Origin of the sequence: Streptacidiphilus alkalitolerans, from assembly GCF_042511045.1 — a bacterium.
Classification (GTDB): domain Bacteria; phylum Actinomycetota; class Actinomycetes; order Streptomycetales; family Streptomycetaceae; genus Streptacidiphilus; species Streptacidiphilus alkalitolerans.
In genome coordinates, this window is the sequence record NZ_JBHEZX010000020.1 from 1 (window position 1) to 55793 (window position 55793).

At 73.0% G+C, this 55793-nt stretch carries 49 protein-coding genes and 1 pseudogene (1 of these 50 running past the window's edge); 21 read left to right on the forward strand and 29 right to left on the reverse strand.

The annotated features are described in order from the left end of the window. Positions 1–493 precede the first annotated feature (493 nt). Complete coding sequence (locus ACEZDG_RS32095) at positions 494–1063, forward strand: hypothetical protein (RefSeq protein WP_380516583.1); 570 nt, start codon at positions 494–496, stop codon at positions 1061–1063. Here ACEZDG_RS32095 and ACEZDG_RS32100 read toward each other — a convergent pair. After that, the gene (locus ACEZDG_RS32100; RefSeq protein WP_380516585.1) at positions 1053–1757 is read right to left on the reverse strand and encodes a peptidoglycan-binding domain-containing protein; all 705 of its coding nucleotides are present in this window, start codon (positions 1755–1757) and stop codon (positions 1053–1055) included. The genes ACEZDG_RS32095 and ACEZDG_RS32100 overlap by 11 nt on opposite strands. 170 nt (positions 1758–1927) lie before the next feature. Between ACEZDG_RS32100 and ACEZDG_RS32105 the strand changes: the two genes are divergently transcribed. The 5 genes from ACEZDG_RS32105 (at position 1928) to ACEZDG_RS32125 (ending at position 6000) form a co-directional block, all read left to right on the forward strand. Continuing rightward, positions 1928–2461, forward strand: coding sequence for a hypothetical protein (locus ACEZDG_RS32105; RefSeq protein WP_380516588.1), 534 nt, complete (start codon positions 1928–1930; stop codon positions 2459–2461). A gap of 66 nt (positions 2462–2527) precedes the next feature. After that, complete coding sequence (locus tag ACEZDG_RS32110) at positions 2528–3421, forward strand: DUF4097 family beta strand repeat-containing protein (protein WP_380516591.1); 894 nt, start codon at positions 2528–2530, stop codon at positions 3419–3421. Between the two features lie 5 nt (positions 3422–3426). Continuing rightward, complete coding sequence (locus ACEZDG_RS32115) at positions 3427–4368, forward strand: ABC transporter ATP-binding protein (RefSeq protein WP_380516594.1); 942 nt, start codon at positions 3427–3429, stop codon at positions 4366–4368. 2 nt (positions 4369–4370) lie between these two features. Then, positions 4371–5189 (forward strand): ABC transporter permease, encoded by an 819-nt coding sequence (locus tag ACEZDG_RS32120; protein WP_380516596.1) that lies wholly within the window; start codon positions 4371–4373, stop codon positions 5187–5189. Between the two features lie 103 nt (positions 5190–5292). After that, positions 5293–6000: an NAD(P)-dependent oxidoreductase gene (locus ACEZDG_RS32125; RefSeq protein WP_380516599.1), complete on the forward strand. Its 708-nt coding sequence runs from the start codon at positions 5293–5295 to the stop codon at positions 5998–6000. A 19-nt stretch (positions 6001–6019) separates the two neighbouring features. Here ACEZDG_RS32125 and ACEZDG_RS32130 read toward each other — a convergent pair whose 3' ends face one another. The 5 genes from ACEZDG_RS32130 to ACEZDG_RS32150 all read right to left on the reverse strand — a co-directional run bounded on the left by ACEZDG_RS32130 (position 6020) and on the right by ACEZDG_RS32150 (position 10598). Further along, complete coding sequence (locus tag ACEZDG_RS32130) at positions 6020–6670, reverse strand: response regulator (RefSeq protein WP_380516602.1); 651 nt, start codon at positions 6668–6670, stop codon at positions 6020–6022. Beyond that, positions 6667–7983, reverse strand: coding sequence for a sensor histidine kinase (locus ACEZDG_RS32135; protein WP_380516605.1), 1317 nt, complete (start codon positions 7981–7983; stop codon positions 6667–6669). Before ACEZDG_RS32135 ends, ACEZDG_RS32130 begins: the two co-directional genes overlap by 4 nt. Before the next feature lie 15 nt (positions 7984–7998). Beyond that, a complete protein-coding gene (locus ACEZDG_RS32140; protein WP_380516608.1) occupies positions 7999–8787 on the reverse strand; it encodes an ABC transporter permease in 789 nt (262 codons plus the stop codon). Beyond that, positions 8784–9740, reverse strand: coding sequence for an ABC transporter ATP-binding protein (locus ACEZDG_RS32145; protein ID WP_380516611.1), 957 nt, complete (start codon positions 9738–9740; stop codon positions 8784–8786). Before ACEZDG_RS32145 ends, ACEZDG_RS32140 begins: the two co-directional genes overlap by 4 nt. Before the next feature lie 87 nt (positions 9741–9827). After that, positions 9828–10598 (reverse strand): MBL fold metallo-hydrolase, encoded by a 771-nt coding sequence (locus tag ACEZDG_RS32150; protein WP_380516614.1) that lies wholly within the window; start codon positions 10596–10598, stop codon positions 9828–9830. An 88-nt stretch (positions 10599–10686) separates the two neighbouring features. Here ACEZDG_RS32150 and ACEZDG_RS32155 point away from each other — a divergent pair, with 88 nt between their 5' ends. Continuing rightward, a complete protein-coding gene (locus ACEZDG_RS32155) occupies positions 10687–11310 on the forward strand; it encodes an ABATE domain-containing protein (RefSeq protein ID WP_380516617.1) in 624 nt (207 codons plus the stop codon). Positions 11311–11343: 33 nt separating this feature from the next. Here the strand turns inward: ACEZDG_RS32155 and ACEZDG_RS32160 are convergent, their stop codons facing one another. After that, positions 11344–12174, reverse strand: a complete 831-nt coding sequence (locus tag ACEZDG_RS32160) for a CAP domain-containing protein (protein ID WP_380516620.1) — start codon at positions 12172–12174, stop codon at positions 11344–11346. Positions 12175–12330: 156 nt separating this feature from the next. Further along, a complete protein-coding gene (locus ACEZDG_RS32165; RefSeq protein WP_380516623.1) occupies positions 12331–12891 on the reverse strand; it encodes a hypothetical protein in 561 nt (186 codons plus the stop codon). A 35-nt stretch (positions 12892–12926) separates the two neighbouring features. On the opposite strand from ACEZDG_RS32165, the gene ACEZDG_RS32170 reads away from it, so the two are divergent. The 4 genes from ACEZDG_RS32170 (at position 12927) to ACEZDG_RS32185 (ending at position 18124) form a co-directional block, all read left to right on the forward strand. Beyond that, a complete protein-coding gene (locus ACEZDG_RS32170) occupies positions 12927–13649 on the forward strand; it encodes a response regulator transcription factor (protein ID WP_380516626.1) in 723 nt (240 codons plus the stop codon). Continuing rightward, a complete protein-coding gene (locus ACEZDG_RS32175) occupies positions 13646–15013 on the forward strand; it encodes a sensor histidine kinase (RefSeq protein WP_380516629.1) in 1368 nt (455 codons plus the stop codon). Before ACEZDG_RS32170 ends, ACEZDG_RS32175 begins: the two co-directional genes overlap by 4 nt. Positions 15014–15181: 168 nt before the next feature. After that, positions 15182–17086, forward strand: coding sequence for a Xaa-Pro dipeptidyl-peptidase (locus ACEZDG_RS32180; RefSeq protein WP_380516921.1), 1905 nt, complete (start codon positions 15182–15184; stop codon positions 17084–17086). A 144-nt stretch (positions 17087–17230) separates the two neighbouring features. After that, positions 17231–18124 (forward strand): PRC and DUF2382 domain-containing protein, encoded by an 894-nt coding sequence (locus ACEZDG_RS32185; protein ID WP_380516632.1) that lies wholly within the window; start codon positions 17231–17233, stop codon positions 18122–18124. 81 nt (positions 18125–18205) lie between these two features. On the opposite strand, the gene ACEZDG_RS32190 is transcribed toward ACEZDG_RS32185, so the two are convergent. From ACEZDG_RS32190 to ACEZDG_RS32235, 10 genes are all read right to left on the reverse strand, one after another. Continuing rightward, on the reverse strand, positions 18206–19792 hold the full coding sequence (locus tag ACEZDG_RS32190) for an ABC-F family ATP-binding cassette domain-containing protein (protein WP_380516924.1): 1587 nt from the start codon (positions 19790–19792) through the stop codon (positions 18206–18208). A gap of 305 nt (positions 19793–20097) precedes the next feature. Continuing rightward, entirely contained in the window at positions 20098–20901 is an 804-nt protein-coding gene (locus ACEZDG_RS32195) for a hypothetical protein (RefSeq protein ID WP_380516635.1), read from the reverse strand. Between the two features lie 116 nt (positions 20902–21017). After that, positions 21018–22184 (reverse strand): hypothetical protein, encoded by a 1167-nt coding sequence (locus tag ACEZDG_RS32200; protein ID WP_380516637.1) that lies wholly within the window; start codon positions 22182–22184, stop codon positions 21018–21020. 28 nt (positions 22185–22212) lie between these two features. After that, entirely contained in the window at positions 22213–24417 is a 2205-nt protein-coding gene (locus ACEZDG_RS32205) for an alpha-galactosidase (protein WP_380516640.1), read from the reverse strand. Between the two features lie 28 nt (positions 24418–24445). Continuing rightward, a complete protein-coding gene (locus ACEZDG_RS32210) occupies positions 24446–25786 on the reverse strand; it encodes an ABC transporter substrate-binding protein (protein ID WP_380516643.1) in 1341 nt (446 codons plus the stop codon). Positions 25787–25819: 33 nt separating this feature from the next. Next, entirely contained in the window at positions 25820–26788 is a 969-nt protein-coding gene (locus ACEZDG_RS32215) for an acetylxylan esterase (RefSeq protein ID WP_380516646.1), read from the reverse strand. Further along, complete coding sequence (locus tag ACEZDG_RS32220) at positions 26782–29229, reverse strand: glycosyl hydrolase family 95 catalytic domain-containing protein (RefSeq protein ID WP_380516649.1); 2448 nt, start codon at positions 29227–29229, stop codon at positions 26782–26784. The genes ACEZDG_RS32215 and ACEZDG_RS32220 overlap by 7 nt, the downstream gene beginning before the upstream one ends. 8 nt (positions 29230–29237) lie before the next feature. After that, positions 29238–30122: a carbohydrate ABC transporter permease gene (locus ACEZDG_RS32225; protein ID WP_380516926.1), complete on the reverse strand. Its 885-nt coding sequence runs from the start codon at positions 30120–30122 to the stop codon at positions 29238–29240. A 27-nt stretch (positions 30123–30149) separates the two neighbouring features. After that, on the reverse strand, positions 30150–31106 hold the full coding sequence (locus ACEZDG_RS32230) for a carbohydrate ABC transporter permease (RefSeq protein ID WP_380516929.1): 957 nt from the start codon (positions 31104–31106) through the stop codon (positions 30150–30152). Positions 31107–31192: 86 nt separating this feature from the next. Then, positions 31193–33262, reverse strand: a complete 2070-nt coding sequence (locus ACEZDG_RS32235; protein ID WP_380516651.1) for a fibronectin type III domain-containing protein — start codon at positions 33260–33262, stop codon at positions 31193–31195. A gap of 171 nt (positions 33263–33433) precedes the next feature. On the opposite strand from ACEZDG_RS32235, the gene ACEZDG_RS32240 reads away from it, so the two are divergent. Together ACEZDG_RS32240 and ACEZDG_RS32245 are read left to right on the forward strand one after the other, a co-directional pair. Next, entirely contained in the window at positions 33434–34588 is a 1155-nt protein-coding gene (locus ACEZDG_RS32240) for an ROK family protein (protein WP_380516654.1), read from the forward strand. Between the two features lie 103 nt (positions 34589–34691). Beyond that, a complete protein-coding gene (locus ACEZDG_RS32245; RefSeq protein ID WP_380516657.1) occupies positions 34692–35951 on the forward strand; it encodes a glycosyltransferase 87 family protein in 1260 nt (419 codons plus the stop codon). Positions 35952–35980: 29 nt separating this feature from the next. Here the strand turns inward: ACEZDG_RS32245 and ACEZDG_RS32250 are convergent, their stop codons facing one another. The 8 genes and pseudogenes from ACEZDG_RS32250 to ACEZDG_RS32285 all read right to left on the reverse strand — a co-directional run. Next, on the reverse strand, positions 35981–38197 hold the full coding sequence (locus ACEZDG_RS32250) for a transglycosylase domain-containing protein (protein WP_380516660.1): 2217 nt from the start codon (positions 38195–38197) through the stop codon (positions 35981–35983). 106 nt (positions 38198–38303) lie between these two features. After that, the gene (gene hrpB / locus ACEZDG_RS32255) at positions 38304–40907 is read right to left on the reverse strand and encodes an ATP-dependent helicase HrpB (protein WP_380516663.1); all 2604 of its coding nucleotides are present in this window, start codon (positions 40905–40907) and stop codon (positions 38304–38306) included. Then, entirely contained in the window at positions 40904–41521 is a 618-nt protein-coding gene (locus tag ACEZDG_RS32260) for a Pr6Pr family membrane protein (protein WP_380516665.1), read from the reverse strand. Before ACEZDG_RS32260 ends, hrpB begins: the two co-directional genes overlap by 4 nt. A 98-nt stretch (positions 41522–41619) precedes the next feature. After that, the gene (gene efeB, locus ACEZDG_RS32265) at positions 41620–42876 is read right to left on the reverse strand and encodes an iron uptake transporter deferrochelatase/peroxidase subunit (RefSeq protein ID WP_380516666.1); all 1257 of its coding nucleotides are present in this window, start codon (positions 42874–42876) and stop codon (positions 41620–41622) included. Further along, positions 42873–44057, reverse strand: coding sequence for an EfeM/EfeO family lipoprotein (locus ACEZDG_RS32270; RefSeq protein WP_380516669.1), 1185 nt, complete (start codon positions 44055–44057; stop codon positions 42873–42875). Before ACEZDG_RS32270 ends, efeB begins: the two co-directional genes overlap by 4 nt. 4 nt (positions 44058–44061) lie before the next feature. After that, positions 44062–44940 (reverse strand): alkaline phosphatase family protein, encoded by an 879-nt coding sequence (locus ACEZDG_RS32275; RefSeq protein ID WP_380516671.1) that lies wholly within the window; start codon positions 44938–44940, stop codon positions 44062–44064. A 220-nt stretch (positions 44941–45160) separates the two neighbouring features. Further along, positions 45161–45559, reverse strand: coding sequence for a discoidin domain-containing protein (locus ACEZDG_RS32280; protein ID WP_380516932.1), 399 nt, complete (start codon positions 45557–45559; stop codon positions 45161–45163). 27 nt (positions 45560–45586) lie between these two features. Then, positions 45587–47464, reverse strand: a pseudogene (locus ACEZDG_RS32285) (discoidin domain-containing protein); the annotation flags it as partial. A 223-nt stretch (positions 47465–47687) separates the two neighbouring features. On the opposite strand from ACEZDG_RS32285, the gene ACEZDG_RS32290 reads away from it, so the two are divergent. Continuing rightward, the gene (locus ACEZDG_RS32290) at positions 47688–48044 is read left to right on the forward strand and encodes a hypothetical protein (protein ID WP_380516674.1); all 357 of its coding nucleotides are present in this window, start codon (positions 47688–47690) and stop codon (positions 48042–48044) included. A 57-nt stretch (positions 48045–48101) separates the two neighbouring features. On the opposite strand, the gene ACEZDG_RS32295 is transcribed toward ACEZDG_RS32290, so the two are convergent. Next, the gene (locus tag ACEZDG_RS32295; protein WP_380516676.1) at positions 48102–48665 is read right to left on the reverse strand and encodes an NAD(P)H-dependent oxidoreductase; all 564 of its coding nucleotides are present in this window, start codon (positions 48663–48665) and stop codon (positions 48102–48104) included. A 122-nt stretch (positions 48666–48787) separates the two neighbouring features. On the opposite strand from ACEZDG_RS32295, the gene ACEZDG_RS32300 reads away from it, so the two are divergent. After that, entirely contained in the window at positions 48788–49429 is a 642-nt protein-coding gene (locus ACEZDG_RS32300; protein WP_380516679.1) for a TetR/AcrR family transcriptional regulator, read from the forward strand. 127 nt (positions 49430–49556) lie between these two features. After that, positions 49557–51785, forward strand: coding sequence for an ATP-binding SpoIIE family protein phosphatase (locus tag ACEZDG_RS32305; RefSeq protein WP_380516681.1), 2229 nt, complete (start codon positions 49557–49559; stop codon positions 51783–51785). Here ACEZDG_RS32305 and ACEZDG_RS32310 read toward each other — a convergent pair. After that, a complete protein-coding gene (locus ACEZDG_RS32310; RefSeq protein ID WP_380516683.1) occupies positions 51774–52256 on the reverse strand; it encodes an Lrp/AsnC family transcriptional regulator in 483 nt (160 codons plus the stop codon). The two genes, ACEZDG_RS32305 and ACEZDG_RS32310, sit on opposite strands and share 12 nt — an antisense overlap. Positions 52257–52361: 105 nt before the next feature. Between ACEZDG_RS32310 and ACEZDG_RS32315 the strand changes: the two genes are divergently transcribed. Both ACEZDG_RS32315 and ACEZDG_RS32320 read left to right on the forward strand, forming a co-directional pair. Beyond that, positions 52362–52802, forward strand: coding sequence for a DUF2000 domain-containing protein (locus ACEZDG_RS32315; protein ID WP_380516685.1), 441 nt, complete (start codon positions 52362–52364; stop codon positions 52800–52802). A 19-nt stretch (positions 52803–52821) separates the two neighbouring features. Further along, positions 52822–53328 carry a GNAT family N-acetyltransferase gene (locus tag ACEZDG_RS32320; protein WP_380516688.1) on the forward strand — a complete coding sequence of 169 codons (507 nt, stop codon included), beginning with the start codon at positions 52822–52824 and terminating at the stop codon, positions 53326–53328. A 4-nt stretch (positions 53329–53332) separates the two neighbouring features. Here the strand turns inward: ACEZDG_RS32320 and ACEZDG_RS32325 are convergent, their stop codons facing one another. Then, positions 53333–53851 (reverse strand): cupin domain-containing protein, encoded by a 519-nt coding sequence (locus tag ACEZDG_RS32325; RefSeq protein WP_380516690.1) that lies wholly within the window; start codon positions 53849–53851, stop codon positions 53333–53335. A gap of 111 nt (positions 53852–53962) precedes the next feature. On the opposite strand from ACEZDG_RS32325, the gene ACEZDG_RS32330 reads away from it, so the two are divergent. From ACEZDG_RS32330 to ACEZDG_RS32340, 3 genes are all read left to right on the forward strand, one after another. After that, positions 53963–54373, forward strand: a complete 411-nt coding sequence (locus tag ACEZDG_RS32330; RefSeq protein WP_380516693.1) for an RrF2 family transcriptional regulator — start codon at positions 53963–53965, stop codon at positions 54371–54373. After that, positions 54370–55275 carry a DsbA family oxidoreductase gene (locus tag ACEZDG_RS32335; protein ID WP_380516696.1) on the forward strand — a complete coding sequence of 302 codons (906 nt, stop codon included), beginning with the start codon at positions 54370–54372 and terminating at the stop codon, positions 55273–55275. Before ACEZDG_RS32330 ends, ACEZDG_RS32335 begins: the two co-directional genes overlap by 4 nt. 357 nt (positions 55276–55632) lie before the next feature. After that, positions 55633–55793 carry the 5' end (the start) of an ABC transporter substrate-binding protein gene (locus ACEZDG_RS32340; RefSeq protein ID WP_380516699.1) on the forward strand. 1393 nt of this gene lie beyond the right edge of the window, so only the first 161 of its 1554 coding nucleotides appear in the window; its start codon is at positions 55633–55635; its stop codon lies off the right edge, out of view.

Below are 55793 nucleotides of genomic sequence, written 5' to 3' on the forward strand. Positions count from 1 at the left end.
AACAACAGCCGGAACGGGCAAACCCGGGGGGTGCTCAGTGCACGTCTCCGACCGTAGGCAACAAACCCCACCAGATCAACGAACCCGACAAAGACCCAGCTCAGAACCCCGTTACCGCCGGTACACCGACCCCATTCCGACCCCAACAGGGCGGAATCGGGCACCCCAGGACCCCAGCCTGTGGTCTAGACCACATATCGACCGAGTGAGCTGCCCCACACCATCGACGCACAGTCAGCACCCACCATCCACCCGTCACCGATGATCAACGAATCCACCCCACCGCACACCCCCCAACATGACCTGGCCCACACCCACGACGCACGTCGTACTTTCGGCCAGGTGCGTTCTGGCCGGTTGGCCGATCCGCCCGATAGGTGACTGTTCGTAGCGTTGTGGGTGTCGGGCTGCGGAACAGCAGCAACCGACCGCAGACCGGGAAACCGGCTGCGAACCGCAGCGCTCAGGCGCAACCAGGAAAGAGCCCACACTCATGAACTTCTCCCGTACCGCCCTGCGGACCACCGTCGCCTCCGCCGCCCTGCTCGGCGTGGTCGTCGCTCCTGCCGCCGCGTTCGCCGTCGACACTCCTGCCGCTACCGCCACGTCGCCCGCCATCTCGGTCACCTCGGCCAAGGGACCGGCCTTCACGGTGACGCTGGGCAACGGCGCCAAGGCCACCGTCCAGAACGTCGGCGGGTCCTACACCGCCGTCATCAAGGCCCACGGCACCACCATCGCCACCCTCAGCAGCACCCACACCACCGTCACCGACCACGGCACCACCTACCAGCTCCACCCCGACAACGGCCACATCGGCATCCAGACCAAGGCCGTTCACCACAAGACCGTCCACCACATCAGCAAGGGCCCGGCGTTCACGGTGACCCTGGGCAACGGCGCCAAGGCCACCGTGCAGAGCGTCGGCGGGTCCTACACCGCGGTCATCAAGGCCCACGGCACCACCATCGCCACCCTCAGCAGCACCCACACCACCGTCACCGACCACGGCACCACCTACCAGCTCCACCCCAGCAACGGCCACATCGGCATCAGCCGCTGACACCCTCCAACGAGGCCCGGGTGTGAGGTCCGTACACCCCGGCCGGGTCGCCGGTGATGCCGCGGTTCTGCTGCAGTTGGGTGACACCGCGGGTGGTGTTCCCGTCATAGACGCCGGTGACCGCCACATAGGTGAAGCCCTGGTTGAACAGGCGCCGCTGCAGATCCGCGACCGCCGCCCCGCTGTCCCCGGCGCGCAACACCGCCGGGCCGGCAGCCGGGCGGGGAGTGACCACCACAGCCTTCGCTGTGGTGGTCACCGGCATGTGCGGGGCCTGCGAAGCGCGGGCGACGGGTGGCGCCGAGATCACCGCCGTGCCGAGGAGCGGCGCGGGCGACGACGAGCCGGTGACACCCACCGCCCGCGCAACGGACCTGCCCCCGGACGGTTCGGTGGTCTCCACCAGCACAACAACAGCCGCGGCCCCCAGCACAAGCAGCGCCAGTACCACCGCCGAACGCCGGCGCCGTCCCACCGGCATCGCGTGGCGACGCACCGCGGCGGGGGTTCCCGCCAGGGCTTGGGGCTCGACCGGGAAAGCTCCCTCAACCACCCGCAGCGGCGGCGCCATCAGGGTCGGATTCTGATCAGCCTGGGGCGCATAGGGACGTACTAGGTCGTCAGAATCTGCTTGAACCAAGCCCATTGATGCCACTCTTCCGCCGTGCGAGCAGACCGAGACAATCTGCGCCATATCCGTTCCCCGCATCATGGCAGCACCGGCACCCACGCGGCCCACAAGTGCCCCGCCCGTCGGGTGGCAACCGGTACGCGGCGCCACGTGGTGCCATCTCCGCGCACCATGGCACCCTTCCTGAGCCATACAGGCTTGCGCCTGAGCCAAAGTGGTGCCACATTAGAGCCATGGAACTCACCCAGTACGTCGAAAACCTACGCCGGGAGCTGACGACCGCGGCCGAGGTCGGTGGCGAGGACGCCCGCGCGCTCGCCGACCGGCTGCTCGCTCCGCTCGACGCCGCGGTGCGGCTCACCCTGCTGGAGGCGCTCTCCGCCGCCGCCGAGGAGATCTCGGCCGAACTCGCGCCCGGCTTCGTCGACGTGCGGCTGCGCGGCGGCGCGGCCGGGTTCGTCGTGACGCCGCCGCCCGCACCCGCCGCTGCGACCGCCGACGACGGCGACGCGGGCCCCGGCGAGGTGCGGCTGCCCATCGCCGAGGGCGACGACAGCGCCATGGTCCGGATCAACCTGCGGCTGCCCGCCAACCTCAAGGCGCTGATCGAGGAGGCCGCCGCCGGCGGCGGGCTCTCCGTCAATGCCTGGATCGTCCGGGCCGCCGCCGCCGGGCTGGCCAACGAGGGCCGGCGCGGCAGTCGCCCCGCCCCCGCGCAGAAGCCCGACCGGACCGTCGGCCAGAGCTACAGCGGCTGGGGCCGCTGACCCCGCAACAGCGTGACAGCACGTCAACACCACCACCCGCCAAAGCCCTCAGCAAAGGAACCCGAGATGTCCCTCTCGACCTTCAACACCCCCTCCCCCATCGCCGTCGCCCTCGACCTCTACGTCGCCGACGTCCGCTTCGCCGTCTCCGACCGCGCCGACACCGTCGTCGAGGTCAGCCCCAGCGACCCGAAGAAGGCCGCCGACATCAAGGCCGCCGAGAACACCCGGGTCGAGTACGACGAGACCACCCGGACGCTGAGCGTCGTCTCCCGGAAGCCCCTCAACCGGTTCGTCAACTTCAGCAGCAAGCGCCCCGAGTCGATCGACGTCGTCATCCAGCTGCCCACCGACTCCGCTGTCCGCGGTGAGGCCGGGATCGGCGACTTCCAGTCCGACGGCGTGCTCGGCGCCGTCGCGCTCAAGACCGACCTCGGCACCGTCCGGCTGGCCGAGACCGGGCCGCTGAACCTCCGCAGCGGGGTCGGCGCGATCACCGTCCAGGGGGTCAGCGGCTCCGCCGAGGTGCACAGCGGCTCCAGCGACATCCGGATCGGCGCCGTGGACGGCACCGCCGACGTCTCCACCGGCAACGGGAAGGTGCAGGTCGGCGTGGTAACCGGGCGCGCGACGGTCAAGGCGTCCAACGGCTCGGTGTCCGTGGACCGCGCGCTGTCCGACATCACCGCCGCCAACTCCAACGGCGCGGTGCGAATCGGCGAGGTCGTCCGCGGCAAGGTGTCCGCCACGTCCAAGAACGGCGGCGTCGAGGTCGGCGTCCGCGAGGGCAGCGCCGCCTGGCTGGAGCTGAACACCAGTGTCGGCCGGGTCTACAACGAGCTCGACTCCGCGGACGCCCCCGAGGCCGGCGAGCCGGTCGACAAGGTCGAGGTCCGGGCCGACACCAAGCTCGGCGACGTCACCATCCGCCGCGCGCCCCGCCTGGACCAGGAGGTCTGACCGCCGTGACCACCACGACCACCGCCACCGCGGTCTCGGCCCGCGGCCTGCGCAAGGCCTTCGGCGGAAAGACCGTGCTCGACGGCATCGACCTGACGGTGCCTCAGGGGACGATCCTGGCCCTGCTCGGCCCGAACGGGGCCGGCAAGACCACCGCCGTGCACCTGCTGACCACCTATCTCCGTCCCGATGCCGGCGAGATCCGGATCGCCGGCCGGGATCCTGCCAAGGACCCCCAGGCGGTCCGCCGCGCGATCGGCGTCACCGGCCAGTTCTCCGCCGTCGACGGTTACCTCACCGGCCGCGAGAACCTGATGCTGATGGCCGATCTGCACCTGCTGCCCACGGCTGTGGGCCGCCGCCGGGCCGAGGAGCTGCTGGAGCGGTTCGAGCTGACCGAGGCCGGGGGCAAGCCGGCCGCGACCTACTCCGGCGGTATGAAGCGCAAGCTCGACCTGGCGATGACCCTGGTCGGCGACCCGCAGGTGATCTTCCTCGACGAGCCGACCACGGGCCTGGACCCGCGCAGCCGCCGCACGATGTGGGACATCATCCGCGGGCTGGTCGCGGAGGGGACGACCATCCTGCTCACCACCCAGTACCTGGACGAGGCCGACCAGCTCGCGCACCGGGTCGCGGTACTGGACGGCGGCCGGATCGTCGCCGAGGGGACGCCCGCCGAGCTCAAGGCACGCATCCCCGGCGGCCACATCGAGCTGGCCTTCGCCGACCGCGCCGAACTGGACGCCGCCGCGTCGTTGCTCACGCCGGCCGGCCGCGACGACGACGCGCTCACGCTCCAGCTCGCCGGCGACGGCCGGGTCAGCACCCTGCGGACGCTGCTGCGGCAGCTGGACGACGCCTCGGTCGAGGTCGAGGCGCTCACCGTGCACACCCCCGATCTCGACGACGTCTTCTTCGCCCTCACCGGCAGGAAAGGAGCCTGACCATGAGTACCGGCCTGACCATGGGCACCGGCCTGGTCCACGCGCGGATCATGCTGCGCCGCAACCTCCGGCACATGCAGCGCTATCCGTCGCTGACCCTGATGATCACCCTGATGCCGCTGGTCTTCCTGCTGCTGTTCGTCTATGTCTTCGGCGGGACGCTCGGCTCCGGGCTCGGCGGCGCGATGCCGGCCGGCCTGAGCGGCGGGCGTGCCGCCTACGCCGACTACGTCGCCCCGGCGATCATCCTGATGGCCGTGGCCGCCGCGGCGCAGGGCACGGCCATCGCCGTCGCGCAGGACATGACCGAGGGCATCATCGCCCGCTTCCGGACCATGGCCGTCGCCCGGTCCTCGGTGCTGACCGGGCATGTCGTGGGCGCGACCGTCCAGACGCTGATCGGCGTGGTGGTGGTCACCGCCGCCGCGCTGGCCGTCGGCTTCCGGCCGCACGCGAACCCGGCCGAGTGGCTCGCCGCCCTCGGCGTGGTGCTGCTGCTGACCTTCGCCGTGACCTGGCTGTGCGTCGGGCTGGGGCTGTCGGCCAAGAGCGTGGAGACCGCGAGCAACTCGCCGATGTTCCTCATCCTGCTGCCGTTCCTCGGCAGCGGGTTCGTTCCCACCGACTCGCTGCCGACCGGGATGCGCTGGTTCGCCGAGTACGAGCCGTTCACCCCGGTGAACGAGACGCTGCGCGGACTGCTGACCGGCACCAGGATCGGCGACAACCTGGTCATCACCCTCGCCTGGTGCGTCGGCGTCGCGGTGCTGTCCTACGCCTGGTCGCGGCGGCTGTACGAGCGGGAGCCGCGGCAGCACTGAGCCGGCGGTGTGACCCCGGTCTCACCCACGGCCGGCCCGTCACACTCGGCCCCGGAGAACTCCCTCATACAGCGACGGGGATTCCGGCGTTGAGGGAGAGCATATGAAGATCGTCATCTTCGGGGCCAACGGCCCCACCGGGCGGCAGGCCACCGCACAGGCCGTCGCCGCGGGCCACACGGTCACCGCCGTCACCCGCAGGCCCGACGCGTTCCCGCTGGCCGGCAGCCCGCTGGTGCGGGTGGTCGGCGCGGACGTGCACGACCCGGTCGCGGTCGACGCGGCGGTGGCCGGCCAGGACGCGGTGCTCTCGGCCCTCGGGGTCCCGTTCGGCCGGAAGCCGGTCACGGTCTACTCCGCCGGTCTGACCCACATCACCCGGGCCATGGCCGAGCACGGTGTCGGCCGCCTGGTCTGCGTGACCTCGACCTCGGTCTCCGGGCAGGAGTCACCCAGCGACGGGCTCCTGTTCCGCAAGGTGGTCGAGCCGGGCATCGTGCGCTTCGTCGGACGCACCGTCTACCAGGACATGCGGCGGTCGGAGGAGATCGTCCGCCGCAGCGACTGCGACTGGACCATCCTCCGCCCGGCCGGTCTGTTCGACACCGCCGCCGTCAGCGCGTACCGGATGAGCGCGGGGCCGCGCCTACCCGGCCGCTTCACCTCCCGGGCCGACCTGGCGAACGCGCTGCTGCGCCAGGCCGTGGACGACTGCGACCCGCGCGCCGTGGTCGAGGTCCGCACCCTGGAGGGCCTGCCGAGCATGATCGACGTCATCCGCAGGGAAGCCTTCGGCGGCGGCAGGCACTGACCGGAGGCGGCCGGACAGACTAGACCCAGCCGTGTTCGCGGGCGATGCGTACCGCGGTGTGGCGGTTCTCCGCGGAGAGTTTGGCGGCGGCGGAGGACAGGTAGTTGCGGACGGTGCCCGGGGAGAGGTTGGCCCGGCGGGCGATCTCGGCGATGGGCGAGCCGTCCGCCGCCAGTTCCAGCACCTCGGTCTCGCGCACGGTGAGCGGGGAGTCGCCGGCGCTGATGGCGTCGGCGGCCAGGTCCGGATCGATGTAGCGGCCCCCGGCGTGGACGATCCGGATGATCTCGGCGAGCCGCTGCGCCGAGGCCGTCTTCGGGACGAAGCCCCGCACCCCGACCGCCAGCGCCCGTTTGAGGTGGCCCGGACGGCCGTGGCTGGTGACGATCATCGTCCGGCAGGGCGCGGGCCCGCTCCGGAGCGCGGCGGCGACCGCCACGCCGTCCAGGCCGCCGGGCATCTGCAGGTCGAGGACGGCCACGTCCGGGCGGTGGGCCCGGGCCATGGCGATGGCCTCGGGTCCGGTCGCCGCCTCCGCGACGACCAGCAGGTCGTCCTCGTAGGACAGCAGCGCGGCGACCGCGCCGCGGATCAGGTGCTCGTCGTCGGCGAGCAGCACCCTGATCCGTTCGCCGGCCACGTGCCCGTCGCTGCCGGGTGCGGTGCTCATGCGGTGGAGCCCGCCTTTCGCGGAACGGTGCCGGCGGGGGCGGCGGCCCGGACGGCAGCGGCATCGGCCCGGTGCGCCGGGACGGCGGCGGCCAGCGGGATCCGCGCGGTCAGCCGGAAGACCCCGGTGCCGGGCCGGGACACGGCCAGTGCGCCGTCCAGGACGGTCAGCCGCTCCCCCAGCCCGGCCAGGCCGGAGCCCCCCGAGCCCTCCGACCCGCCCGCGCCGCCCGGCGCCGGCTCGGGGACGCCGTCGTTCTCGACGGTCAGCACCGCGCTGCCGCCCAGCTCCAGCCGGATGGTGCAGTGGCCGGCCTCGCTGTGCCGCAGCACATTGGTGGTGGCCTCGCGGATCACCCAGCCCAGTGCCTCCTGGACCTCGGCCGGCAGCGTCCGTCCACCCTGGTCCCCCGGGTTCCCCTCGACCCGTCCCTCGACGCCCGCCGCGCGCAGCACGGACAGCGCCCCGGACAGCTCGACCGCCAGGTCCGCCCTGCGGTAGCCGCGGACCACGTCCCGCACCTCGCGCTGCGACTCCTGGGCCAGCCGCTGCACCTCGATCATCTGCTCCACCGCCTCCGGCCTCCCGCGTCGCGCCAACTGCACCGCGAGTTCGCTCTTCAGGGCGATCACCGCCAGGTTCCGTCCCATCACATCGTGCAGGTCCCGCCCGAACCGCAGCCGTTCCTCGGCGACCGCGAGCTGTGCCTGCGCCTCCCTGGCCGCGTCCAGTTCCCACACGGTGCTGAGCAGCCAGACCGAGCAGCCGTTGGTGGCCGAGGTCACCGCGCCGGTCAGCAGCACCGCGACGGCGATCACCCCGGACTCGGCGGCGGGGATGCCCAGCAGCACGGCCGCCAGGCCGGTGCCCGCGGTCGCGCCCAGCAGGCACCGCAGCATCGCGCGCATGCTGCTGACCGCGAGGATCATGGCGCCCACCCCGAAGCCGACCAGGATCACCACCAGGGCCATGGCCGGGGCGTCCGGGAATCCGGTGTGCCCGCGCAGCGCCAGGGCGGCCAGGGCGCCTCCGCCCGACAGCGCCCCGACCGCGACGAACAGTCGGACCGGCCGCGGTCGGCGGCCCAGGGTCCAGTCCAGGCCCCTGGACGACAGCAGGGCGCACAGCGCCGCCTGCACCACGGTGAGCAGGAACGATCCGGCCCGCAGCCAGCCGCTCATCCCGCCCTCGGTCAGCGGTCCGACGATCACCACCACCCCGGTCAGGGCGAAGAAGGGGAAGGTCCAGCGCGTGTACAGCTCGACCCGGGCCGGATCGCTGCGCCGGTCCCACCAGCCGGTCAGTCTCGACATCGATTCCCCAGATCCTCAGCGGCGCGGTTCCCAGCGGAACCACCGCTGTGCGGCCAACACTGCCACTACCGTCCAGGCCAGCGCCAAGCCGAGCGACTCCAGCACCTGCCCGGCCCGGGCCCCGGGGCCGCCCACCAGGCCGGCCCTGATCAGGTCCATCACCGGGGTCATCGGCAGATAGCGGCAGACTTCCGCCAGCTGTCGCGGCAACTCGTCGAGCGGCAGGATCAGCCCCGAGCCCAGCACGATGACCAGCAGCAGCGGCGCCGTGGTGAACTGCGCCAGCTCCACGGTGCGGGTGAACACCGTGGACCCGGCGGCCAGCGCCGCCAGCAGCACCGGGGCCAGCAGCAGGCCGGCCAGCAGGAGGTCCGGCCGGTGCGGCGGGTCCATGGTCAGCAGCAGTGCCCCGGCGGCCAGCAGCACCGCGCACTGGGCCAGCGCCAGCGCCACCGTGGGCAGCGCCGTCCCGGCCAGGATCTCCAGGTCGGTCGCCTCGCCGGTGCGCAGCCGCTTCAGCACCAGTTCCTCGCGCCGGGCCACATACGCGGTGACCAGGTTGTAGTAGACGGCGAAGGCCAGCACGAAGCCGATGCCGCCGCTGATCGACATGCTGTCGGGGTTCAGCCCGCTGCCCTTGAAGTCGACCTTCGACAGGGCCGGCCGCAGTCCCAGCACCATGGCGAGCGGCAGCAGCAGCGCGGTCGCCATGGCGACCCGGTTGCGCCACAGCAGCGTCAGTTCGGCCCGGCCGAGCGCCCTGATCCGGCCGGTCCCGGTGCTTCGGATCGTGGTCGTACTCATCGCCGCACACCCTCTGCCGTTGTTCCGTCTGCCGTTGTTCCGTCGGTGAGCGCCAGGTAGGCCTCTTCCAGCGAGGCCGACCGCGCGTCCAGCCGGTCCAGGTCGAGCCGCCGGTCCTGGGCCCAGCCGAGCAGCGCGGTGAGTGAGGGCTGCAGCCGCTCGGTGTGCAGCACCACCCGCTGCCCGAAGGTCTCGTGCCGGAGCACGCCGAGTTCGGGCAGCGGCGGCAGGTCGCCGGGGAACCAGCCGGGCGGCAGGTCGAAGGAGATCCGCGACGGGCGCGACCCGGTCACCTCGGCCGGGGTGCCGCAGGCCACGATCCGGCCCTCGCGCATCACCGCCAGCCGGTCGGCGAGGGCCTCGGCCTCCTCCAGGTAGTGGGTGGTCAGCAGGACGGTGGTGCCCTCGGCCGTCAGCCCGCGCACCAACTCCCAGGTGTCGCGCCGCCCCTGGGCGTCCAGGCCGGTGGTCGGCTCGTCCAGGAACAGCATCCGCGGACGGCCGAGCAGGGCGAGGGCCAGGTCCAGCCGCCGCCGCTCGCCGCCGGACAACTGCCCGGTGCGGACGCCGACCCGGGCGTCCAGGCCGACCAGGCGCAGTGCTTCCGCCACCGGTCGGGCGCCGCTGACGCAACCGGCCCACATGGTGGCGGTCTCGGTCACCGTGAGCCCGGACGGGAAGCCGCCCTCCTGCAGCATCACCCCGGTCTCCGGCCGCACCAGGGCCCGTTCCGCGTACGGGTCACGGCCCAGCACCCGGACCGTTCCCGCGCTGGGGCGGGCCAGCCCCTCCAGCAGTTCGACCGTGGAGGTCTTCCCGGCCCCGTTGGCCCCGAGCAGCGCGAACACCTCACCGCGCGCCACCTGGAACGACACTCCCCGCACGGCCTCGAAGCCGCCCCCGTACCGCCGGTGGGCCCCGGCGACCTCGACCACGTTCTCTGCGCTGTCCATGCGACCAGCCTGCGGCCCGAACACCGCCCGGGTCAGTGCGGACTGTCACCGCCCGTCATGACAAATGTCATCAACACCGCACCGGGCTCAGCCCAGTTGCAGCCGGTCGCGCAGGCCCGCCGCGGTGAAGGCCGCCACCAGCACCTCGCGGCCCTCGCTGAAGTGGGTCCAGCTGTCGAAGTGGACCGGGACGACCCGGCGTGCGCCGAGGATCTCGGCCGCCTCGGCGGCCTGGGCGCTGTCCAGGGTGAGCAGCGCGCCGTCGAACAGCCCGGTGCGGGCCGCACCGGCGAAGAGCACGGCGGTGTCCACCGGACCGAAGCGCTCAGCGATCTGCTCGACCAGGGCAAGTGACGCGTTGTCACCGCTGACGTAGACGGCGGGCAGGTCGGCCGCGGTCAGCACAAAGCCGACCACCTCGCCGGACACCGGCTCGCAGCCCTCCGGCCCGTGCTGGGCCGGGGTGGCGGTCACGGTCAGGGATCCCCCGTCCGGACGGGGCAGGTCGACGGACTCCCAGGGGGCCAGGCCCCGGGCGGTGCCGCCGAGCCGGCCCGCGCCGCTGCGGGTGGTGAGGACCAGGGGGACGCCGGCCAGCAGCGCCCGTCCCGAGTGGTCCAGGTTGTCCGGGTGCTCGTCGTGGGAGAGCAGCACCACGTCGAGCGGGCCCAGGTCGGCGGGGTCGGCGGAGGCGGGGGCGGTCTTGGTGAGCACCCGGCCGCCGCCGATCGGGTAGTCGCCGGGGGCGTCGAAGGCCGGGTCGGTGAGGAACCGGAGGCCGCCGAACTCGATCAGGGCGGTCGGTCCGCCGAAGACCTGGACCGGGATCTGCTTCTGGGTGGCAGGGGTACTCGTCATGACAACACCTCACGGTAATGACGGCCATTTGCCGTGAGATCAAGCTAGCCGATTCTCACGGAGAATCGCAAGGTCTACCATGAGAGCCATGAGTGAGATCGCGACCGGCGCCGCCCGCCACACCGTCCAGGCCGCCCCGCCGCCGCCCGCGCCGGGGGCCGAGCGGTATGTGGCGCTCGACTTCGCCAACAGCGACCTCGCCCTTCCGGGCGGCCAGGAGCTGGACCTGCTCGGCTCGCCGGCCCTGGCGACGGAATGGCTGGTCGCACGGGGGCTCGCGCCGGCCGGGGCGGTGCTGCAGGAGGTGTGTGCGGGGCGACTTCGAGAGCACCGCACCCAAGTGAGAGCACTGCTCTCGTCACAGATCGGCGCTCTCCCAGCCCCCGCCGAGGCGCTGCGTGCGATCAATGACGCGCTGACCAGCGTCCCCTCGGCCCCCCTGCTGCGCTGGGACGAGGCCCAGGGTCTGCACCGGGCCCAGCCGCACCCCACCGACCAGGTCCTGGACCGCGCCCTGGCGCTGCTCGCGGCCGACGCCGCCGAGCTGCTCACCGGCGCCGACGCCGAACGGCTCGCCGCCTGCGGCTCCAGCCCCTGCCGCCGCTTCCTGCTGCGCACCCACGCCGCGCGCCACTGGTGCTCGGTCCGCTGCGGCGACCGCGCCCGCGCCGCACGCGCCTACGCCCGCCGCACCCGGCCGGAGGCCGAGTGAAGCGGGCGCAGGGAGTCGTGGATTGACGCAACCTCAGTTGGCGAAGTCCTGGGTCATCCAGACCGTGCCGGAGGAGTCGCGGAAGACGGCGATGCCCACCCGGGTGAAGCCGCTGCTCAGGATGTTCTTCCGGTGGCCGTCGTCCGGGGCCTTCTCGTCCAGCATCATCTGGGTGAGGCCCACCGCGCTCGCGGCTATCGCGGCGTCGGAGCTTCCCACGCCGCCGCCCTCGCCGATGTTCTCGCCGGCCGAGGTCCAGTGCACTCCGGCCGAGGTCTCCCGGTCGCCGAAGGCGGCCTCACCGGGGCACTGGTGGGACAGGCCGCAGCCGGACGCCATCACCTGGTTGTGCGCGGCGGCGCTCGTATTCAACCCGCTGTACAGGGTGTACGGGGCGAGCCCGGCGGCCTGGCGGTTCTTGTTGATCAGGTCGAGCACCTGCTGCACCGCGCTGCTGGTGCTGCTCGACCCGGATCCGGACGACGGGGCCGCGGTCGGGGCGGCCGTGGGCGCGGCGGTGGTCGGCCGCGGGTCCGGGGTGGCCGTGGGCTTGGACGTCGGCCTGGCGCTGTGGTGGACCGCCGGGCCGCGGTGCGCCGACGCCGCCGCACGCGTCCCGGTCGGCGTCGGGGGCGCCGTCAGCAGCCTGGCCGCCGCCTGAGCGCCGAGCCGGTAGGCCCCGTGCCCGGTGGCATGGGCGACCGGGGCCTGGTTCGGCACCCCGAGGCAGGCGAAGGCCGTACCGCCGCCGAGGACGGCGAAGGCCGCGGCACCCGTCACCGCGAGCCGCAGCCGCGGCTTGCGCCGCGCACGGTGCTGACCGGCGGAAGCGTTCTGCGAACGGGAACGGCGGGATGAGCTCATCAGGGGCACCTCATGGTCGGGATCGGTCCGGCGGGCACGACCCTAGGCCGCTCCCGTCGCCGAAAACACCGATCAGCGCCAACTTCAGGTTGCGCTAAGGAAAGCCCCATACTGCGCTGCGGTGCCCCCCGCCCCGGCCCTGAGCAGCCACGATCCTCACCAGGAGACCTCCTTGGTCACCTCCTGTGCCTGCGGCTGGAGGCTGGCGGTGAGCTCCGAGCGGTGGTGCGCCCCGGTGAAGGTGACGGTCAGTACGCCGGCCGAGGACTGCGCCGTGCTGGTGGTGAAGCCCAGCGCCGGCACCGCGGAGACCAGGCAGACCGCATCCGCCCCGAAGCGGATCGCCACCTGCCCGCCGTCGGTCTGGAAACTGTGCGTCCCGGCCCCGCCGCCGCAGTCGTAGGCCGGGGGCCGCGGCGAGTGCGTCGGCGCGGCGGCCTGGTGCGAGGGCGTCGCCGGGGCGGAGGGCTTCGTCGCGGACGGGGAGGGGGTCGGGTCCGGGGTGGAGGTGGGCGTGCCGATCGCCGGTGTCGCGGACCCGTCCGACGCCCCCGGCCCCGGCGTCGCGGCCAGCGCCAGCACCGTGGTCACCCCCGGGGTGCGCGGGGGCAGCGGCGCTGTGGAGCCGAGCACAAAACGCACTGTCAGAAAGACCGCGGTGACGGTGAGCGCGGTGCAGGACAGCCAGATCAGGAAGAACCGAAAGAACCGGGGCACGGGCCCCATCATGGCGATCGGCTACGGTGTGCGCCATGGCCAGTGTCCTCGTCGTTGAAGACGATCCCGGTATACGTGCCGAGCTCATCGACGTGCTGACCGGGAACGGGCACGCGGTGCGCAGCGCCGCCGACGGTTTCGGCGGCCTGCGCGAGGTGACCCGGGGACCGCTCGACGCGGTGATCCTCGACCTCGGCCTGCCCGACCTCGACGGCAGCGACGCGCTGCGGATGATCCGCGGCATCTCCCAGGTCCCGGTGCTGATCGTGACCGCCAGGGACGAGGACGCCGAGATCATCCGGCTGCTCAACGCGGGCGCCGACGACTACCTGGTCAAGCCGTTCTCCGCGGGCCAGTTGCTGGCCCGGCTGGCCGCGGTGCTGCGCCGCTCCGGCCGCGGCTCCGACCCCTCGGCCACCCCCGCCTCGCTGCAGGACGGCCCCCCGCTGCTGCGCGAGCCGGTCTCGATCGGCCCGCTGCGCATCGACCCCGGCTCCCGCACCGCGTATCTGCGCGGGCAGGAGGTCCCGCTGACCCGCCGCGAGTTCGACCTGCTCTCCTTCCTCGCCGCCAACGCCGACCTGGTGGTCTCCAAGCGGCGCATCCTGGCCGAGGTGTGGCGCGAACCCTATGTCGAGGACCAGACCATCGACGTGCACCTGTCCTCGCTGCGCCGCAAGCTCGGCGAGAGCGCCGCGGCCCCCGGCCTGCTGCGCACCATGCGCGGGGTGGGCATCAAACTGGTGACACCGCGATGAGACGCACCCTGGCCGGGGTGGCCCTGGCCGTCACCTCGATGGTGGCGCTGTCCTTCCTGATACCGCTGGCCCTGCTGGTGCGCTCCGAGGCGCGGACCCAGGCGGTCACCGCCGCCGAGCAGCGCGCCGCCGCGCTGGCGCCGGTGCTGACGTTGACCGCCGACCCGGCCGAGCTCCGCCAGGCCGTCTCCGCCCTGGACCCGGGCGGACGGCTGAGCGTGCACCTCCCCGGCGGCCGGTCGATCGGCTCGGGCCGCGCGCCGGCGGCGCTGCTGCTGCGGGCGCAGCAGCAGGGCGAGTCGCTGGCGCAGAACCTGCCGGACGGCGGCTGGGTCTATCTGCAGCCGGTGGTGCTGGGACAGCGGCGGGTGGCGGTGGTGGAGGAGTTCGTCCCCAAGGACGAGTTGGACCGCGGGGTCACCGCCTCGCTCTCGGTGATGGCGCTGCTGGCGCTGGGCCTGGTGCTCGGCTCGGTGCTGGTGGCCGACCGGCTCGCGGCCCGGGTGGTGCACTCCTCGCGCGGGCTGTCCCGGGCCGCCCACGCGCTGGGCCGGGGCGACCTGGAGTCGCGGGTGGAGCCGATGGGCCCGCCGGAACTGCTGGAAGCCGGGCAGGCGTTCAACGCCATGGCCGACCGGATGCTGGAACTGCTGGCGGTGGAGCGGGAGTTGGTGGCCGACCTGTCGCACCGGATGCGGACCCCGCTGACCGCGCTGCACCTGGCCACCGAGCGGATGGGCCCCACCCCCGACAACGCCAGGATCACCGCCGCGGTGGCCCATCTGGAGTCGGAGCTGCACGCGGTGATCACCGCCGCCCGGACCCCGCTCGCCATCGGCCACATGGGCACGGTCCCGCGCCCGGCGGGCGAGGGGGTGCTCTGCCCGGCCACCGAGGTGGTCCGCCGCCGGGGCGGCTTCTGGGCCACCCTGGCCGAGCAGCAGGACCGCCGCTGCCTGGTCCAGGTGACCGCGGAGGAGGCCCTGGTCGACCTGCCCGAGGACGACCTCGCGGCCGTGGTGGACGCCCTGGTCGGCAATGTCTTCCGGCACACCGACCCGGGCACCGCCTTCGCGGTCCGGCTGGTCCGGGCGGCCCAGGTGGTGGTGCTCACCGTCGAGGACGCCGGACCCGGCATCCCGGACCCGGACGACGCGCTGGTGCGCGGCGCGAGCGCGGCGTCCACCGGGCTCGGCCTGGACATCGCCCGCCGCGCCGCGGCGGCGACCCGGGGGACGGTGGAGATCCGGCGCGGCCCGATGGGCGGGGCCCAGGTCTCGGTGACCTTCGGCCTGGCCTCGGCGCCGCCGCGGGGCGGACGGCTGAACCGGCGGCGCGGACGCGCCCGGCGGGCCCGGGCCTGAGGGAGTCTCAGCCGACCGGGCGCGGTTCGGAGTTGTCACCACTCAGAATTGTTGCTGTCTCGTCAAAACCCTTCTGAGGACCGTCCCCGCGAACTACCTTCGTCCTTTGTGATTACTCGTCGCTCCCGCGCGTTCGCCATCATCACCACGATCCTCGTCGCGCTCACCATGGCCCTGCTCGGCTCCGCCACCGCCCGAGCCAGCAGCCGGCCGACCGCCGCCGGCAGCGCCGGCACCGTCCAGAACGGCGCCAGTCAGCCCCTCTACTCCTACGCCAATGCCGTCCGGGAGACCGTCTGGGTCGACACCGGTCTCGACGGCGACGGCAACGGCCGTACCGACCGGGTGGCCGCCGACATCATCAGGCCCAGCGAACCCGCCGCGGCCGGACTGAAGATCCCGGTCATCATGGACGCCAGCCCGTACTACTCCTGCTGCGGGCGCGGCAACGAGGACCAGCTCAAGACCTACGACGCCCAGGGCAAGCCGCTGCAGTTCCCGCTGTTCTACGACAACTACTTCGTCTCCCGCGGCTACGCGGTGGTCCTGGTCGACCTGGCCGGCACCAACCGCTCCGACGGCTGCGTGGACGTCGGCGGCCCGTCCGACATCACCTCGGCCAAGGCCGTCGTCGACTGGCTGAACGGCCGCGCCACCGGCTACAGCGCCCGCACCGGCGGCAGCAGCGTCACCCCGGCCTGGACCAACGGCTCGGTCGGCATGATCGGCAAGTCCTGGGACGGCACCATCGCCAACGGGGTCGCCGCCACCGGCGTGCAGGGCCTGAAGACCATCGTGCCGATCTCGGCGATCAGCTCCTGGTACGACTACTACCGCTCCGACGGCGCGCCCCTCTACAGCGGCACGCCCGCCGACCTGGCCGGCGAGGTGGAGAGCTCCACCGCGGTCTCGCACTGCTCCGCCGTGCAGAAGCAGCTGGCGGCGGGCTCCCCGTCCAACGGCAACTGGTCCAGCCTGTGGCAGCAGCGCGACTACGTCGCCTCGGCCGCCAACGTCAAGGCCAGCGTGTTCGTGGTGCACGGGATGCAGGACCTGAACGTGCGTGACATCAACTTCTCGCAGTGGTGGACCGCGCTGGCGCAGACCGGCGTGGACCGCAAGATCTGGCTCTCCCAGACCGGCCACGTCGACCCCTTCGACTACCGGCGCGGCGCCTGGGTGGACACCCTGCACAGCTGGTTCGACCACTACCTGCTCGGCGTCGACAACGGCATCCAGAACGCCCCGGTCGCCGACATCGAGCGCGCTCCCGACACCTGGACCCAGGACGCCACCTGGCCCGCCCCGGGCACGGTGACCAGCACCGTCAACCTCAAGCCGGGAGCGCTCACCACCGCGGCCGGCAGCGGCACCGCGAGCTTCACCGACAACCCCAACCTCGGCGAGGACGACTGGGCCGCGGACGTGAACAGCACCACCAAGGAGAAGACCGCGTTCACCACCGGGGCGCTGACCCAGGACCTGCGGATGTCCGGCGGCGGCACGATCACCCTGAGCGTGAAGTCGTCCACCAAGAGCGCCCACCTCAGCGCGGTGCTGGTCGACCTCGGCCCGGCCGTGATCCGGAACTACGAGGGCGCGGGGGTCGGCATCACCACGCTGAGCACCCGTTCCTGCTGGGGTGACAGCACGGCCGGCGACAGCGCCTGCTTCCTGGACACCGCGGCCGACACCGCGCAGGTCGGCTACACCATCTTCAGCCGCGGCTGGGCCGACCTCGGCCACTACGCGGGGCTGAACCAGACCGCGACCATCACCCCGGGCACCTCCTACTCGATCACCTTCAACCTGGCCGGCACCGACCATGTGGTCCCGGCCGGACACAAACTGGCCCTGATCGTGGCCGGAACGGACAACGGGCTGCTCAACCCGGCCTCCACCAAGCCCACCATCACCGTCGACCTGGCCCACTCCTCGCTGCACCTGCCGCTGGTCGGCGGCGCCGGGACGCTGCCGCAGGCGGTCCACCCGGCGGCGCTGACCGCGACCCCGCTGCGGGGCCTGCCGTCGGACCGCGCCGTCCGCACCGACCGGCTCGCCGACTTCCGGTAGCACGGCGGCCTCGCGACCGCTCCGGGCGCCCCCTGAGTTGCGGGGGCGTTCGGGGCGGCGCACCGTCGAGAGGTGGCACTTTTCCGACGCCGTGCTGTTCCCGGCGTGGGTGCCATTCCCTCTGAACCTCTACTGGAGGTAGCAATGGGTACAGCGATCGACCCCACCCAGGTGATCGGCCACAAGGTGCTCGACGCGCAGGGTCACAAGATCGGTCAGGCCGAGGAGGTGTACCTGGACGACAGCACCGGCCGTCCGCAATGGGTCACCGTCAAGGGCGGCCTCTTCGGTGGAAAGGGGCACTTCGCGCCCCTGGACGGCGCCAGCATGGTCGAGGACGAGGTCCAGCTGGCCTGCGCCAAGTCGCAGGTCGACAGCGCCCCGGACCTGGAGACCGGCCGGCACCTGTCGGTCGAGGAGGAGCGGGCGCTCTACCAGCACTACGGGCTGGGCCGGCCCGAGACCCCGACCGCGGTGAACGGCATGAACCAGTTCGGCCAGGCCGACACCGACCGGGACCTGAACGCTGGAATGACTGGTATGACCACCAGCACCACCGGCGCGATGGCCGCCACCGGCGCCAGGACCGAGGCCGGGGCCGACCTCAAGGCCGACGGCATCCGCGGCACCGAGAACGAGTTGACCCGCTACGAGGAGCGCCTGCACGTGGGCACCGAGCGGGTCGAGGCGGGCCACGCCCACCTGCACAAGTACGTGACCACCGAGCAGGTGCAGCAGACGGTTCCGCTCACCCACCAGGAGGTCCGGATCGAGCGCGAGGCGATCCCCGAGTCGGAGCGCCGCAGTGCCATGGGCCACGCCGAGATCGCCGAGGCCGACGCGGACGTGCTGCTCTTCCAGGAGCGCACCGTCGTCACCAAGGAGACCGTCCCGGTCGAGCGGGTGCGGATGCGCGTCGAGGAGGTCACCGAGGACGTGGTCGTCCGCGACGAGGTCAGGACCGAGCACATCGACTACCAGGACGCCAAGCAGACCGGCGCCCTGCCCACCGACCCCGACGGCAAGCTGCGCAAGTAGGCGACGGGATCCGGCGGACGGCCGGGGCCGGGGCGAACAGCCCCGGCCCCGGCCGTCGTTCAGTTCCGGCTCAGTTCCGGTTCAGGGCCGGTTCAGTTCCAGTCGGCGGGTGATGCCGATGCTGTCCAGGAAGGGCTGGTCGTGGCTGGCCACGACCAGCGCGCCCTGGAACGCCGCCAGCGCGGAGGCCAGTTGCCGCACGCTGGCCAGGTCGAGGTTGTTGGTGGGCTCGTCCAGCAGCAGGAGCTGCGGGGCCGGTTCCGCCAGCATCAGCGCGGCCAGCGTGGCCCGGAACCGCTCGCCCCCGGAGAGCGACCCGACGAGTTGGTCCGCCCGCCCGCCGCGGAACAGGAAACGTGCCAGCCGGGCCCGGACCTGGTTGTCGGTCGCCCCGGGCGCGAACAGGGCCACGTTCTCCGCCACGCTGAGCCCCTCGTCCAGCAGGTCCAGCCGCTGCGGGAGGAAGCGCAGCGGCACCGCGCGGAACACCTCGCCCGCCAGCGGCGGGAGTTCACCGGCGAGGGTGCGCAGCAGCGTGGTCTTGCCCGAGCCGTTGGGTCCGAGCAGCGCGATCCGCTCCGGGCCGCGCACCGACAGGTCGATCGCGACCTCCTCGCCGGTGTGCTGGGGGCGGACCTGGGTGAGGACGACCACCGTGCGTCCGGCCGGGACCTCGGTGGCCTTCAGGTCGACCAGGATCTCGGGGTCGGCCCGCACCGAGGACTCGGCCTCCGCCAGGCGTTCCCTGGCCGCGGCCACCCGGTCCTGCTGCTGGCCGCGCAGCCGGCCCGAGGAGACCTGGGCCTGGGCCTTGCGCTGGTTCATCACGATCTTCGGCTCGCGCTTGTTGTCGTACATCTTCTGCCCGTAGCGCTTGCGGTGCGCCAGCCTGACCTGGGTCTCCACGAGTTCGCGCTGCTGGCGGCGGACGTCGGACTCGGCGGCGCGCAGCATCCGCTCCGCGGCCTCCTGTTCGACCGCCTGGGCGGCCTGGTAGTCGCTGAAGGTGCCTCCGTAGCTGTGGATCCGGCCCTCGTGCAGGTCGGCGATCTGGTCGACCAGGTCGAGCAGCTCCCGGTCGTGGCTGACCAGCAGCAGCGGGCCCTTCCAGGCGGTGACGGCCTGGTGGAGGTAGTGCCGGGCGTCGCGGTCGAGGTTGTTGGTGGGCTCGTCCAGCAGCAGCACGTCCGGGCGGCGCAGCAGCAGTCCGGCCAGGCCGAGCAGCATGCCCTGGCCGCCGGAGAGCTGGCCGACCCGGTGCTCCAGTGAGACTCCGGTCAGGCCCAGCCGGTCCAGGCCGGCCCTGGCCCGCTCCTCGACGTCCCAGTCGTCGCCGACCGCGGCGAAGTTCTCCGGGGTGGCCTCGCCGCGTTCGATCGCGTGCAGGGCGGTGCGGGTCCCGGCGATGCCCAGGGCCTCGGCGACCGGGAGTTCGGCGTCCAGGGTGAGGTTCTGCGGGAGGTGGCCGAGCGAGCCGGTCACCTTGACCGACCCCGCCTCGGGGGTGAGCTCACCCGTCAGCAGCCGCAGCAGGGTGGACTTGCCCGAGCCGTTGAGCCCGATCAGGCCGGTGCGGCCGGGACCCACGGTCAGGTCCAGGCCGTGGAACAGGGTGCGGCCGTCGGGCCAGCTGAAGTCCAGGCCCACGCAGCTGAGCGAGGCGGACATGGGGGTGGACGGGTAGGACGATGACATGGGGCAGCTCCCGAAGGTGGTGGCGTTGGTGGTCCAGCGACAACACGGAGGGAGACACTGCGGGCGCGCGAAAAACCGCCCCAGGAAGGGTGGTCGCCGAGGTCGGATCCGCGCGGGCACGGCAATTGCGCCATGGGTGCGGTGTCTCCGGTCTCAGACGAACAACGGCCTTCTCCTGACGGGCGGCTACGGTACGTTGCAAGCCTAGACGGCGATCCGCGGCCCGGCAACGGATTTAGTGCCGTCGCCGGGCCGCGGGTCATGACTGGTCCAGGGGGTCAGACCTGGGGGCCGGCCGGGTCGGTCAGCGACGGGACGCCGAGCAGCTTCTGCGGGGCGGACGGGGCCGACGGGGTCGGCTGCGGGGCCGGGTGCAGCGCCTTCTGGGCGGCGGCCCAGGCCCACACCTCCAGGAAGGCGTTGGGGACCAGCCGGACCAGGTGCGAGGGTGCGTAGTAGTGGTAGCCGTAGTCGAGCCTGGCGTTGTTGTGGGCGTCCACCGTGGCCTCGCCGGTGGCGGTGGCGGCGTGCGAGACCAGGCCGACGTGGCTCGGGGTGCCGTCAGGCCCGAGGTAGGTGACGACGATGTCACCGGGCCGCGCGGCGGCGGGCTGGTCGCCGACGTCCTCGCCGATGCCGCTGTCCTCGAGGTAGGCGGAGAGGTTGTTGTACTGGGGCAGCTCCGAGATCAGCAGCAGGTCGTAGACCTTGCCGTTGGGCGCGGTGTAGTGGAAGTAGTCGTCCTGCGGGGCGTCGGGGCCGAGGCCGGGGACCAGGCCGGCCGCGGCCAGCGCCCTGGCGACGAACTCGGCGCACTGGTAGTCGGGCTGGGCGTCGCCGAAGGCGACCGGGGTGCTGTCGCTCCACGCGGTCCAGTTCCAGTGCGCCTCGGCGTACTTGACCTCGATCACCCGCGACAGGACGTCCGTGTCCGGCAGCGACCGGGCGGAGGCCGCCGAGGCCGCGCGGGTGGTGCCCGGCTGCGCGGCGACCGCGGGCCCGGCCAGGGCGGGCGCGCCGGCGCAGACGAGTCCCACGACGACTGCGGCGGAGGCCAGACGACTGCGGAAAGCATGTGTCACGGTCAGAAATCCTTGCTCTCGTATCCGGTGAGGGGCCGTCAGGGCCCCACACGTAACCTGACTGCCCTTGGCTCCCACCAGGTTGCACCGTGGACGAGCTATTTCCGGACAGATGTTCACCGCGGCTCGGATTCCGGTGTCGCGCGGAGCAGTTCCAGCCGCTGGGCCACCGCCCGCAGCCGTCCGTTGCCGGATCCCGGCGCGGCCTGGCGCAGCCGGAGCAGTTCCTCGCCGGTCCTGATCGCCTCGGCCCCGGCCGGGAGCCGTCCCCACAGGTGGTGCGCGTTGTCGACGGTGGTCAGCAGCAGCGGGTCGGCGGCCGGCAGCAGGGCGAGCCGGATCCGGGCCGCGGCCATCCAGTTGTCGGCGGCCTGCTGCAGCAGCCCCTCCTCGAAGGCCACCTGGGCCAGTGCCTCCCAGGTCAGCACCGCCTCCAACGACTGCGGACCGGTCCGCTGGACCCGCTGGTGCCAGTCCTCGGCCAGGGCCCGGGCCCAGGACCTCCGCCCGGCCCGCAGGGCCAGCCCGATGGCCGTGCGGAGGTCCCCGCTCCCCGACCGCATGGCCGGGACCCTGGCCGGCACCGGGCGGGGCACGGCCGGCCGCCGGGTCGGCGCCAGCAGCAGGGCCCTCGGGTCGAGCCCGGCCTGCGCCGTGGCCATCGCATGGAGTTCCGCCAGGCCGCGCCGGTTCCCCGAGGTGCTGAGCAGCCCGGCCAGGACACCGCTGTAGCCGGTGTGGCCGCGCTGGGCCCGTTTCACCGCGGGGGCGACCACCCCGCACAGCTCCGCTGCCCCGCCCAGCCCGAGCAGGTCCGGCTCACCGCTGATCCGCTGCCAGGCGGGCGCGTCGGCGACCAGGTCGCACAGCACCGTGGTGTCGTCCTGGCGCCGCTGCCGCAGTTCGAAGGCCAGCCACTCCCAGGGCAGCGCGGTGTACCGCACGGTGTCCGCCGTGGTGTCGGCCAGCGCGAGGTGCAGCTGCCGCCGGCGGCTGTCCAGCAGCAGGCCGCCGGCCAGGTAGACCAGCAGCGGGCCCGGGGTCGCCGCCGCGGACCGCAGCCGGTGCTGCACGGCCACCGGATCCACCGGATCGACCAGCGGCAGCACCTCCGGGGCGGGCCCGTCCGTCCCCAGCAGCAGCGCCGGGGGCACCCGGGCCATCGCGTCGAGCCCGGTGCGCGGGTCCATTGCGCCCTTGCGGCTCGACCTCGGCAGCGCCGCCAGCAGCAGTACACACCCGCCCGGCCGTAGCCGGTCCGCCCCCACCCCGTTGCTCTGCATGGGAACCACCGTATCCAGCGGCGCGGGGTCAGCCCTGCATCCGCACCTCGATCAGCAGCGCCTGCTCCGGATCGAGGGTGGGCATCGGCAGCCCGGCCAGGCCCAGCACCGGGCCCGGGACGGTGATCCAGTCGGCCAGCGCCTGGTCCGTCCAGGGCGGATTCGCGGTCTGGTGCAGCGAGGGCAGCCCGAGCTCGGTACGGATCCTGATCCGGTACGAGGCGTCGGTTCGCAGACCTGGCAGCCGGACCCGGCCCGACTGGCCCGCGGCGGAGGTGCTGAGCCGGGCCCAGCAGTAGAGCGCGCTCGCCCCGTCCTCGGCGACCACGCCGTGCAGCAGCACGGCCTCGTCGCCCAGGTCGGCGCGGACCACCCTGCCGGTGTGCAGCAGCGGGCGGAACTCCCGGTAGAGCCGCGACCAGGCGGTGATCCGGGCCAGTTCCTCCGGGGTGCAGCGGGTGAGGTCCTGTTCGATGCCGGCGTGTCCGAACAGCGAGGTGACCAGCCGGAAGGTGTCGGATCCCGGACGCCCGGTGGTGTGGCTGGGCGAGGGGCCGACATGGGTGCCGACCAGTTCCGGCGGCAGCAGCTGCCCGGTCCAGCGCTGGATCGACTGGCGTTCCAGCGGGTCGTTGCAGTCGGAGGGCCAGACCCGGTCGGTGCGCTGCAGGATGCCCAGGTCGATCCGGCCGCCGCCGCTGGCGCAGCTCTCGATCTCCAGCCCCGGGTGACGCTGCTTCAGCGCGTCGATCAGCCGGTAGAGCGCGGCCACCTGGGCGTGGCCGCCGGGCCGGTCCGCGCCGCCGGGACCGGGACGCACCGCCTCGTGCAGCTCCCGGTTGTGGTCCCACTTCAGGAAGTCGACGGCGTAGTGGGTGACCAGCCGGTCCAGGGCGTCCAGCAGGTACGACCAGGCGTCCGGGTCGGCCAGGTTCAGGGCGTACTGGTGCCGGGCGCTGGGGCCGAGCCCGGCGGACGGGCCGAGGATCCACTCGGGACGGCTGCGGGCCAGGGCGGAGTCGAGGTTGACCATCTCCGGCTCCACCCATAGCCCGAACTCCATACCGAGGCCCCGGACATGGTCGACCAGCGGGGTCAGCCCGTCCGGCCAGACCGCCGGGTCCACGGTCCAGTCGCCGAGCCCCGCGGAGTCGTCCCGGCGGCCGGAGAACCAGCCGTCGTCCAGCACGAAGCGCTCCACGCCGACCTCGGCGGCCCGGTCGGCGAGCCGCAGCAGCCGGTCCAGGTCGTGGTCGAAGTAGACCGCCTCCCAGCTGTTCAGGATCAGCGGCCGTGGGCCGCGCGGATGGGTCGGACGGTCCCGCAGCAGCCGGTGGAACCGGTCCGCCAGGCCGTCAAGACCCTGCCCGGACCAGGCGAACCAGCAGACCGGGGTGCGGTGGCTCTCACCCGGGCCGAGCCGGATCTCCCCGGCCCGCAGCAGCTCGCCGCCGCCGAGCACAGCGGCGTGGGTGCCCGCGCCCTCCGGCAGCCGCTGCACCAGGTAGCGCTGGTCGCCGCTCCAGCCGATGTGCAGGCCCCAGACCTCGCCCTGCCGGAAGCCGAAGCCGGGGACGCCGACGGCCAGCAGATAGGGCGAGTCCACCCCCGGCTTGCCGCGCCGGACCTCGCGGCTGTAGCTGCCGAACTCCAGCGGGCGGCGCTGGGGCGAGCGCTCGCGGCTCCACTTCCCGGTGAAGTCCAGCACCTCGCCGGCCCGTTCGGGCAGCGGCAGCAGGGTGCAGAGGTCCGCCAGGTCGTACGGGGCCGCTGCCGCCGGATCCTGGGGGTCCGCCCTGCTGGTGACCTCGGCCTGCACGCCGAGCACCCCGGAGGGCTCCAGCCGGTAGCTGACGGTGATCCCGAGGTCGGCGACTTCGTCCACCAGATGCACCACCAGTTCCCCTCCCCCGTCCTGGAGTTGACGGTGCTCGACGCCGGTGGTGCGGAGCCGCGGGGTGGTCCCGGTGCCGGCCCGGTGCCCCTGCTGGGCCGGGGTGCCGGACCAGCCGTCGGCCTCGGTCGGCCAGATGGTGAACCGGCGGGGCGTGTCGAGGGCGTTGTTCAGCACGGCGGCCTCGGCGGTCAGGCTCAGCGCGGCGCCGTCCGCGTCCGAGAGGTCGCCGAGGTCCTGACCCCAGTGCAGGACCCGGGGCACTGGCTCGGTCAGTTCCACGACGAGGGCGGCGCCGGCCGCGCGCAGGCAGACGATCCGCGCGGGGGTGGTGGGCATGGGTGAGTCCTTTTCCTTGCGGGGAGACCTACTTGGCGGCGAGCAGGGCCTTGCTCTTGCTCTGCATGGTCGCGAAGACGTCGTCGTTGCGCTGGTGCGCGAAGTAGCCCTCGAACAGCGGCTCGATGGCGTCCTGCATGGCGGCGCCGTTGCCGTAGACCACGGCCGGGAAGAGGACCTTGTTCTTCATCATGTCGGTGAACACCGACAGGTCGACGCCCTGGGCGGCCATCGCGGTGGCCGAGGCGTCCATCGCGGCCGGGATGGACGGGAAGAAGGTGCCGGTCTTCGAGGCCAGACTCTGGCACTCCTCGGAGCCCATGTAGGAGACCCACTTCCAGGCCAGGTCGGGGTTCTTGGTGCCGGCCCAGATGTTGTTGCCGTTGGAGTTGCTCATCACCGCGCGGGTCTTGCCGTCCGGGCCGAGCACGGTCGGCGCGATGCCGACCTTGACACCCGGGAGCTTGGCGAAGGTCGACGCCTCCCAGGAGCCGCCGGTCTCCATCGCCACCTTGCCGGAGGCCAGTTGGTCCACGTCGCTGGTGGTGAAGGAGCCGATCTTGGGGGCGAAGCCCTTGTCGGTCAGCGAGCGCACCCAGTCCATGGTCTTCACGAAGCGCGGGTCGCCGTAGTTGAAGGTGGTCGGCCAGCTCTGCTTGTCGGCCAGCCGCCAGCCGGTGGTGGCCACGAAGGAGCTCCAGGTGGACTCGCCGATGAAGTCCTTGGCCGCGATCGCGCCGAAGCCGTAGGTCTTGACGTGCGCCTTGTCGAAGCCGGGCTGGTCGCCGCGGACGCCCTTGTCGTCGATGGTCAGGTGGGCCACCATCTTGCCGAAGCCGCCGCCGTCGTCCGGGTTCCAGGTCATCGAGTCGACCTGCTGCTTGGTGTAGCCGGCCTGGGCGAGCATGGTGGCGTTGTAGTACATCCCGGTCGCGGCCCAGTCCAGCGGCAGGCCGTACTGCTTGCCGTCGCTGTACTTCCAGGCGTCGGTGCCGACCGAGAACTTCGACAGGTCGAACTTGCTCGCGGCGATGTCGTCGTCCAGCGGCAGCAGTTGGTGCTGCGAGGCGTAGGCCTGGAAGAACTGGACGCTGTTCTGGAACGCGTCCGGCGCGTTCCCGGCGACGAAGCCGGCGGTCAGCTTGGTGAAGTAGTCGCCGACGTCGTACTGCGAGATCTTCACGGTGACACCGGGGTTGGCCTTCTCGAAGGCCGCGGCGCAGCTCTGGTAGGCGGCGGCCTGCTTGTCGTCCCAGGTCCACCAGTTGACGGTCTTGGAGCCGGAGGCGCTGCCGGTCGAACCGGCACAGCCGGAGACGACGGCGGTCAGGGCGACGGCAACGGCGAGGGCGGGCAGTCTGCGGATCATGGTGGTTCCTCACAGGGGGTGGGGTGGTCGGAACTAGGGCTTGAGGAGGTGCTGGAAGGCGGGGAGGACGACGGCCAGGTCGTCGCTGCCGCCGGCCTCGTGGCCGTTGAACTCCCAGGCGCGGATCTGCTTCTCGCCCCGGTAGGCGTGGAAGGCGCCGAAGGCCGTGGACGGGGGGCAGACCCCGTCCATCAGTCCGGCCGAGAACCAGGCGGGGGCGGTGGCCCGGCTCGCGAAGCCGATCCCGTCGAAGTAGCCGAGGGTGTCGAAGACCGCCTCGACCCGGTCCCGGCGGGCGGCGAGGTAGCCGGCGATCTCGGTGTAGGGACCGCTGCCGGTGATCCGGGCGGCCCGGCGGATGTCGCAGAGGAAGGGCGCCTGGAAGTGGGCCGCGGCCAGCTCCGGGACCAGCCCGGCCACCGCCAGCGCGATGCCGCCGCCCTGGCTGGCCCCGACCAGGCCGACCCGGCCGGGGTCGGTGAACTCCACCGTCCGTACCGCCTCCACCGCGCGCACCGCGTCGGTGAACACCCTCCGGTAGACGTAGCTGTGCGGGTCCTCGATGCCGCGGGTCAGGAAGCCGGGGTGGGACGGGCCGCTGCCCACCGGGTCGGGGGTGGCGCCGCCGCCCGCGTACCCGGCGCCCTGGCCGCGGACGTCCACCAGCAGGTGGGCGTACCCGGCCGAGGCCCAGAGCAGGTCGTCCAGCGGGTGGCCCCGGCCGCTGGCGTAGCCGTGGAACTGCACCACCGCGGGCAGTGGTCCGGTGCGGTGCCGGGGCACCCGCAGCCAGCCGCGCACCGGGTGGCCGCCGAAGCCGGCGAAGGCCAGGTCGAACACCTCCACTGTCCGCAGCGGGGTCTCCACCGGGGTCAGCTTCAACCCGAGGTCGTGGCTGCGGGCCTCGGCCAGGGTGCTGCTCCAGAAGGCGTCGAAGTCAGCCGGCTCCTGGTAGTCGCTGCGGTACTCCCACAGCGCGGGCAGGTCCAGGTCGGTCAGCATGCCGGGACCGTCCCGGCCGGGCGCTCGCGCAGCGCGGCGTCGAGCCGGAGCTCCTGCCCCGCCGCGATCCGGTGCCGCACCGTGCGGTCGCCGCAGCGCACGGCCACCGGGGCGGTGTCGTCCCCGCTCAGCCGACGGACCGTCACCGACCGCAGGGCGCCGCAGGACCAGGCGAAGTCGACTTCCAGGCCGCCCCGGCAGCGCAGCCCCCTGGCCGCTCCCTCGGCCCAGTCGGCCGGCAGGGCCGGCAGCAGATGGACGTGTCCGGCGTGGCTCTGCAGCACCATCTCGGTCAGCCCGGCCATCAGGCCGTAGTTGCCGTCGATCTGGAACGGGGGGTGGGTGGAGAACAGATTGGGCAGCAGCCCGCCCCACTGCGAGCCGTCGACCGGGGCGTCGGTGTCCGGGTCGGCCGCCAGCGGCCTGGTGGCCTCCAGCAGCAGGGCGCGGGCGGTCTCCGGGTCGCGCAGCCGAGCCCGCAGCGCGATCTTCCAGGCCCAGGACCAGCCCATGGCGCCAGGACCGCGGCGGTCCAGCAGCCGCAGCGCCGCGGCGGCCAGGGCCGGGCTGCGGTCCGGGTCGATCAGGTCCAGCGGGTGCACCGCGATCATCTGGGACAGGTGCCGGTGCGCCGGGTCCACCTCGGGCAGGTCCTCGGCCCACTCCTGCAGCCAGCCCCCGGCGGTGACCTGCGGCGGGCGCAGCCGGGGCAGCGCGGCGCGGATCTCGGCGGTGACCGGGTCGTCCGGGCCGAGCAGGTCCGCCGCCCGCAGGCAGCGCTCGAACAGGGCCCGGATCAGCGCCATGTCCATCGCCGTGGAGCGGGTGAGCGACTCCGGCTCGCCCTCCCGGGAGCGGAACAGGTTCTCCGGCGAGGTGGAGGGGACGGTGTCCAGGCCGCCGCCGCCGTCGTCCACCAGCCAGTCCAGGCAGAACAGCGCGGCGCCGCGCAGCACCGGCCAGGCCCGGTCCCGCAGGAAGCCGGTGTCCCCGGTGAACTCGTAGTGGTCCCAGAGGTGCTGGGACAGCCACACACCGCCCATCATCCAGCTGGACCAGGACGGGTTGCCGTGCCCCATGCCGACCGGGAGCGCCCAGCCCCAGGGGTCGGTGTTGTGGTGCGCCACCCAGCCGCGGGCGCCGTAGAGCTCGCGGGCGACCGGGGCGCCGGTCGCGGAGAGCCGGTCCAGCAGGTCGAACAGCGGCTCGTGGCAGCTGCCGAGCCCGGCGGCCTCGGCGCCCCAGTAGTTCATCTGGGTGTTGATGTTGATGGTGTAGTTGGAGGACCAGGCCGGGTGCGGGTCGGCGTTCCAGATGCCCTGGAGGTTGGCCGGCGGCCCGGCCCCCGGCCGGGAGGCGGAGGCCAGCAGATAGCGTCCGAGCTGGAACAGCACGGTGGCGGCGAGGAGTTCGTCGCTGCCGCCGAGGATGTCCAGGGCGACGTCGAAGGTGCCGGCCCGGCGCGGGCCGAGCTGCAGCGCGGCGGCGCCCAGCAGGCCGCGCAGGTCGGCCTGGTGCTCGCGGAGCAGTTCCTCCGCGCCCTTGGCCAGGGCCCGGGCGGCGGTGGCGGCGGCCTGCTGCTGGTGCTGCTGCCGGGTCCGGGGCTCGCGCCCGGCCCAGTGGTCGGCGGCGGCGGTGGAGCTGGCCAGGGTCAGCAGCGCGTAGGTCATGCCTTCGACGGCCCAGCCGTCCTGGTCCGTGGTCACCCGGCCGTCGGTGGCGACCTTCAACACCAGGGCGCCGTAGGGGTCGTAGCCGTCGACCGGCCCTTCCGCGTAGCGCAGCGGCTCGGTGACGGTGGGCTCGTGGGCGGGCGCCCCGTCCACGGGTATCTCCACGCCGAGGGCGGCGCCGTCCTGGTCGTAGGCCGTGTGCACGGTACGCAGCGGGGACTGCAGGGCGAGCCGCAGGTCGGCGCCGCCCTCGACGGCCAGGGCGACGCAGAGCACGCCGGCCGGGGCGCCGGCCCAGGTCAGCCGGCGGATCCGGCGGCCGTCCAGCTCCAGGTCCTCCTGCACCACGCCGTTGTCGAGGTTCAGGGTCCGGCCCCGGTAGGCGGCGGTCTCCGCGCCGCTGCCCAGGGTCAGCAGCAGGTCGGCGTAGGGCAGGTACTCCTGGGTGTAGCGGCCCTGAAAGGACATCAGCAGGGCTTCCGCGGCGCGGTACCGCTCGTCGGCGATCGCGGCGCGGACCTCGGCGAGGCGCTTCGGGCCTGCGCCCTGCGCCAGTACCTCGGCCAGGGCCTCGGCGGGTCCGGCGGGGGTGCCGGACCACACCGTGGAGTCATTGATCTGGATCCGGGCCTGATGGGCGCCGCCGAAGACCATGGCGCCGAGCCGGCCGTTGCCGACCGGGGCGGCCTCGTTCCAGTGGGCCGCGGGCTGCGGCCAGGCGAGCCTGAGGTCGCCCGGGAGGTGGGTGTCGCTGAGCGCGGAGTTCATCTGGGGGCTCACTTGATTCCGGAGAAGCCGATGGAGTTGACGATGCGTCGGCCGAAGACGACGAAGAGCAGCAGCATCGGCAGTGCGGCGATGAGGGTGGCGGCCATCAGCCCGGCCCAGTCGGGGGCGGCCTGCGGCGAGGACTGCTTGAAGACCGCGAGGGCCAGGGTGAGCGGGCGCACACTGTCGTCATTGGTGACCAGCAGCGGCCAGAAGTAGTCGTTCCAGGTGGTGATGAAGGTCAGCATGGTGAGCGTGGTGATCGGCGCCGCGGTCATCGGCAGGGTGATCCGGAACAGCACCCGCAGCGGCCCGGCGCCGTCGATGATCGCCGCCTCCTCGATCTCCGTGCTGAGCCCGAGCATGAACTGGCGCAGGAAGAAGATGTTGAAGGCCGAGAAGAAGGCCCCTGGAAGGATCATCCCGGCGAAGGTGTTGGTCAGCCCGAGGTCCTTGATCAGGACGAAGTTGGGCAGCAGGGTGAGGATGCCGGGCACCATCAGCGCGCACAGCAGCGTGGTGAAGACCGCGTTGCGTCCGCGCCACTGCAGCCGGGAGAAGGCGTAGGCGGCGATGGCCGAGCAGAACACGATGCAGGCGGTCAGCCCGGCCGAGTAGATCACCGAGTTGCGCAGGAACAGCGCGGTGTCCAGGGAAGCCCCGGAACCGCCCTGGGCCTGGGCCTCGGCGATGCTGGAGATGCCCAGCGCCCGCTTGAACCCGCCGAGCGTGAATCCGACCGGGAGCAGCGAGGACGGATCGGTGGACAGCGCGTAGTTGTTGGAGAGCGCGGTGCGCAGGATCCAGTAGAACGGGAAGATCGTGACGACCACGACGATCCCGATGTAGATCCAGGCCAGGGCGCGGCCCGGGGAGAAGCCCCGCCGGGACATGGTTGCGGTGGACACGGTCGGGGCCCTTCAGTTCAGGTCGGACTCATTGGCGCGGGCGAGCCGCATCTGGGTGAAGGTGATCGCGATCAGCATCACGAACAGGGCCAGCGACATGGTCGCGGCGTAGCCGAAGTCGAACTGGCTGAAGGCCTTGTCGTAGATGTACATCTGCAGCACGTTGGAGGCGTCGGCCGGACCGCCCTTGGTGGTGACCTGCACGATGTCGAACACCTGGAACGAGCTGATCACGCTGAGGATGACCACCATCACCAGGATCGGCCGCAGCAGCGGCACGGTCAGCCGCCGGAACATCTGCAGCTCGCTCGCCCCGTCGATCCGCCCCGCCTCGTACACCGTGGCCGGGATGGTCTGCAGTCCGGCGAAGATCAGCACCGCGTTGTAGCCCATGGACTTCCAGACGCTGATCGCCGCCAGCGAGGGGACGGCCCAGGCGCTGGTGCCGAAGAACATCACGGTGTGGCCGGTGAGCTTGTCCAGCAGCACGTTGACGATGCCCAGTTGCGGGTCGAGCATCCAGGACCAGACCAGCGCCGCGACCACCCCGGAGATCAGGAACGGCAGCAGGATCAGCCCGCGGATCACGGTCGACTTGGTGAGCCGGTGCAGCACCACCGCGGTCACCAGCGAGATCAGCACCCCCAGTACCACCGAGAGCAGCACGAAGTAGAGGGTGACCCGCAGCGAGTGCCAGAAGACGTCGTCGCCGAGCAGTTCGCGGAAGTTGGCCAGGCCGGTCCACTTCGGCGGGGTGAGGACGTGGAAGTCGGTGAAGCTGAGGTAGATCCCACGCACCGTCGGATAGGCGAAGAACACCAGGAATCCGACCAGCGCCGGGCTGATCAGCACCCAGGCGAGCCTGCCGTCGTGCCGGTGCGCGGCGGACGGTCCGCGCCGGGTGCCCGCGGCGGCGGCCCTGCCCCTGGTGCTCCGGTGCACCGACGGTGGCACCGACTCCTGCTCCATTGCCTGCGCCACGGTGCGCTCCTTTCCTCGGCTGCGGCGGTGCGTCCGGCCGGCGGCCCGCCCGCGGGGGCGGGCCGCCGCCGGGGCTAGAGGGTGATCCTGTCGATGTCGGACACGTAGTCGGTCGGGTTGCCGAACTGGATGCTGTTGGCGCCGGCCTTGAGCGGCACCGGGACGGTGACGGTCTGCGGGGTGCCCCAGTCGTTGTTGTTGCTGCCGGACAGCGGCAGCTTGAACGAGGTGCCGTTCACGGTGACCACCGCGGTGCGGCTGGAGTCGCCGTCGACATAGGCGATGTCGACCAGGTAGGTACCGGCCTTGGCGACGGTGACGGCGGGGAAGGTCAGCGTTCCGCTGCCGCCCAGGTTGCCGATCTTCTTGCCGCCGGAGCAGTTGCCGCAGTCGGCCACCGAGGCGCCGCCGCTGAGGGTGTTGGCCGGGGACTCCGCCTCGTAGACCACCGCCCCGCCGGAGCCCTTGGTGGTCAGGGTCAGCGGTGTGCCGGTCGCCGACCTGCGTCCGGAGCGGTCCACGGCCAGCACCGTGAAGGTGTGGGTGCTGGCGTACGGCAGCCCGAAGACGGTGGCCGAGGTGCCGCTGACGGTCGCGGCCTTCCTGCCGTCGGCGTAGACCTCGTAGCCGGTGACGGTCGAACCGCGCTCGGCGGACGGGGCCCAGGCCAGCGAGACGCTGGACGGGGTCGAGGCGGTGCCGTGCACACCGACCGGGATGCCCGGCCCCTTCGCGGCGGACGGGGTGATCCGCAGCAGCCGCGAGCCGTGCGCGGGCAGGTCGGCGCTGAAGCTGCCGTCGGCCTTGGCGAGGTTCTGGTGGCTCCACAGGTCGTGCACCGCGGCGCTGCCGCTGATGCCCAGGTCGCTCCAGTTCGCGGTGACCGCGGCCGGGTCGCTGCCGAGGTTGAACAGCGCCACGGTGACGCTGCCGTCGGCGTTGCGGGTGTACCAGGTCTGCTGGTCCGAGCTCTGGCTCACCGGGGTGGCCGGGGTCCCGGCCTGGTCGACCGCGAGCACCTCGTCATTGGTGAGCAGGGACAGCCCGTAGCTGTCCAGCTTGGTCAGGTCGTCGCCCGAGTACAGCGGCGCCGCCTCGATCGCCCACAGCGTGGTGTAGCTCTGCCGCTCCGCGTCGGTGAGGCCGTCCATGGCCGCGTTGCCGACGTCCAGCGAGTCCAGGTTGTTCCAGTGGCCCGGGCCCGCGTCGGGGATCCACTGGACCACGTCGTTCCAGCGCTGCTTGACCGAGTTGTTCCAGGTCACCAGGGTGCCGCAGTAGCACTCGACGTCGGTGTCCACCCGCCAGCCGTTGGAGTTGGCCTTCCACACGTCGGCCTGGTCGTGGCTGAGCGCCCAGGAGACGGTGAACTGGATCGGGCGGCCGGTCCGCTTCAGCGCCGCGGACCAGGCCTCGACGTCGGCGGTGTTGTCGTAGTTGGCGCCGCCCTGGAACGAGCCCGGGCCCACCCCGTCCAGCTTGAGGAAGTCCACGCCCCAGCCGGCGAACTCGTCCGCGATGGAGTCGACGTAGGACTGGGCGCAGGAGCTGGAGAAGTCGATCTTGTAGGCGCTGTTCCAGCCGTTGGTGGTCCGCAGGTCCGGATAGACCAGGTCCTTGGTGGTGCAGCCGGAGGCGCCGTAGATGGGGGTGTCGCCGGTGCCGTACGCCTTGGGGTCGAGGCCGACCGCCAGGTAGATGCCCAGCTTGAGGCCCTTGCCGTGGACGTAGTCGGCGACATGGGCGATGCCGTCCGGGAAGGTGGCGGCATTGGCCTTCGGCCGCCCGTAGGAGTCGAAGCCGCTCTGCCAGCCGGCGTCGATGTTGACGTACTGGTAGCCGTGCGGCTTGAGCTTGGCGGCGACCACGTCGGTCTGCTGCAGCACATGGGCCTCGGTCAGCCAGCTGGCCGGGCCGGTCGGGTTGACGCCCGGGTAGTTGGTCGACTCCAGGCTCCAGCTGCTCCAGCCCAGGTAGGGCTGCTGGGCCACGAGCGGCTGCTGGTGGGCGGCCGGGGCGGAGGCCGTCAGCGGTGCGCGGGCCGGGGCCGCCGCGGAGGCCGGGACCGCGAAGGCCGCCACCAGCGCGGTGGCGGCGAGCACGGCGGCTCCAAGGCGTAGGGGTGCGACGGGCGGGGGTGCCATGAGTGCTCCATCTCGGGTGGTGGCCGATCGGGCTCTGCTGGGAGTGCGGCGACTGTAGCCAGGGTTTCCTTCCAGCGTCAACATAGTCATCGGGATGTTTCCTGGGCCTATTTCTGAAACACGGCAGATGGAGGGCTTCTTTACTTTCCCGAGGAAATGTATGATCAGCAGGTGACTCTCGCCGACCAGCCACCCGCCGCCGCCCTGGTGTTCCAGACCCTGCTTGTGCACGGGCCGCTCACCCGGGCCGAGACCGGCCGCCGCACCGGGCTCTCCCCCGGTGCGGTGACCAAGGTCGCCACCCCGCTGCTGGCGGACGGGTGGATCACCGAACTCGGTGAACCCGCCCCGAAGCGGGCCACCGGGCGTCCCGCCACGCTGATCGCGGTACGGGCCGAGCGGGCCCGCTTCATCGGGGTCAAGGTGACCGCCGACGAACTCATCGGCGTGGTCTCCGACCTGACCGCCCGCACCCTGGTCGCCCGCCGGGCGGTGCTGGACTCACGGGACGTCGGCACCGTGGTGCTGGCCATCGCGCGCCTGGTCGGCCGGCTGCGCGCGGCGGCCGGCGCCGAGCAGGACGGGGCAATCCACAGCATCGGCGTCACCATCTCCGGGGACGTGGACGGGCAGACCGGCGTGGTGCAGTACTCGCCCTTCCTCAACTGGCACCGGGTGGCGCTGGCACAGCTGGTCGAGACCGCGACCGGGACCCCCACCGTGATCGAGAACGACGTCCGCGCGCTGACCGTCACCGAGCAGTGGTTCGGGGCCGGCGCGGGGCTCTCCTCCTTCGCGCTGATCACGGTCGGGGCCGGGATCGGCTGCGGCCTGTCCATCGGCGGACGGGTGGTCTCCGGGGCGCACGGGGTGTCCGGCGAGGTCGGCCACCTCCCGGTCGGCGGCAGCGACCGCACCTGCACCTGCGGCAACACCGGCTGCGTGGAGGCCGTCGCCTCCACCCACGCGATCACCGAGCAGGCCCGGCAGGCCACCGGCGACCCGGGGCTGACCATAACCGAGGCGGTCCGGCTGGCCCACGCCGGGGATCCGGCGGTCCGCGCGGTCTTCACCCGGGCCGGGCACGCGCTCGGGCTGGCCATCGCCTCGGTGGCCAATCTGATCGGCCCGGAGCGCATCATCATCTCCGGGGAGGGCGTCGCCAGCTACGACCTGTTCGCCGACCAGATCCGGGAGACCTTCGCGGCCCAGGCCTTCGGCGCCGCCGCCGAGTGCGACCTGCTGCTGCGTCCGCTGCCGTTCGAGGAGTGGGCCCGCGGCGGTGCCGCGGTGGCCGCGCAGCGGCTCTTCGCACCGACCAAGTAGCCACACCGGTCGCACCGCTCACCCCCGCCCCGCCGACACCCGCGCGGGGCGGGCCTGAGAGGGTTCACCGGTGGACGAACGAATTTCCCCCCGCCTCCGGGCCGTGACGAGCCCGATCGCCGCGGGGGTGCTCTGGGCGCTGACCCGGCTGCTGCTGGTGGGTGCGTCGCTCAAGATCGGACCGTTCCACAAACCCGGCCCGCTGGACTACTCCGTCGCGACCGTCTACCACGGCTGGGACCGGGTGCTGGCAGCCGGCCGCTTCCCGCTCCACGACAGCACCTGGCAGTACCCGCCCGGCGCGGCCGGACCGCTGCTGGCCCCGCACCTGCTGCCCTTCCTCGACTACGACCACGCCTTCGTGGTCTGCTGCGCGCTCACCGACGCCCTGGTGACGGTGCTGCTGCTGCGCGCCGCCGGATCCGCCCAGGACCGGCCCCGGGCGATGGCCGGCTGCTGGATGTGGGTGGCCGGGCTGCCGCTGCTGTGGACGGTGCCCTGGAACCGCTTCGACCTGATGGTGACCGCGCTGGCGGTGGCCGGGCTGCTGTCCGCAGGCTCGGCCGCCGCCCGGGCCCGCGGCGACCAGCGGGCGCTCGGGGCCCTGGTGGCGCTGGGCCTGCTGGTCAAGGTCTGGCCGGTGCTGCTGCTGACCGGGACCGCGCGCGGACGGGCCACCAGGACCGCGTGGACCGCCGCCGCCGCGACCGCCGCCCTGTGCGGTCTGCTGCTCTGGCGGACCATGCCGGGCTCCTTCGGCTTCCTCTCCGCCCAGGGCTCGCGCGGCATCCAGTACGAGGCGGTGCCGGCCCTGCCGTTCCAGCTGGCCCGGCACCTGGGCTGGGGCGGGACACTCGGCGTCCACGACGGCTCCACCGAGTTCCTCGGCCCCTGGGTCACCGCCGCCGCGCTGGCCAGCGAGGCGGCGACGGTACTGGCCGGGCTGTGGCTGCTGTGCTGGCGGCTGCGCGCGGACCGGAGCGCGGAGCACGTGCTGCCCGACGCCGCGCTGACCGCGGTGCTGCTGTTCATGGTGACCAGCCGGGTGCTGAGCCCGCAGTACCTGGTCTGGCTGGTCGGCCTGGCCGCGGTCTGCCTGGTCCGGCCCGGCAGCTCGCAGCGCCCGGTCGCCGCGCTGATCGCCGCCGCCTGCCCGCTGACCCTGCTGGTGTTCCCGTTCCTGGGACACGACATCATCCAGGGGTCGGTGCTCGGCGGCTGTGTGCTGGCCGTCCGCGACCTGCTGCTGCTGGCCGCGGCCTGGCTGTCCGCCACCCGGCTGTGGCGCTCCACCCGGCCGGGGGCCGCGGCGGGCGGGGCGCCGCCGACGGCGCGGCTGGAACCGGCCGCGGCGGAGGTCTGACCGCCGCGGTCCGACCGCCCCGTCCGCCGTCAGTGGTGCGCGTGGGAGCGGTGGGCGGGGGCCGGGGCCCGGCGCGGGGCAGCCGCCGGCTTGCCGTGCGCGCCGGGCTTGGGCTTGATCGCCACTGCCTGGGTGGCGTCGGGCAGCGCCGGGTCGCCGGGCAGCGGAGCCGGCTTGGGCAGCGGGACGGTGTGCAGGCCGATCGAGGGCTGGTCGCTCAGCGCGCCGGTCATCGCGTCCTTCCAGATCGGGCCGGCCAGGGTGCCGCCGAACGCCTCGGACACATAGGTCCCGCCGTAGCTGCGGTCGTTCAGGCTCTGCAGCGGGGCCTGGGTGTCGCTGACCACGGCCGCGGCCGAGAGCTGCGCGGTGAAGCCGGTGAACCAGACCTGGCGGTGGCCGTCGGTGGTGCCGGTCTTGCCCGCGTCGTCGCGGTCGTCGAGGCCGGCCGGGGCTCCGGTGCCGTCCTGGACCACGCCGTGCAGCATGGTGGTGACCGCGTCCGCGGTGTGCACCGACATCGCCCGCAGGCAGGACTGCCCGGGCACCGGCAGGCTGTGCCCGTCCGCGGTGGTGACCGAGACCAGCGCGATCGGGTCGCAGTAGGTGCCGCGGTTGGCGAACGCCGCGTACATGGCGGCCATCTGCAGCGGCGTCAGGTTGTTGGTCCCCAGTGTCAGCGACTGCACCTGGTCGATCGGCTTCAGATGGCCGGGCCGGTCGGTCAGCGCCTGCGAGGCGAGGCCGAGCCGGCCCGCCATCTGCACCACCTTGCACAGCCCGGTCTGCGCCTCCAGCGGCACGAAGTAGGTGTTCACCGACTGGGCCATGGCGTCCGGCATGGTGAACGGGCCGACCAGGTCCGGGCTGTCGTTCTGGTCCCCGGACACCTCCGGCAGGGTGGTGCCGTCGCAGGTCTGCATCGCCGGGTAGTCGTCCTGGTACGGCGCCGGGTAGGCCTGGGTCATCGGGATGCCGGAGTCCAGCGCCGCCGCGGCGGTGACCGGCTTGAAGGTCGACCCGGTCTGGAAGCCGTTGCCGCCGCCCATCAGCCGGTCCACGTTGTAGTTGAGCTCGGTCTGGTGGTCGCCGGGGCCGTAGGGGCGGCTCTGCGCCATCCCGACGATCTTCCCGGTGCCGGGCTGGACCAGGGTCAGCGCGGCGGCGGCCCGGTCGGTGGCGTACACATGGCCGGAGACCGCCTTCTGGGCGCCGGCCTGGACCTTGGGGTCCAGGGTGGTGCGGATCTGCAGGCCGCCGCCGTCCCAGAGCAGCTCGCGCTGCTGCGCGGTCTTCCCGAAGGCCGGGTTGCTCAGGAAGAGGTGCCGCACGTAGTCGCAGAAGAACGCCTCGCCGGCCCCGGCGGTGATGCAGCCCTGCTGCGGGCGGCTGACCTTCAGACCCAGCGGCTGCGCCTTGGCCGCCGCCGCCTGGTCGGCGGTGACGGTGCGGTTGGCGGCCATCGCGTCCAGCACGGTGTCCCGGCGGGCCTTCGCCTCCTCCGGGTTCTGCACCGGGTCGTAGCGGCTGGGCGACTGCACCAGCCCGGCCAGCAGCGCCGCCTGCGGCAGGGTCAGCGCGGCGGCGTGGACGCTGAAGTAGCGCATCGCCGCCGCCTCGATCCCGTACGCCTGCTCGCCGAAGAAGGTGATGTTGAGGTAGTCCGCCAGGATCTGGTCCTTGGACAGCGTCTGCTCCAGCCGGATCGCGTACTTCATCTCCGCGACCTTGCGGCCCACCGTCTGCCGCTGCGCCTCCAGCACCGCGTTCTGGTCGTCCCCGGCCTCCTCGACGAAGACGTTCTTCACATACTGCTGGGTCAGCGTCGAGCCGCCCTGGACCCCGGACGAGCCGAGGTTCTGCGACAGCGCCCGCAGCGTGCCCTTGAGGTCGATCGCGCCGTGCTGGTAGAAGCGGGCGTCCTCGATGTCGATCAGGGCGCTGCGCATCACCGGGGCCACCTGGTCCAGCGGCACCACCGTGCGGTCGCGCGAGTAGACCCGGGCGATGACGCCCCCGGCCGAGTCGTAGAGCGTCGAGGCCTGCGACAGCGCCGGGGCGGTGAAGCTGTCCGGGATCGCCTCGAAGTCGGTCACCGCCGATTTGGAGGTCATCCCCAGCGCGCCGACCAGCGGCAGCGCCAGCCCGGCCACCAGGCAGCCCGCCAGCACGCTGGCGCCGAGCAGCCGCACGCCCAGTGCGGCCTTGCGCGTGGAAAGACCGGGACCGAAGCGCTTTTCCGACATATCAGCACCCTAGGCAGCGGTTTCGCCGGGTACCCGGATCTGTTGGGCCGACCGGGTCACCGCCCGCCGCCGCTGCTCACGGGTCGTCAGCTGCGGTGGTCCCGCGCTACTTGCGCGGGTTCAGCCGACGGGTCGGCGGGGCGGCGGCGGGGTCCTCGGGCCAGGGGTGCCGGGGGTAGCGCCCGCGCAGATCGGCCCGGACCGCCCGGTAGCCGTCGGCCCAGAACGAGGCCAGGTCCGCGGTGACGGCGGCCGGACGCCCGGCCGGTGACAGCAGATGGACCGTCAGCGGGACCCGCCCGCCGGCCAGCGCGGGGGCCGCGGTCCAGCCGAACAGCTCCTGCAGCTTGACCGCCAGCACCGGCCGCTCCCCCGCGTAGTCCACCCGCACCCGGGACCCGGACGGGACGGTGATCCGCTCCGGCGCCAGCTCGTCCAGACGTCCGGCCGCGCCGGAGGCCCAGGGCAGCAGCCGGGCCAGGGCTGACGCGGTGTCGATCCGCTCCAGGTCGGCCCGGCGGCGGGCCCGGGAGAGCTCGGGTTCGAGCCACTGCTCGGCGCCGTCCAGCAGGGCCCGGTCGGAGACCTCGGGCCAAGGCTCGCCGAGGCTGCGGTGCAGGAAGGCCAGCCGCAGCCGCAGCGAGGCCGCCCGCTCCGGCCAGTTCAGCAGGGTGCTCACGCCCTCCCGGGCCAGCCCCTCCAGCAGCGCCGCCCGGACCAGGGCCCGGTCCGGGGCGGCCAGCGGCTTGGCGGAGAGCTCGACGGCGCCCAGGGCGCGGACCCGGCGGGCCGTCAGCTCGCCCCGGCGGCTGCCGACCGGCACCGCCCAGCGCACCTCCTCGCGCTCGCCGAGCAGCGCGGCGCCGGCCCGTAGCGCGGTCTCCTCGTCCAGTACCGCGGCCAGCTGGATCCTGGCCGAGGCCCAGCCGGCCGGACGGTCGGCCACGGCCACCGCCAGCCATCCTGCGGCGGCCAGCGGGGAGCCCGCGGCGGTGGCGGCGGCGGTGCCCGAGGCCATCAGGAACGACCCGCCCGCACCGGCCTCGGGGACGGTGCCGGCGGCGGCGGCGCGGCTGCGGGCGATGCGCTCCGGGAAGGCCAGCGCGGCGACCAGCCCGGCGGCGGCCCCGTCGGCCAGGCCCAGCGAGCCCTGGCCGCCTGCGCCCGAGCCGCCGTTGGAGCCGCCGCCCGAGCCGCCGACCTGGCGGCGCAGTCGGCGGACCTCGTCGCGCCAGCGCCCGGCGTACGGGTCGCGGGCCTGGCGCACCGCGCGCCGGACCGCGGCGAGGTCGTCGCCGAGGGCCCGCGGCGGCTCCTCCGACAGCAGCGCGACCAGCTCCGCCGCCCGCTCGGCGCCGACCAGCGGGGCGCCGTCCAGCAGCGCCCGGGCCAGCCGGGGGTGCAGCGAGGTGTCGGCGATCCGGCGTCCGCGGGCGGTGGCCTGTCCGGCGTCGTCGACCGCGCCCAGGGCGGTCAGCGTCTCCCGGGCCGCGGCCATCGCGCCGGCGGGCGGGGGCTCGGGCAGGGCCAGGCCGCGGGCCTCCGGATCGCCCCAGCAGGCGGCCTGCAGCGCGAAGGTGGTGAGGTCCGCCAGCGCGATCTCGGGGGTGGGCATCCGCTGCGCCATCGCCTCCTCCGCCTCGGACCAGCAGCGGTAGACCGCGCCCGGGGCCTCGCGCCCGGCCCGGCCGGCCCGCTGCCGTCCGGTCGCCACCGAGGCCCGCACGGTCACCAGGCTGGACAGGCCGCGGGCGTGGTCGGTGCGCGGCTCGCGGGCCAGCCCGCAGTCGACCACCACCCGCACCCCGGGCACGGTCAGCGAGGACTCGGCGACCGAGGTGGCCAGCACCACCCGGCGTCCGCTGCCCGCCGCCAGCGCCGCGTCCTGCACCTGGGCCGGGGCCCGGCCGTGCAGCTGCAGGATCTCGGCGGCCCCTTCCAGCAGCCCGGCCACCCGGGCCAACTCGCCCGCGCCGGGCAGGAAGCAGAGGACGTCGCCGTCCCGCTCGCGCAGCGCCCGGCGCACGGTCGCGGCGACATGGGCCAGCAGCGCCGGATCGGTACGGGTGCCCTGCGGTGGCCGGACCGGGCGCGGCGGGGGCGACCACAGCACCTCGACCGGGTAGGAGACCCCGTGCGCCCGCACCACCGGCGCGGGCCCCTCCTCCGCGCCGAGCAGCTCGGCCCAGGCGGCGGTGTCCGAGGTGGCCGAGGCGCAGAGCAGCTGCAGCTCGGGCCGCAGCGTGGCACGGACGTCGAGCAGGAAGGCCAGCGCGGTGTCGGCGTCGAGGTGGCGCTCGTGGCACTCGTCCAGCAGCACCGTGTCCACGCCCGGCAGCTCCGGGTCGCGCTGCAGCCGCTGCAGCAGCACCCCGGTGGTGACCACCTCGACCACGGTGCGGGGGCCGACCCGGCGCTCGCCGCGGATGGTGTGGCCGACCCGTCCTGACGGGCCGTCGCCCGGCTCGTCCAGCAGCCAGGACATCCGCCGGGAGGCCGCCCGGACCGCCAGCCGGCGCGGCTCGGCGACCAGGATCCGCCGGGGCGCGGTCGGGTACGCGTCGACCAGTCCGGCCAGGGCCAGCGGCACCAGGGTGGTCTTGCCGGTGCCGGGCGGCGCCTCCAGCACGGCGGTGCCCCGGGCGGCCAAGGCCTGCTGCAGGGCGGGGACGGCTTCGCGGACGGGGAGGTCGAGCCAGGCGGGGTTCACCCCAGAAGTGTCGCCGACCGCACCGGGTGCCGTGCGTTGCCCGCCCAGGTGAGCAGCCCGGCGATGGCCACAAAGGCCACGGTGACCAGCGCCGAGGCGGCGGCGACATGGCCGTAGCCGTGGGTCCGCGGGTCGAGGAAGGGGTACGGGTACCAGTGCGCGTGCGGGCCGCGCAGCAGGGTGTAGACCAGGTACAGCAGGGGGAAGACCAGCCAGCGCGCGGTCTCGGACCAGCGCAGCCGCCGGGCGGTCCGCAGCAGCAGCCAGTCGCCCAGCGCGACCAGCGGCAGCAGTTGGTGCAGCACGGTGTTGGTCCAGGCCAGCATCGCCGTGTCCACGTCGGACAGGGCCACCGCGTAGACCAGCCCGGTGACGGCCATGTAGAGGGTGACGGCGCCGCGGAGCAGGTCCGGGCAGGTCGGACGGTCCAGCAGCGCGGCGGCGCCGCCGTAGCCGAAGACCAGCACCAGTGCGCAGTTGCTGAGCACGGTGAAGAAGCTGAAGAAGCTCACCAGGCCGAGCCCGGTGTCACCGGCGTGGGCGGCGGTGGCGGCCAGCGCCGCCGCACCGAGCAGCGCGAAGCCGATCCGCAGTACCGCTACCAGGCGCGTCATGCGGACCTCCGGCTCGACAGGTCACCCCCGGCGGAGGGTGTGCTGTCCCCATCCTCGGCTGCCACGGCCGGTTCGGCCCGACGGCAGGGCCGTGCGGATCACCCGAGCAGCCCCGAGCCGAGGTAGTCGCCGCCGTCGGCCGCCCCGGGGAGGGCGAAGAAGTAGCCGCCGCCGGTGGGCTGGATGTAGTCGACCAGCGGCTCGTCGGCCAGCCGCGCCTGCACCGCCTCGAACTGGCGCTCCACATCCTGCTGGTAGCTGCAGAACAGCAGGCCGACGTCCAGGTTGCCGTTGCTGTCCACGCCGCGGTCGTAGTTGTAGCCGCGGCGCAGGATCTGCTGGTCCTTGGTCGCCCGGTCGCGCGGGTTGGCCAGCCGGATGTGCGCCGACAGCGGGACGGCGATGCCCTGCGGGTCGGCGGCGTAGTCCGGGATGTCGGTCTCGGCGGTGCCGTCGAGCGGGGCGCCGGTGTCCCGGCGGCGGCCGATCATCGTCTCCTGCTCGTGCAGCGAGACCCGGTCCCAGAACTCGACCAGCATCCGGATGATCCGCAGCACCTGGTAGCTGCCGCCCTCGGTCCAGGCCGGCTCGCCCTGCCGGCCGCCCCTGGTCCACAGCAGCGCGGCCGTCACCGCCGGGTCGGCGGTGTCCGGGTTGGCGATGCCGTCCTTGAAGCCGAGCTGGTTGCGCTGCGCCCCGGTCGGACGCGGCGCGGCGTGGAAGCCGTCGGCCTTCCAGTTGAGCTGCATCCCGGTGCGGGTGTGCTTGGCGATGTCCCGCAGGGCGTGCATCACCGTGTCCCGGGAGTCCGCGCAGATCTGCAGCGAGAGGTCGCCGTGCAGTTCGGTGGATCCGGCCAGGTGGTCGTTGGGGAAGACCGGCATCTGCTTCAGCCGGGCCGGCCTTCGGGCGGCCAGCCCGTAGCGGGCGTCGAACAGCGAGGCGCCCACCGCCACGGTCACGGTCAGCCCGTCGGCCGGGACCACCGGGCCGAGGGTGGCGCTGTCGGCGGGGACCTCGGCCACGCCCGGGTCCGGCGGGGTGCCCCCGGCGGTGAGGAAGCGGATCCGCGCGGTGAGCGTGCGCAGCAGCTGTTCCAGACCGGCCCGGTCGGTCGCGGTGACGTCGAAGGAGGCGAAGCTGACGGCGGCCTGCGGCGGGGTGGTGATCCCGGCCTGGTGCGCACCCTGGAACGGGATCCGCCGGCCCTCCGGGGAGCTGCCCGGCGCTGCCGCCGCGGCCCGGACGGCCTCCGTGCCGAGCACTCCGGCCCCCGCGGCGGTGCCCAGCGCGGCGCCGCGGAGGAAGGTCCTGCGGCCGAGGCCGTGGGCCGGCGGGGGTGGTGCGGCGGTCATGCGGAGGGCCTTCCCTGCAGCAGGTCGGGGACGGTCGACAGCTGTTCCAGCAGCCCGCCCAGGACGCTGTCGAGCTGCTGACGCCGCGCCAGTGGCAGCGCGGCGGGCGGGATCCAGGCCCCGGACGGGGTGCGACAGGCGGCCAGCTCGGTGTCCAGCGCGGTCAGTCCGCCGTCCAGCGCGTCGAGCAGCCCGGGGTCGCGCGGGGTGATCAGTCCGGCCAGCGCGGCCAGCACCGCCCTGGTGCCCTGGACATTGGCGCCCAGGGTGGCCAACGTGCTGCCGCTGCCGTAGTCGGCGCTGCCGCTGAGCTGGAACTGCAGCGCGTTCTCCAGGATCTCGTGACTGCGCAGCGGCAGGTCGCCCGGGTCGATGTCGGCGCTGGGGAAGTCCGCGATCAGGCCCTGTACCGAGCCGACCAGACCGCGGGTCAGCGGGCGCAGCCCGGCGGCTGACTGACCGTGCCACAGGCCGTACTCGATCCGGTGGAAGCCGGTCCAGGACGGGTCGGCGGTGCCCCCGGGCAGGCCGTCGGCGGTGCCGTCCACCGCGCCGTCGAAGTCGCCGAAGCTGTTGTAGGCCGCGCCGAGCCGCTCGTAGTCCAGATGGGCGGTGAGCCAGTCGGTACGGGCCCGGGCCAGGTCGCCCGCGGCGGTGTCCGCGTCCAGCCTGCGGCTGTCGGCGAGCAGTCCCGGCAGCGCGCCGTCGACGTAGCGGCGGTAGGCGTTCACCGGTCCGGCCAGGTCCAGGTCGGGCAGCGGCAGCACGCCGAGGACCGGGTCCTCGGCGCGGCCGGTCAGGGTCCGGGACGGGGAGGTGCGCACGGTCCCGTCGGTGAACACGCAGCGCAGCGCGTAGCGACCGCCGCCGAGGGTGGTCGACAGCCCCCTGGGCACGCCGGGCAGCAGCGACAGCACCTCGGCGTAGACCTCGCCGTCCCCCGAGCCGATCAGATAGACCTCGGCCGGGTCGCGGGCGGTGTCGCTGAGCCGCAGCGACTGCGGTCCGGCCCCGGCCGGGGTCCAGCCGGAGCCGCAGTCGCGCTCGCTGACGGTGATCACCGGGACAGCCCGGCCGTCCGGTCGCGCGGCCACCGCGCCGCCGAGGAGCAGCAGCGCGGTGGCCGTGAGGACGGTGGCGGCGAGGCCCCGGTACGGCAGCCGCCGGGTGGACAGGTCCAAGCCGTCAGTTCCAGATGTCGGTGATCGCGGGGGCGGTGGCGCTGCTGCCGACCGGGGTCAGCCCGTACATCTGCTCCAGCGTGGCCAGCAGGTTGTAGTGGTTGACCGTCTCGTCGTAGTGCCCGGTCTTGACGCCCTGGCCGACCACGATGGTGGGGATCTGGTTGCTCTCGGAGTAGTCGTCCTCGTCCCAGGTGACGATCAGCAGGCTGTTGTTGGTCTTGGCCCAGGTCGCGTAGGCGGACAGCTTGCTGTTCAGCCAGCTGTCGGCGGTGGCGATGCTGCCGTCGTGCATGTCGTCGTTGAGGTTGGGGATCACGAACGACAGCGTCGGCAGGCTGGCGTAGTTGGTCGGGAAGGAGGTGAACGGCAGCGAGTCCGCGGTGGGGACGTTGCTGAAGTTGACCCAGGGCGAGTGCTTCCTGGCGTACTTGCCCGAGCTGCAGGTGGTGGAGCCGGTGGAGGGCAGGCCCTCCGAGTAGCCCTTGAAGGTCTTGCCCGCGGCCAGCAGTTCGGAGCCCAGGTTGGCGGTGTTGCCCTTGTTGACCGGGCAGGTGTCGGCGGTCAGGCCGAAGGTGCTGCCGGCGAACAGCGCCATGTAGTTGGGCTCGCTGGGGTGGGTGACCCCGTAGGAGGAGGTGAGCAGTGCGCCCTGGCCCGCCAGCGAGTTGAAGTACGGGGCGCCCGAGTTGCCGATGATGTCGGAGTAGGAGTGGTTCTCCTCCATCACCACCACGACGTGGGCCGGGGTCGGGACCGTGCTGGCGACGTTCTTCGCGGCGACGGGGGTCGCCTGAGGCTGGACCGCCGAGACGATGCCGAACCCGGCGGCGACCGCGGTGGCGGTGGCCAGGGACCAGAGCGTGCGGGACCTCGAACGCATACGGGACTCCACGGGGAGGGGGATCGGGCAGGCGGTGGCCGCCCGTTGCTACGGGTCAGTAGCGTAGGCAGCCCGGATGACGCCGAGTCGTCGCGGCCACCCTCACTCAGTGAACTGCGCATGTCATACAAATGCCAGAGTGCGAGCGCCCCCGGAGACGCGGCCTCCCACTCGTATGGGGGACGAGTGGGAGGCCGCGCGATCTCTCAGGAGGTGTGTCTCAGGAGGTGTAGAGGTTGGCCTCCCCGACGCTGAACCAGCTGCCGGAGCTGCCGGTCTGAGTGACCCTCAGATACCGCGCCGTGGTGGACGGGAAGGTGATGGTCGTGACCTGCCCCGACCCGGCGCCGGTGGCGATGGCCGAGCCCCAGGTCGAACCGTCGCTGGAGGTCTGCACCGTGTAGCCGCGCGGGTAGTCGCCCGCACTGGCCGCACCCGTGTCCAGCACCAGCTGGTTGAAGGTCTTCGCACTGCCCAGGTCCAACTGGAACCACTGACCCGACACCTGCGCCGCACCCGTCGACCAACGCGTCGCCGCATTGCCGTCGATCGCGTTCGACGCCGCGTCACCCGCACCCGAGGAGGAGGCCGTGGCCGTCCACCCGGTCCTGGAGAGCACGGTCGGTGTGCTCGGGGCGGCGTAGAGGTTGGCCTCCCCGACGCTGAACCAGCTGCCGGAGCTCCCGGTCTGAGTGACCCTCAGATACCGCGCCGTGGTGGACGGGAAGGTGATGGTCGTGACCTGCCCCGACCCGGCGCCGGTCGCCAGCGCCGAGCCCCAGGTCGAACCGTCGCTGGACGTCTGCACCGTGTAGCCGCGCGGATAGTCGCCCGCACTGGCCGCACCCGTGTCCAGCACCAGCTGGTTGAAGGTCTTCGCACTGCCCAGGTCCAACTGGAACCACTGACCCGACACCTGCGCCGCACCCGTCGACCAACGCGTCGCCGCATTGCCGTCGATCGCGTTCGACGCCGCGTCACCCGCACCCGAGGACGAAGCCGAGGCCGTCCACCCGGTCCGCGGCAGCACCGTCTCGCCGCCGGAGCCGGTCCCGGTGTTCCAGGTGAAGGTCGCGGTGGTCTGCGCGGGGAGGGTGTACGTGAAGGTCTCGCCGTTCCAGTTCACGGTCAGCGGCTGGGAACTGCCGGACTCGTTGTAGGCGACCAGCGCCTTGGAGCCGTCCGGGTTGAGCCAGGCCACGTTCGGCACACTGGAGTTGGCGGTGGAGTCGATCCGGTAGGCGCCCGGCTTCACGAACTTGGTGAGCTGGCCCATGTCGTAGTACTCGATGTTGTAGTCCACCTGCCCGCTGCGGGCGTCGCCGTTGTGGACCGTGATCAGCCCGGTGCAGGTGCCGCAGCCGCCGTTGTGCGGGCCCATGCTCTGGTCCACCGCGAGCGACCACTTGACCACCGACTGACCCCAGTTGCGGGTGTAGTCGATGATGTTGTTCATGTCCTCCTGCTGCTGGTTGGCGATCCAGGTGCCGCCGGAGTGCTCGGTGTCGAAGGCGGGCACCGAGGGGTACTGGTTGTGGATCGTGGTCTGCTCGCCCACGTCGCCCTCGTAGCCGTGCCAGGCGATGCCGCCGAACAGCGGGTCGTTGCGCACCGCGGCGTCGTCCACGGTGGGGGCGCCGTAGGACGCGTAGGAGTCCCAGTTCCAGTCCAGGGCCAGCACCTTGGTGCTCAGTCCGGCGGCGTGGAAGGCAGGCAGCAGGTCGGTGCCGGTGAAGTAGTCCAGGCCGGTGCCGTTCCACTGCATCGACGGGTAGCCGGAGCAGCAGGTCGGCTCGTTCTGCACCGACACGTAGTCGATCGGCACGCCCTGGGCCTGGTAGGCCTGCACGTACTTCACGAAGTACTGCGCGTACGCCGGGTAGTACTGCGACTGCAGCCAGCCCTGGCTGTAGGCGCCGCTGTCCTTCATCCACGGCGGCGCGGTCCACGGCGTGGCCATCACCTTGAGGTTGGGGTTGAGCGCCTGCGCCTGCTTGGTGAGCGGCAGCACGTCGACCAGGTCGTGGCTGATCGAGAAGTGGGCCAGGCTCGCGTCGGTCTGGCCGGCCGGCAGGTCGTCGTAGGTGTAGTTGCTGCGGGCCAGGTCGGAGGCGCCCATCGGGTTGCGCAGGAAGTCCAGGCCGATGCCGGTGGTCGGGCTGAACAGGTTGTTCATCACCGTGGTCCGGGTGGCCGCGCTGAGCGCGCCACTGCTGTTCATCAGATAGGCGGCGGTGTCCGTGAAGGAGGCGCCGGCCCCGGTGAACTGCTGGTACTTGGTGTTCTCGTTGACGTTCACGACCTGGCCGCCGCTGCCGGTCCCGGCCGTGAAGTTGACCGGGGTCTGCTGCTGCAGCCCCCGGGTGACGGTGCGTCCGTCCGAGCCTGACGTGCTGGTCAGGGTGATGCCGACCTGCTCGCCCGCGGCGTGCGCGGTGCCGACCGGGCCGGCCAGGATCAGGCCGCCGGCGGCGAGGGAGCCCGCGAGCAGGGTGGGGAGCAGGGTGCGTTTTCTGATGGTCATCGTGGCGCGGCCCTTCGGTGGGGGTGCCAGGGGCATGACACGCCGGAGGATGGACCGGTCCGGCCGCCCCTGCGTCGATCCGCCCATATTTCAACTCATGAACAAAGGGCAGCGCAAGGTCTGGACCAATCTTCAAGGGTTGGAGCCCCCACGGACGCGCTGCGGCGGCCCCGGCCCGGGACTTAGGATCTCCCTCACCCCCGAGAGACGCCGAAGGATGCCGATGGACCAGAACCGCGCACCGTACGAACACGCCCTCACCGCGGCCGACGAGATCCGCTCACTGAACTACGGCACGCTGAAGGGCGGCTACGACTCCCCCGGAGACGTCTACGACGTCGCGCACGCGCTGAGAACGCTGTCGCAACGGCTGCCGCAGGCGCTGGAGCAGCTGGCCATCGGACTGTCCGAACTGGCCGACGGCGGCCAGATCCGGATCACCTCGGGATCGGCCGAGCACGACACCGTGCCCGAGCGCCGCGAGAAGATAGCCGACTCGCTGAAGACCGCGCTGGAGTCGGTGGCCACGCTGGAGCAGGCGCTCTCCGTGGTCACCCGGCTGACCAGTGACCTGGTCTGACATACCGGTAGGGCCGGACCCCCGACGCCGGGTCCGGCCCTACCAGGTGTGACGGCCTCAGGCGGCGGGGACCGCGGCGACCGCGGCAGCGATCTTGGCCAGCACCAGCGGGAGCTGCTCGGCGATCTCGTCGTCGTCCTGCGGGTGCAGGTCGGCGAAGCGGACCACGGAGCCGGGGACCGAGAGCTTGGCGTCCTCGAGCACGACGCCGCCGGCGATGCCGACCGCCTTGCGGGTCTCGTCCTGCGCCCACAGGCCGCCGAACTGGCCGTAGGCGGTGCCCACCACGGAGACCGGCTTTCCGGTGAAGGCGGAGGCGCCGTAGGGGCGGGACAGCCAGTCGATGGTGTTCTTCAGCACGGCGGTGATGGTGCCGTTGTACTCCGGGGAGAACAGCAGGAACGCGTCGGCGGCGCCGGCCGCCTCGCGCAGCTTCACGGCCGCGGCCGGGACGTCGCCCGCGACGTCGATGTCCTCGTTGTAGAAGGGGACGTCGGCAAGGCCCTCGAAGATCTCGATCTCGACGCCCTCGGGGGCGTGCTTGACCGCTGCCTCGGCGAGCTGGCGGTTGTGCGAACCCGCACGGAGGCTACCGACGAAAGCAAGAACGCGTACGGACACGACAACTCCTGAAGCAGATGGGTAGGCCGCGGCCCGTGGATCCGGACCGTGGTGCGAGTACAGGTGTAGCACCCGAAGCGGACTGCGGTCCACTTTTCTCGTCCTGTGACTATCCTGATCCCATGGACCTGCGTCTCCAGACCCCCGCCGCACGCGAACTCACCGTTGTCGGACAGCCGCCCCGCGAACGCGCCGACGCCGCCCGCAACCGGGCCAGGCTGCTCGACGCCGCGGCAGGACTGGTGGACGCCCACGGCGCGGAGCACGTCACCATGGAGGCGGTGGCCGCCGCCGCCCGCGTCGGCAAGGGCACCCTGTTCCGCCGCTTCGGCGACCGGAACGGACTGATGCTGGCCCTGGTCGACCACGCCGAGCAGGAGTACCAGCAGGCGTTCATGTCGGGGCCGGCCCCGCTGGGGCCGGGCGCGCCCGCGCCGGAGCGGCTGCTGGCGTTCGGGATCGCCACCATCCGTTTCAGCTTCCGCTACCTCGACCTCTTCCTGGCGGCCGAGCCGTGCGCGTCCAAGCGATGTCTGGTGGCGGCCAGGGCCGTCCGGGTCACCCATGTCTCCTCGCTGCTGCGCCAGGCCGGCAGCGGCGGGGACACCGAGCTGCTCGCGCAGACCCTGGTCGGCTATCTGGACCCGGCCCTGCTGAACCATCTGCACCACCAGCGCCATGTCCCGCTGGAACGGATCGAGGAGGGCTGGCGGGAGCTGGTCGGACGGATGACGGAGCGTCACCTCCCCTGCCCCGGCCTCTGAGCCCCTGCCCTGACCTCTGAGCCCACGGCGCGCCCCGGTCCTCGTTCGCGGGCAATTGGTACGGACGTAATAGGCTATGTCCGTATTCCTTCCGTAGGGTCGACCATGGAGGCGGAGGGGCTTTCCGATGGGCCTGGCCGAGGAGCACGACAGCGTCGCCCCGCCGCCCCGGGCCGGGGACGTGCTGGCCGCCGTCGGGATGGGCGTGTGGCGCTGGAACCGGGTCGAGGACGCCCTGGAGGTGGACCCGGTCTGCGCCAGGCTGCTGGGCCTGGACGGATCGGTCAGCCGGCTCCGCGAGCGCAGGCTGCGGTCGCTGCTGCACGCCGAGGACTTCGTCCGGCTGCGGTCCACCGCGCTGCTGGCCGTCGCCGAGCGGCGGCCGTTCGAACTGCGGGTCCGGGTGCTCACCGAGCAGGGCCGGCTGCTCCGGGTGCTGCATCTTCAGGTGGCCGTCGCCGCCTCCGGCGACCCCTGCCAGGTGCAGGGCACGGCGCTGGACGGGCACGCGCCCGAGGCGGCGGCCGAGGCCGGGGGCGCGGGTACCGGAGCGGGCGCGGGAGCGGGCGCCGGCCTGGCGGTGGAGCGGCAGCAGATCGACGCGCTGAACCAGGTCGCCGGCCCGCCGCCGGCCCCGGTCCGGCACGGCCCGCACTCCCCCGCGCTGCCGCCCCGGCACCTGCGCCGCTCGCGCGAGGCGTTCCTGCTTGACGCCGGACGGGCGCTGGCCGAGGCCAACACCACCAGCGAGGTGCTGCGGGTGGTCGCCTCGCTGTCCATGCCGGGCTTCTCCCCGGACGGCCTGGCGGTGTTCGGGGCCGAGGGCGGGATGCTGACCGTGGTCGGGCAGCACGGCCACCGGGAGGGCTCGGAGACGCCCTTCACCATGCCGCTGGAGACCGACTACCCGGCCGCCGAGGTGGTCCGCACCGGGCGCGCGGTGTACCTGTCCTCGCCCGAGGAGTACCAGCGCCGGTTCCCGGCGACCTGGCCGCTCGCCGCCGGGTTCGGCCGGCAGTCCTGGGCCTTCCTGCCGCTGGTCACCGCCGGGCGCACCACCGGGGCCTGGCTGGCCTCGTTCCGCACCCCGGTGCGCTTCTACCCGGACGAGCGGGCGGTGCTGTCCACCGTGGCCAGGATGCTGGCGCACGCCCTGGAGCGGGCCCACACCAATGAGTCCGAGCGGGCGCTGTCCCGCGGCCTGCGCCGCAGCATGGGCACCGGCACGCCGACCCTGCCCGGGATCACCGTCGCCACCCGCTACGTGCCGACCGGCGGCGGGCTGATGGTCGGCGGCGACTGGTACGACATCATCGACCTGCCCGAGGGCCGGATGGCGCTGGTGATCGGCGACGTCCAGGGCCACGACGTGCACGCGGCCGGGCTGATGGCGCAGCTGCGCACCGCCGTGCACGCCTACGCCGCCGAGGGCCACCGCCCGGACGCGGTGCTGGCCCGTACCTCGCGGTTCCTGGCCGCGCTGGACGACGACCGCTTCGCCACCTGCATCTACATCGAGGCCGACCCGGCCCGCGGCACCCTGCAGATGGCCCGGGCCGGCCATCCGCACCCGGTGATCCGGACCCCGGACGGCACCTGCCTGATCCGGCACGTCGAGGGCGGGCTGCCGCTGGGGCTGATGCCGGAGGGCGAGGACTACCCGGTCACCACGCTGGAGCTGCAGCCCGGCGAGGTGATGCTGCTGTGCACGGACGGGCTGATCGAGACCGGCGGGCACGACATGTACAGCGGCTGGATCCGGGTGCGGGACACCATGTCGCCAGGACCCGCCGAGGATCTGGAGGGGATGGCGGACGCGCTGATCCAGGCCGTGCACGGGCCCGGCTCGCACGGCGGCGGCGGGCACCTCGCCGACCGGCGCGAGGACGACATCGCGCTGCTGCTGCTCCGACGCGACGCGGTCGGCCCGCGGCCGGAACCGCCGGGCCGGCGGCTGGTGCTGACGGTCGCTCAGGACCAGCCGGAGCGGATCGCCGGGGCCCGGCAGGAACTGCGCTCGATCATGCACGACTGGGCCGCCCCGGACCAGGTGGACGCGGCGGTGCTGCTGGCCTCGGAGCTGCTGGCGAACGTGCTGGTGCACACCGAGACCGAGGCGGTGCTGGTGGCCGGGATGTCCGGGCCGCCCGGCGCGCGGCGGCTGCGGATCGAGGTCGCGGACCGCAGCGACGAGCTGGCGCACCGCCGCTCCCCCGGCGAGATGGCCTCCTCCGGGCGCGGCCTGATCCTGCTCGACCTGCTCTCCGACCGCTGGGGGATGCAGCCCAGGGGCGAGGGCAAGGCGGTCTGGTTCGACCTGGACGAGGGCGCCGCCGAACCGGCGCTAGGCACCTGACGGGCGGCGGGGGCGGCCCGGGGTGAGCGGGCGGGACTGGACGTGCTCGAAGACCATGGTGGTCTGCACGTCGGCCACCTCGCGGCGCTCGGTGAGCCGGTCGATGACAAAGGCGTAGAGCCCGTTCACGTCGGAGACCGCGACATGGAGCAGGAAGTCGTGCGGGCCCGAGGTGACGAACATGCCGATGGTCTCCGGCAGTTCCGCCGCCCACTCGCGGAAGCCCTCGATCACCGGGCGGGACGGCGGCCGGATCCGCACCGAGACCAGCGCCTGCACCGGCCGGTCGATCGCCTCCAGGTCCAGCGCCGCGTGGTAGCCGGTGATCACCCCGCGCTCGCGCAGCGACTTCACCCGCTCCAGCGAGGTGGACGGGGAGACCCCGGTGCGGGCGGCCAGCTCCCGGTTGGTCTGCCGTGCATCGTTCTGCAGTTCCTTCAGCAGGGCCCAGTCCAGCGCATCAAGTTGCATGGTTTTGGCATTCTTCCTGATGATGTGCGGCCGACGGAATGCTGCGGCTCACTTCTGCCTAGCGTAGACGCGTTCCGCTACGCAGATGAACCGAGGAGAGCCCGTATGGACATCCGTACCGATCTGTCGACCCGGCAGGCGCCGCTGAAGTGGGTGATCGTGGTGGACCAGGAGCTGGCCGCCGGACGCGCGGCCAACGCCGCCGCCTGCATGGCCGCCGCGGTCGGCAAGGCCAGGCCGGAGCTGCTGGGGCCGGACGCCAAGGACGGCTCGGGAGAGGTGCACCCGGGGCTGCCCTGGGCCGGCTGCTCGGTGCTGGCGGCCCCGGCCGGGGCGCTGGCGGCGATCCGCGCCAAGGCTGCCGCCAGGGCGGACGTGCTGGTGGTCGACATGCCGGAGCATGCGCAGAGCTCCCGGGTGTACGACGAGTACCTCGGGCAGATCGCCGGCACCGCGGCCGAGGAGTTCGGTTATCTGGCGGTCAGCCTGGTCGGGCCGAGGAACCGGGTGGACCGGCTGGTAGGCGGGCTGTCGCTGTTCCGCTGACGGGCGGCACAATGATCGGATGCGCATTCGGACTGCCCGGGTCGAGGAGCTGCCACTGCTCCAGGAGATCGAACGGGCCGCGGGGGATCCGTTCCGGGAGATCGGCATGGCCGAGATCGCCGACGACGATCCCCCGCCGCTGGAGGAGCTGGCCGGGTACCAGCGGGCCGGGACGGCCTGGGTCGCGGTGGGGGCGGACGACCGGCCGGTGGCCTACCTGGTCGCCGAGCGGCTCGACGGCTGCCTGCACGTGGAGCAGGTGTCGGTGCACCCCGACCACGCCCACGGCGGCGTCGGCCGCTCCCTGCTGGACCACCTGGCCGAGCTGGCACGGAGCCAGGGCGTGCCGGCGCTGACCCTGACCACCTTCACCGACGTGGCCTGGAACGCGCCCTACTACGAGCGCTGCGGGTTCCGGCGGCTGGCCGAGGCGGAGCTGACCCCGGAGCTGCGGGCCGTCCGCGAGTGCGAGGCCGCCCACGGACTGGCCCGCTGGGACCGGGTCTGCATGCGCCGCGACCTCTAGCCGGCTAGTCGGCCTCGGGCGCGTCCGGGTGGTGCACGGTCAGGGCCGGGAGGTTGACCACCACGGCCTCCTGGGTGCTGCGGGCGATCACCACCACCGCCTCGACCGAGGGGTCCGGGTTCTCCTCGCGGTGCGGGACGAACGGGGGGACGAAGATGTAGTCGCCGGGGCCGGTGCGCAGCCGGACCTCCTCGGTGCCCTCCCCCGCCTCGGCCAGGAAGACGAACTCCGGGTGGCCGCTGACGATGTAGATCGCGGTCTCGGACGCGCCGTGGTGGTGGTCCGCCGAGGAGGTCGCCGGGGCGACGTGGGTCTGCCCCATCCACATCCGCTCCGAGCCGACCCGGGCCCCGCTGACCGCGGCGAAGCGGCGCATCCCGCCGGTCTGCGCGGTGTCGCCGTCGAGGTCGTCGGCGCGGATGTGGTGCACCCGGCTGCGCGCGGACGGGTCGCCGTGCGGGTGGCCCTGGTGGTCGGGCAGATCGGGGTGGAATCCGTCGCGGGGGGCGAGCTCGCTGGTCATCGGGGCCGTCCTGGGAGGGGTCTCGGTCCTGGTGACCGTAGGAGCCGCGCCGAAAGGATGTCAAGAGGTGTCCATTGCGTGCACCGGGCCCCGACGGGGATAATGACGACCATGCACATATCCGCGAAGGCGGACTACGCCGTGCGGGCCCTGCTCGAACTCGCCCAGGACACAGCGCGTCCGCTCACCTGCGAGAGCATCGCCTCGTCGCAGGAGATTCCGTTCCGGTTCCTCAAGTCCGTGGTCGGCGAGCTGCGCCGGGCCGGCCTGGTCCGCAGCCAGCGCGGCTGCGAGGGCGGCTACTGGCTGGGCCGGCCGGCCGAGGAGATCAGCCTGCTGGACGTCGCGCTGGCCGTGGACGGCGAGCTGATGACGCTGCGCGGGGAGGCCCTGGCCGGGCTCGACTACCCGGGACCCGCCGCCGGGGTCCCCGACATCTGGCGCGACATCGAGGCGAACGCCCGCCGCATCCTGGAGCGGACCAGCGTGGGTTCGCTGCTGGCCGAGAGAGTGGCCGTGTGACCGGCGCGGAGCCCGAGGCAGCGGAGCTGGAGGTGGTGGAGTACACCGATCCGCTGTGCCCCTGGGCCTGGGGCTCGGAGCCGGTGTTCCGGCAGCTGCGGGCCGCGCTCGCGCCCGGGGCGCGCTGGCGCCGGGTGTACTCGATCCTGTTCGACACCGACGACGACCCCGCGCCCGACCCGGCCGCCGAGACCGCCTGGTACAGCCGCTACGTGGCGGAGGTCGCCGCGCACACCGGCGCCCCGCGCGCGGCGGAACTGGACCGGGTGGCCCGCAGCAGCTGGCCGGCCTCGCTCGCGGCCAGGGCCGCCGAGGCCCAGGGCCCGCTGGTGGCCGAGCGGGTGCTGCGCCGGCTCCGCGAGTCGGTGTTCGTGCTGGGCCGCCCCGCCGACACCGAGCAGCGGGTGCTGGAGTGCGTCCGGGGCGTGCCGGATCTGGACACCGACCGGCTGGCCGCCGACGCGGCCTCCGCCGCGGTCGCCGGGTCGGTGCGGGCGGACCGGGCCGAGGCGCGGGCGCCGCTGCCCGAGGTGCTCGACCTGGACGGCCCCTCCCCGCACCCGGGTCGGGCCAAGGAGCTCGACGAGGGCTTTCGCTACGCCCTGCCCACCCTGATTTTCCGCAGCCCGGCGGGCCACCGGGTGGTGCCCGGATGGCGTCCCGCCGAGGCGTACGCGCAGGCCGTTCTTGAACTGCGGCCGGGGCGTCCGGCGGCTCCCGCGCGGCGGCCCTCGGAACAGGTGATGGACCTTCACCGCAGTCTGGCCGTCCGCGACTTGGAGCTGCTGACGCTGGACGGAGGGGTTCCGACCGGGGCCCTGCGGGTGGACACCGCCGGGGGTCCGCTGTGGCTGCACCCGGACGAGGCCGCCGGGCACCCGGCCCTGGCCGGCGACCGCTGAGCGCCGGTCCAGCGAATGGGACACCTTTTGGTGTCCATTGACAGCAGCAGGTCGGGCCGCCACGATAGGCACATGCTTACGACGCACCCCGCCGTGGTGTGCCGCTACGTGGACCTGCGGCGCACCTCCAGCGCCCTCTGTCGCTGACCCGCCGCCACCGGCCGCCATCCGGGCTCTGATACCCGCCGCGGCCCCGCCGGCTCCGACAGCCTGCCCCACCCCCACCGGTGCCTCTGCTCCGGCCCCCTGAACTTCCCCTGCCCGCGCCGACGGCCTGCTCCGCCGCGGCGCACAGCGCTGCCCGTACCCCCCTCACGGGGCTGTTCGGCGCGCCCCGACAGAAGGTGACGATCCGTCATGACTGCTGCCCTGAAGTCCGTCGGCACCGGCCCCCTGGCCAGACGCTCGTTCCTCGGCCTCGGCCTTGGCGCCGGTGCGGCTCTTGCTCTGACTGCCTGCGGAAGCGGCTCCTCCACCAGCGCCGCCGGCGGCTCCACCGGCACGGTGAAGTGGGGCTG

Bases quoted from the DNA above. Each gene is read 5' to 3' on its own strand.
- ACEZDG_RS32095 (WP_380516583.1), top strand. From the start codon at position 494: ATGAACTTCTCCCGTACCGCCCTGCGGACCACCGTCGCCTCCGCCGCC.
- ACEZDG_RS32100 (WP_380516585.1), bottom strand. From the start codon at position 1,757: ATGGCGCAGATTGTCTCGGTCTGCTCGCACGGCGGAAGAGTGGCATCA.
- ACEZDG_RS32105 (WP_380516588.1), top strand. From the start codon at position 1,928: ATGGAACTCACCCAGTACGTCGAAAACCTACGCCGGGAGCTGACGACC.
- ACEZDG_RS32110 (WP_380516591.1), top strand. From the start codon at position 2,528: ATGTCCCTCTCGACCTTCAACACCCCCTCCCCCATCGCCGTCGCCCTC.
- ACEZDG_RS32120 (WP_380516596.1), top strand. From the start codon at position 4,371: ATGAGTACCGGCCTGACCATGGGCACCGGCCTGGTCCACGCGCGGATC.
- ACEZDG_RS32125 (WP_380516599.1), top strand. From the start codon at position 5,293: ATGAAGATCGTCATCTTCGGGGCCAACGGCCCCACCGGGCGGCAGGCC.
- ACEZDG_RS32130 (WP_380516602.1), bottom strand. From the start codon at position 6,670: ATGAGCACCGCACCCGGCAGCGACGGGCACGTGGCCGGCGAACGGATC.
- ACEZDG_RS32135 (WP_380516605.1), bottom strand. From the start codon at position 7,983: ATGTCGAGACTGACCGGCTGGTGGGACCGGCGCAGCGATCCGGCCCGG.
- ACEZDG_RS32140 (WP_380516608.1), bottom strand. From the start codon at position 8,787: ATGAGTACGACCACGATCCGAAGCACCGGGACCGGCCGGATCAGGGCG.
- ACEZDG_RS32145 (WP_380516611.1), bottom strand. From the start codon at position 9,740: ATGGACAGCGCAGAGAACGTGGTCGAGGTCGCCGGGGCCCACCGGCGG.
- ACEZDG_RS32150 (WP_380516614.1), bottom strand. From the start codon at position 10,598: ATGACGAGTACCCCTGCCACCCAGAAGCAGATCCCGGTCCAGGTCTTC.
- ACEZDG_RS32155 (WP_380516617.1), top strand. From the start codon at position 10,687: ATGAGTGAGATCGCGACCGGCGCCGCCCGCCACACCGTCCAGGCCGCC.
- ACEZDG_RS32160 (WP_380516620.1), bottom strand. From the start codon at position 12,174: ATGAGCTCATCCCGCCGTTCCCGTTCGCAGAACGCTTCCGCCGGTCAG.
- ACEZDG_RS32170 (WP_380516626.1), top strand. From the start codon at position 12,927: ATGGCCAGTGTCCTCGTCGTTGAAGACGATCCCGGTATACGTGCCGAG.
- ACEZDG_RS32175 (WP_380516629.1), top strand. From the start codon at position 13,646: ATGAGACGCACCCTGGCCGGGGTGGCCCTGGCCGTCACCTCGATGGTG.
- ACEZDG_RS32180 (WP_380516921.1), top strand. From the start codon at position 15,182: ATGGCCCTGCTCGGCTCCGCCACCGCCCGAGCCAGCAGCCGGCCGACC.
- ACEZDG_RS32185 (WP_380516632.1), top strand. From the start codon at position 17,231: ATGGGTACAGCGATCGACCCCACCCAGGTGATCGGCCACAAGGTGCTC.
- ACEZDG_RS32190 (WP_380516924.1), bottom strand. From the start codon at position 19,792: ATGTCCGCCTCGCTCAGCTGCGTGGGCCTGGACTTCAGCTGGCCCGAC.
- ACEZDG_RS32200 (WP_380516637.1), bottom strand. From the start codon at position 22,184: ATGCAGAGCAACGGGGTGGGGGCGGACCGGCTACGGCCGGGCGGGTGT.
- ACEZDG_RS32205 (WP_380516640.1), bottom strand. From the start codon at position 24,417: ATGCCCACCACCCCCGCGCGGATCGTCTGCCTGCGCGCGGCCGGCGCC.
- ACEZDG_RS32210 (WP_380516643.1), bottom strand. From the start codon at position 25,786: ATGATCCGCAGACTGCCCGCCCTCGCCGTTGCCGTCGCCCTGACCGCC.
- ACEZDG_RS32215 (WP_380516646.1), bottom strand. From the start codon at position 26,788: ATGCTGACCGACCTGGACCTGCCCGCGCTGTGGGAGTACCGCAGCGAC.
- ACEZDG_RS32220 (WP_380516649.1), bottom strand. From the start codon at position 29,229: ATGAACTCCGCGCTCAGCGACACCCACCTCCCGGGCGACCTCAGGCTC.
- ACEZDG_RS32225 (WP_380516926.1), bottom strand. From the start codon at position 30,122: ATGTCCCGGCGGGGCTTCTCCCCGGGCCGCGCCCTGGCCTGGATCTAC.
- ACEZDG_RS32230 (WP_380516929.1), bottom strand. From the start codon at position 31,106: ATGGAGCAGGAGTCGGTGCCACCGTCGGTGCACCGGAGCACCAGGGGC.
- ACEZDG_RS32235 (WP_380516651.1), bottom strand. From the start codon at position 33,262: ATGGCACCCCCGCCCGTCGCACCCCTACGCCTTGGAGCCGCCGTGCTC.
- ACEZDG_RS32250 (WP_380516660.1), bottom strand. From the start codon at position 38,197: ATGTCGGAAAAGCGCTTCGGTCCCGGTCTTTCCACGCGCAAGGCCGCA.
- ACEZDG_RS32260 (WP_380516665.1), bottom strand. From the start codon at position 41,521: ATGACGCGCCTGGTAGCGGTACTGCGGATCGGCTTCGCGCTGCTCGGT.
- efeB (WP_380516666.1), bottom strand. From the start codon at position 42,876: ATGACCGCCGCACCACCCCCGCCGGCCCACGGCCTCGGCCGCAGGACC.
- ACEZDG_RS32275 (WP_380516671.1), bottom strand. From the start codon at position 44,940: ATGCGTTCGAGGTCCCGCACGCTCTGGTCCCTGGCCACCGCCACCGCG.
- ACEZDG_RS32290 (WP_380516674.1), top strand. From the start codon at position 47,688: ATGGACCAGAACCGCGCACCGTACGAACACGCCCTCACCGCGGCCGAC.
- ACEZDG_RS32300 (WP_380516679.1), top strand. From the start codon at position 48,788: ATGGACCTGCGTCTCCAGACCCCCGCCGCACGCGAACTCACCGTTGTC.
- ACEZDG_RS32305 (WP_380516681.1), top strand. From the start codon at position 49,557: ATGGGCCTGGCCGAGGAGCACGACAGCGTCGCCCCGCCGCCCCGGGCC.
- ACEZDG_RS32310 (WP_380516683.1), bottom strand. From the start codon at position 52,256: ATGCAACTTGATGCGCTGGACTGGGCCCTGCTGAAGGAACTGCAGAAC.
- ACEZDG_RS32315 (WP_380516685.1), top strand. From the start codon at position 52,362: ATGGACATCCGTACCGATCTGTCGACCCGGCAGGCGCCGCTGAAGTGG.
- ACEZDG_RS32320 (WP_380516688.1), top strand. From the start codon at position 52,822: ATGCGCATTCGGACTGCCCGGGTCGAGGAGCTGCCACTGCTCCAGGAG.
- ACEZDG_RS32325 (WP_380516690.1), bottom strand. From the start codon at position 53,851: ATGACCAGCGAGCTCGCCCCCCGCGACGGATTCCACCCCGATCTGCCC.
- ACEZDG_RS32330 (WP_380516693.1), top strand. From the start codon at position 53,963: ATGCACATATCCGCGAAGGCGGACTACGCCGTGCGGGCCCTGCTCGAA.